At 27.3% G+C, this 53,431-nt stretch carries 35 protein-coding genes and 1 pseudogene; 21 read left to right on the top strand and 15 right to left on the bottom strand.

Annotated elements, in window-relative coordinates; genetic code table 4:
- The coding region (locus tag ACXYRQ_RS03240) for a hypothetical protein (RefSeq protein WP_458614812.1) at positions 1-650 on the bottom strand (650 nt) is incomplete at its 3' end.
- 179 nt (positions 651-829) lie between these two features.
- Between ACXYRQ_RS03240 and ACXYRQ_RS03235 the strand changes: the two genes are divergently transcribed.
- The 4 genes from ACXYRQ_RS03235 (at position 830) to asnS (ending at position 5,201) form a co-directional block, all read left to right on the top strand.
- A complete protein-coding gene (locus ACXYRQ_RS03235; protein WP_458614811.1) occupies positions 830-2,245 on the top strand; it encodes a hypothetical protein in 1,416 nt (471 codons plus the stop codon).
- A 346-nt stretch (positions 2,246-2,591) separates the two neighbouring features.
- Positions 2,592-2,987 (top strand): hypothetical protein, encoded by a 396-nt coding sequence (locus ACXYRQ_RS03230; RefSeq protein ID WP_458613956.1) that lies wholly within the window; start codon positions 2,592-2,594, stop codon positions 2,985-2,987.
- Between the two features lie 27 nt (positions 2,988-3,014).
- Positions 3,015-3,746: a hypothetical protein gene (locus tag ACXYRQ_RS03225; RefSeq protein WP_458613955.1), complete on the top strand. Its 732-nt coding sequence runs from the start codon at positions 3,015-3,017 to the stop codon at positions 3,744-3,746.
- 102 nt (positions 3,747-3,848) lie between these two features.
- Positions 3,849-5,201 (top strand): asparagine--tRNA ligase, encoded by a 1,353-nt coding sequence (gene asnS, locus ACXYRQ_RS03220; RefSeq protein ID WP_458614810.1) that lies wholly within the window; start codon positions 3,849-3,851, stop codon positions 5,199-5,201.
- A gap of 26 nt (positions 5,202-5,227) precedes the next feature.
- On the opposite strand, the gene ACXYRQ_RS03215 is transcribed toward asnS, so the two are convergent.
- Positions 5,228-6,961 (bottom strand): GIY-YIG nuclease family protein, encoded by a 1,734-nt coding sequence (locus ACXYRQ_RS03215; RefSeq protein ID WP_458614809.1) that lies wholly within the window; start codon positions 6,959-6,961, stop codon positions 5,228-5,230.
- A gap of 243 nt (positions 6,962-7,204) precedes the next feature.
- Between ACXYRQ_RS03215 and ACXYRQ_RS03210 the strand changes: the two genes are divergently transcribed.
- From ACXYRQ_RS03210 to ACXYRQ_RS03185, 6 genes and pseudogenes are all read left to right on the top strand, one after another.
- A complete protein-coding gene (locus tag ACXYRQ_RS03210) occupies positions 7,205-8,704 on the top strand; it encodes an MAG3090 family protein (protein WP_458614808.1) in 1,500 nt (499 codons plus the stop codon).
- A 100-nt stretch (positions 8,705-8,804) separates the two neighbouring features.
- Positions 8,805-10,172: a glycine--tRNA ligase gene (locus tag ACXYRQ_RS03205; protein WP_458607419.1), complete on the top strand. Its 1,368-nt coding sequence runs from the start codon at positions 8,805-8,807 to the stop codon at positions 10,170-10,172.
- Between the two features lie 11 nt (positions 10,173-10,183).
- Positions 10,184-12,103: a DNA primase gene (gene dnaG / locus ACXYRQ_RS03200; RefSeq protein WP_458613950.1), complete on the top strand. Its 1,920-nt coding sequence runs from the start codon at positions 10,184-10,186 to the stop codon at positions 12,101-12,103.
- Position 12,104: 1 nt separating this feature from the next.
- Positions 12,105-13,523, top strand: a complete 1,419-nt coding sequence (locus ACXYRQ_RS03195; protein WP_435129426.1) for an RNA polymerase sigma factor — start codon at positions 12,105-12,107, stop codon at positions 13,521-13,523.
- A pseudogene (locus ACXYRQ_RS03190) lies at positions 13,523-14,313 on the top strand (Nif3-like dinuclear metal center hexameric protein). The gene ACXYRQ_RS03195 and the pseudogene ACXYRQ_RS03190 overlap by 1 nt, the downstream one beginning before the upstream one ends.
- Positions 14,303-15,889 carry an APC family permease gene (locus ACXYRQ_RS03185; RefSeq protein ID WP_458613948.1) on the top strand — a complete coding sequence of 529 codons (1,587 nt, stop codon included), beginning with the start codon at positions 14,303-14,305 and terminating at the stop codon, positions 15,887-15,889. The pseudogene ACXYRQ_RS03190 and the gene ACXYRQ_RS03185 overlap by 11 nt, the downstream one beginning before the upstream one ends.
- Positions 15,890-15,900: 11 nt before the next feature.
- Here the strand turns inward: ACXYRQ_RS03185 and ACXYRQ_RS03180 are convergent, their stop codons facing one another.
- From ACXYRQ_RS03180 to pyk, 5 genes are all read right to left on the bottom strand, one after another.
- Positions 15,901-17,022, bottom strand: coding sequence for an HNH endonuclease family protein (locus tag ACXYRQ_RS03180; RefSeq protein ID WP_458607423.1), 1,122 nt, complete (start codon positions 17,020-17,022; stop codon positions 15,901-15,903).
- Positions 17,003-17,956 (bottom strand): adenine-specific methyltransferase EcoRI family protein, encoded by a 954-nt coding sequence (locus ACXYRQ_RS03175; protein WP_458614019.1) that lies wholly within the window; start codon positions 17,954-17,956, stop codon positions 17,003-17,005. Before ACXYRQ_RS03175 ends, ACXYRQ_RS03180 begins: the two co-directional genes overlap by 20 nt.
- 333 nt (positions 17,957-18,289) lie before the next feature.
- Positions 18,290-19,030 carry a hypothetical protein gene (locus tag ACXYRQ_RS03170; RefSeq protein WP_458613947.1) on the bottom strand — a complete coding sequence of 247 codons (741 nt, stop codon included), beginning with the start codon at positions 19,028-19,030 and terminating at the stop codon, positions 18,290-18,292.
- A complete protein-coding gene (locus ACXYRQ_RS03165) occupies positions 19,023-20,450 on the bottom strand; it encodes an Eco57I restriction-modification methylase domain-containing protein (protein WP_458614807.1) in 1,428 nt (475 codons plus the stop codon). The genes ACXYRQ_RS03170 and ACXYRQ_RS03165 overlap by 8 nt, the downstream gene beginning before the upstream one ends.
- Positions 20,451-20,615: 165 nt before the next feature.
- Positions 20,616-22,049, bottom strand: coding sequence for a pyruvate kinase (gene pyk / locus ACXYRQ_RS03160; RefSeq protein ID WP_458614806.1), 1,434 nt, complete (start codon positions 22,047-22,049; stop codon positions 20,616-20,618).
- A 256-nt stretch (positions 22,050-22,305) separates the two neighbouring features.
- On the opposite strand from pyk, the gene ACXYRQ_RS03155 reads away from it, so the two are divergent.
- The 4 genes from ACXYRQ_RS03155 to ACXYRQ_RS03140 all read left to right on the top strand — a co-directional run bounded on the left by ACXYRQ_RS03155 (position 22,306) and on the right by ACXYRQ_RS03140 (position 26,385).
- Positions 22,306-23,148, top strand: a complete 843-nt coding sequence (locus tag ACXYRQ_RS03155) for a MurR/RpiR family transcriptional regulator (RefSeq protein WP_458614805.1) — start codon at positions 22,306-22,308, stop codon at positions 23,146-23,148.
- Positions 23,149-23,227: 79 nt separating this feature from the next.
- Positions 23,228-25,222, top strand: a complete 1,995-nt coding sequence (locus ACXYRQ_RS03150) for a PTS fructose transporter subunit IIABC (protein ID WP_458614804.1) — start codon at positions 23,228-23,230, stop codon at positions 25,220-25,222.
- Positions 25,209-25,490, top strand: a complete 282-nt coding sequence (locus tag ACXYRQ_RS03145; protein WP_458613943.1) for a hypothetical protein — start codon at positions 25,209-25,211, stop codon at positions 25,488-25,490. Before ACXYRQ_RS03150 ends, ACXYRQ_RS03145 begins: the two co-directional genes overlap by 14 nt.
- A complete protein-coding gene (locus ACXYRQ_RS03140) occupies positions 25,483-26,385 on the top strand; it encodes a type I phosphomannose isomerase catalytic subunit (protein ID WP_458613942.1) in 903 nt (300 codons plus the stop codon). The genes ACXYRQ_RS03145 and ACXYRQ_RS03140 overlap by 8 nt, the downstream gene beginning before the upstream one ends.
- Positions 26,386-26,410: 25 nt before the next feature.
- Here ACXYRQ_RS03140 and ACXYRQ_RS03135 read toward each other — a convergent pair whose 3' ends face one another.
- The 3 genes from ACXYRQ_RS03135 to ACXYRQ_RS03125 all read right to left on the bottom strand — a co-directional run bounded on the left by ACXYRQ_RS03135 (position 26,411) and on the right by ACXYRQ_RS03125 (position 39,946).
- On the bottom strand, positions 26,411-27,418 hold the full coding sequence (locus tag ACXYRQ_RS03135; RefSeq protein ID WP_458613941.1) for an ABC transporter ATP-binding protein: 1,008 nt from the start codon (positions 27,416-27,418) through the stop codon (positions 26,411-26,413).
- Positions 27,418-35,427 (bottom strand): ABC transporter permease, encoded by an 8,010-nt coding sequence (locus tag ACXYRQ_RS03130; RefSeq protein ID WP_458614803.1) that lies wholly within the window; start codon positions 35,425-35,427, stop codon positions 27,418-27,420. The genes ACXYRQ_RS03135 and ACXYRQ_RS03130 overlap by 1 nt, the downstream gene beginning before the upstream one ends.
- A 181-nt stretch (positions 35,428-35,608) precedes the next feature.
- The gene (locus tag ACXYRQ_RS03125) at positions 35,609-39,946 is read right to left on the bottom strand and encodes a hypothetical protein (protein WP_458614802.1); all 4,338 of its coding nucleotides are present in this window, start codon (positions 39,944-39,946) and stop codon (positions 35,609-35,611) included.
- A gap of 122 nt (positions 39,947-40,068) precedes the next feature.
- Between ACXYRQ_RS03125 and ACXYRQ_RS03120 the strand changes: the two genes are divergently transcribed.
- From ACXYRQ_RS03120 to ACXYRQ_RS03105, 4 genes are all read left to right on the top strand, one after another.
- Positions 40,069-40,782 (top strand): hypothetical protein, encoded by a 714-nt coding sequence (locus ACXYRQ_RS03120; protein WP_435128598.1) that lies wholly within the window; start codon positions 40,069-40,071, stop codon positions 40,780-40,782.
- Between the two features lie 158 nt (positions 40,783-40,940).
- Positions 40,941-42,371, top strand: a complete 1,431-nt coding sequence (locus ACXYRQ_RS03115) for a hypothetical protein (protein ID WP_458614801.1) — start codon at positions 40,941-40,943, stop codon at positions 42,369-42,371.
- A 7-nt stretch (positions 42,372-42,378) separates the two neighbouring features.
- A complete protein-coding gene (thiI, locus tag ACXYRQ_RS03110) occupies positions 42,379-43,515 on the top strand; it encodes a tRNA uracil 4-sulfurtransferase ThiI (RefSeq protein WP_458614800.1) in 1,137 nt (378 codons plus the stop codon).
- Between the two features lies 1 nt (position 43,516).
- Entirely contained in the window at positions 43,517-44,524 is a 1,008-nt protein-coding gene (locus ACXYRQ_RS03105; protein ID WP_458614799.1) for a hypothetical protein, read from the top strand.
- Positions 44,525-44,558: 34 nt separating this feature from the next.
- Here ACXYRQ_RS03105 and ACXYRQ_RS03100 read toward each other — a convergent pair whose 3' ends face one another.
- Genes ACXYRQ_RS03100 through mutM form a run of 3 tightly spaced genes read right to left on the bottom strand, consistent with a single transcriptional unit; the run spans position 44,559 to position 46,276 of the window.
- Positions 44,559-44,903, bottom strand: coding sequence for a Smr/MutS family protein (locus tag ACXYRQ_RS03100; RefSeq protein WP_458597839.1), 345 nt, complete (start codon positions 44,901-44,903; stop codon positions 44,559-44,561).
- On the bottom strand, positions 44,893-45,432 hold the full coding sequence (locus ACXYRQ_RS03095) for a cysteine hydrolase family protein (protein ID WP_458614798.1): 540 nt from the start codon (positions 45,430-45,432) through the stop codon (positions 44,893-44,895). The genes ACXYRQ_RS03100 and ACXYRQ_RS03095 overlap by 11 nt, the downstream gene beginning before the upstream one ends.
- Entirely contained in the window at positions 45,425-46,276 is an 852-nt protein-coding gene (gene mutM, locus ACXYRQ_RS03090; protein WP_458614797.1) for a DNA-formamidopyrimidine glycosylase, read from the bottom strand. Before mutM ends, ACXYRQ_RS03095 begins: the two co-directional genes overlap by 8 nt.
- 126 nt (positions 46,277-46,402) lie before the next feature.
- Between mutM and ACXYRQ_RS03085 the strand changes: the two genes are divergently transcribed.
- From ACXYRQ_RS03085 to ACXYRQ_RS03075, 3 genes are read left to right on the top strand one after another with little or no spacing between them, the layout of a single operon-like run.
- Positions 46,403-48,229, top strand: a complete 1,827-nt coding sequence (locus ACXYRQ_RS03085) for a S8 family serine peptidase (protein ID WP_458614796.1) — start codon at positions 46,403-46,405, stop codon at positions 48,227-48,229.
- Between the two features lies 1 nt (position 48,230).
- On the top strand, positions 48,231-49,262 hold the full coding sequence (locus ACXYRQ_RS03080) for a hypothetical protein (RefSeq protein ID WP_458614795.1): 1,032 nt from the start codon (positions 48,231-48,233) through the stop codon (positions 49,260-49,262).
- Between the two features lie 50 nt (positions 49,263-49,312).
- Positions 49,313-49,780, top strand: coding sequence for an L-threonylcarbamoyladenylate synthase (locus tag ACXYRQ_RS03075; RefSeq protein WP_458614794.1), 468 nt, complete (start codon positions 49,313-49,315; stop codon positions 49,778-49,780).
- Between the two features lie 225 nt (positions 49,781-50,005).
- On the opposite strand, the gene ACXYRQ_RS03070 is transcribed toward ACXYRQ_RS03075, so the two are convergent.
- A complete protein-coding gene (locus tag ACXYRQ_RS03070) occupies positions 50,006-50,677 on the bottom strand; it encodes a DUF402 domain-containing protein (RefSeq protein ID WP_458597830.1) in 672 nt (223 codons plus the stop codon).
- Positions 50,677-53,211: an MYPU_1760 family metalloprotease gene (locus tag ACXYRQ_RS03065; protein ID WP_458614793.1), complete on the bottom strand. Its 2,535-nt coding sequence runs from the start codon at positions 53,209-53,211 to the stop codon at positions 50,677-50,679. Before ACXYRQ_RS03065 ends, ACXYRQ_RS03070 begins: the two co-directional genes overlap by 1 nt.
- Positions 53,212-53,431 lie beyond the last annotated feature (220 nt).

The raw sequence follows: 53,431 nt of genomic DNA, 5'->3' as shown, positions 1-53,431 counted from the left end.
TCACTAGCAGAATTTAAATATGCTAAAACTTCATTATAAAAATTTTCTTTTGTTTGTTCATCGATATTTATTTTATCATTTACCACATCGTTAATTAGTTGATATAAATCCCCGTTATAATTCTTCATCGATACTTCTATATCAACATCAGGATTCGGCTTAATAAAACCAAACTCAGCTTTGGCTCAATCATTAAATTTTTGCTTCTTTGCTTTTCATAAACTTTGATCGACTCCACCATTAATTTTTTGATCAAATGCATCGTTGATCTTACCAAAATCCCCGATGTTCATATAAGGCTTAGCAATATGTAATTTTCAATTTCTTACATCATCAGCATCATAGTTTTTAATGCTATAACCAGGGATTTTAAACCAATAATCCCAATCTTTTAAGAACGGATTATTATCTTTTTGTCCATCATATTTATAATAATTATCATTAATCTTATTTTCTTTTACAAACAACTCGATTGCTTTATCCCTTAATTCTTGTGGAGAAGGTTCGTGTTTCTTATTCTTATCTGATGTTACAGAATCACTTCCACCAGATCTATTTGTATTAGCAAATGTAGTTGTTCCACAACTTACTGCGATAGTAGAAGTTGTTAAACTTGATAATATCAATAAAGTTTTTAATTTTTTGTTCATATAACCCCTATATAGACAAATTATAATGAATTATTTTATATAAGGAATTTATATCACAAAGAAATACCGAATCAATAATACATATACAACATACATATCATAAAAGTGAAATAAATTCAACAAATAAACCACTTATGTTGGATTCTTTGATAGAATTATTTATATGAGAAAGGAATAAAATGAAGAATATTATTTTTAAAATAGGTGATGTCACTTCTGGTTTGAACGGGTTAACTGGTATTAACAACAATGATGTAAAATTAGAAACAAGTTTTCCGAAAATTCAGGAACAACCTGATAAGGATTTAAATATAGAATATATAGAAAAATTATCAAAAAATATATTTAAAAATAAAGAAAATATACTAGATAAAATATCGGAAGGAATTATTAAAAAGAATAAAAGTATTAATAAACCAATTAGCGAAATTTCCTTAGATGATTATAAAGAAATAATGAATAATTTTTTGGATATTTATAAAACAAATAATCTGATTACAAAAGACCAACAAGAAAATATAAATAACTATCTTAACGAGACAGGATATAAAAAATTTAAGAACGAATTAACAAAGTCCTTAAATACTTTTAAATCTGGTGTACATACAGTTAAAAAAGAAGTAGCAAAGTTAAATAATAATGAATCTACAATACAAAGAACCGTTCTAGATGCGAATAATGGTTATGTAATAAACATAGATAGTAATGAAATGAATTCAAAAAATCTAACAAAACAATTTTTTGAATTTGAATCCAAATCACAAGATATAAAACAACTTTATATAGATATAAATGATAATATACTTTGGTATAACAATATAATAAAAAGATTACTAAATGCACAAATAGCGATGTCTGCTGTATCTATATTTAGCTTTTTTGCAGGTATTTTTAGCTTTGGATTAGGTTTTTTTGGTACTGCATTATCAGCAGGTGCATCCATAGGATTAAGTGTAGCGATTAGTATATTAGAATCCAGAAGAGATAAATATATAAAGAATCATAAATTATTATCAGAAATATTTCAGTTTCCTAAAAAAAGTTCAACAGATGAAGCGTTATCAGGTTATTCATATGGTAAAAATGTTATTTCTGGGTGAACTTGAAATGTTTTTTCTGCAGCAAAGAATTATAAAGGTAAATTTTGAGCAATTGAAAAAGTACCATATAAAACATTTTTCAAAAAAGCTTTTTTACATACAACAGGATTTGTTCTTGATTCAATTGATATCTATTTAACAAAAAGAGAAATCGATAGTATGGAAGAGAAAAATAAAAAGATAAATAACTTTTTATCAGAATTAGAGAATCAGTTACAAACAATAGCGATAAATTTAGAAAATATTAAAAGAGTTGAATGAGTAGTAGTAAAAGAAACACCAATTGATAAACCTTATAATCAAGGCGGTAAAGGAGGAAGGAATTTAGTTTTTAAAAATCTTAAAACATCTGAAGTATTAACCTTAGAACAAATGTTAGCAAAACCTGATTGAATGCTTTATGCATGAGGGATGCAAAAGATATATAATAAAAAATTAAATGAATGATATATAAGAAAATTACCTAATAAAACAAAAACAGATAATTTAGGATAAAATGTTTGAATATGTTTTTATTTTGTTGATAATAAATGCTTGTTTTGCGGTTATTTTCTATCCTGTTTTTATAATTGCATATACAAAAAGATATCAAAGTTTCTTTTTTATAGCAAAAGATACATACAGCAGAGATATAAGTCAAAAAACAAAAGAGTATCATATAAACTTTGTAAAGGGATGATATGAGTTTAGAAAGTATCTTATATCTTATAATAAGGAAATTTTTTATTGAGTAATAGCAATAATTTTTCGTTTTGTTACACATATTATTTTAACAATAACATTCATCCTACTAGACAAGTATTTTAATACAAAAACAGCACCAGAAATGATAATAATTTTTATGGTAAACTTTATTACATATATCATTACTGATATTTTTACATTTCATTATTACTTTCAGTGCTTTCATATAGGGAGAAAAGTCAGAAAACACTTTGATGAAAAAGTCAAAAGTAGCAAAATAATCGATTGTGAATATATGCTTGATAATACTATTTACTTTAACAACGGGCTTACCACAAATAATTATATATATTTTAGAACAAACTTTTTTGATGTCAGGGTAAGGGTACTGACAACACAAAGAGTTAAAGAAATATTTAAAGAAAGTGCATATGATGTTTTTGCTTTTTTTATTTTTGATATGCACAAATCATGAAAAGATGAGCATAGTGAATATTATCAAGGTTTGTATTTTGATTATGTTAATTTTTTTAACGAAGAACAAAGTGATTAATATACATTTGATATTTAAGGAAGCTTTATGTCACTATTTTTATTTATATTAATGTGTTTAGGGGTGATTATATCAACAAACATCTTAGTGCTTTCTTTCATTATATTATTTAATACAAACTCATTCACTAATTTCATTATTTATAAGTGTCAAAAACTTGTTAGTATAACAGAAGCAAGGCAAACAAATGTACTATTTAAAAAAGGAGGTCAATTATATTTAAAAGAAAACAAATTTATATTTAAGAATATGATTATGTCCTTTTTTATTATACTCTTATTATTTTTTATAAACGAATTAATTGTAAATTTGGATGCATACAATAAACTTGCGTCTCAAATAAAATTAGGTTATTTTAAGGAATGAAGATATGTAGATATTTTCTATGCCTTTGCATTGGTTATAGAATCAGTTTTTATAGTTTTATATTATAAAAAATATAAATATTTATATAATAAATTAACTAAGATATTTGATTATTTTGAATATTCAGAAGAACAATATTATCTAAATAATGAACAAGACGCTAAGTATGATGATAATAAATTTTTATGTCATATTTATTATAAGAGTAATAAGATATTTTATATGAATTATAAGGTTATTGATACAGTTATAATAAGAAAAAGTAATAAATTAGCTATTTATTATTTCTTAATTTTTGGTTATCATTTTAAACAAATAAATTATGGTAATATGATTTATAAGGATTTATATCAAGCATTTTTATATTATAAAAATAACAATAAAATAAGGTAATTAAAAAATAAAATGAAATATTTAATTTAGAAGATATAGAGAAATTAACAACTTTTAACACAGCAAAGAAGCAAATTTAGTATAATATAATAAAGGAGAAAAATGCATACAATAAAAAGTATTTTATTAAAACCTATTTTTTATAACAACTGAGATATTCAAATTCAAGGGTGAGTTACATCTAATCGTGGAAATAAAAAGATTCGCTTCTTAGAAATAAATGATGGGTCAACCATAAAAAACTTGCAGGTAGTGTTCAAAGGTGATTTTGATTTCGAAGTTCTTGATATTTTAAAACCCGGATCTGCACTTTCTTTACAAGGGATTTTGAGAACTACACCAGATGCACCACAACCTATTGAAATGACTGCTACCAAGTTAATTGAATATAAAAAAGTAGATGAAGATTACCCGATTCAAGCACAAGAAATGAAACTTGAAACATTACGGGAAATTCCACACCTGCGTCACCGTACAAATGTTTTAAAAGCAGTGATGTTAATTCGTTCAACCTTGGCACAAGAAATCCATAAGTATTTTATGTTTAAAGGATTTCATTATGTCACTACACCTATTATTACTTCTAATGACGGAGAAGGTGCAGGGGAAATGTTTAATGTCTCTGATTCGAATGTGGATGATCCGTTTTTTGGTAAAGGGAACAAATCAACCTTAGGAGTAACAGGTCAGCTTCATGGAGAAAGTTATGCAAATGTATTTAAAAATATTTATACATTTGGACCAACATTTAGAGCGGAACGATCGAATACTAAACGACATTTAGCGGAATTTTGAATGATTGAACCCGAGATGGCTTTTTATGATTTGCATCAAACTATTTTATTATCAGAGGATTTATTAAAGGTTGTTTTAAGAAATACCATGGCTAAACATCCTTTTGAAATGGAGTTTTTAGATAAACTAAGTGATGGAAACTTATTAAATAAAATCCACAATTTTTTAGATTCAGAATTAAAAATTGTGGATTATCAAGATGCATTAAAAGAACTTGAAAAAGTAAAAGATATATTTGAAGAAAAAGATATCCATTTTGGACTAGATTTGGCAAGCGAACATGAAAAATACTTAACTGATGTTGTATATAAATCTCCAGTTGCTGTTATTAATTTTCCTAAATCATTTAAAGCATTTTATATGTATCAAAATGATGATGGTAAAACAGTTGCGGCTTTTGATTTATTAGTTCCCGAAATAGGGGAATTAATCGGTGGAAGTCAAAGAGAAACAGATTATTTTAAAATCGTAAAACGAGTAAATGAACTCGGTATTGATCAAGTTGACTTACAATGATATCTTGATTTAAGACGTTTTGGACATCTTAAATCATCTGGATTCGGGATTGGATTCGAAAGACTTGTGATGTTTATAACAGGAATGGAAAATATCCGTGATAGCATTCCGTTTCCGAGAACCACAGGTAATATCAGGATGTAAAATAGTGTTTATCTTTTGGATAAATACTATTTTTTGTGAAAATAATTATAAACAGATTGGGCTCTACTTGTTCCGATGACTTCTGTAAGATTTTCAAGCGATTGTTCTTTTATAGATGCATAAGTTCCAAATTTAGCAATTAATGCCGTAATAGTTTTTTTACCTATATTAGGGATGTTTAATGACCCTTTAAGTGTGTTTTTTGAATCAGCAAGTTGATGATAATATCTTTTCACATTTTTGTCTACATGTTCTTGTAAAGCAGAGAAATATAAAAAACTTTCATCAGATAATTGAATAGTTTTACCTAAATCATTAATAAGTTTTTGTGTCTTGTGATTATCGTTTTTTACCAAACCAAAAACAAGATTATTAAGATTGAAGTTTTTTAACGCTTCCTTAATCTCATTTATTTGAGCAATGCCGCCATCAGCAATAAAAACATCATTTGCATTTATTTTATTTTTATGCTTTTGTAAAAAAGAAACAGCATTATAGTAAGTAAATTGTACATCTGAATGCTTATCAATTTTTTGATTGAATTCTGATAATTTATTAAAAGTAGTTAAGTTTTTTATTTGACCCGTGATATCAAAACATAAAGAAGAACCAGCAACATCCTTTTGATAATTCTCAAAAGAATTATCAAAAATAATAAATTTATCTATTTCGGATAAATTTAATTCCTGTTTTAGTTTAATTCATAAAGCTACATTATCTTTAATTATATGTTTTCGCGCATATTCTTTTGCCTGGATTTGAGCATTTGATTTAAGGTTTTCTAATATACTTTTATAAATCCCTTTTTGTGGATATAAGATTCTTTTAGTAAGGTTGTCATCAAAAATAAGGTTTTCAGATTTATAAACAAAATCTAGCAAGATTTTGCTTTTTATATCTGGTCGTTTTTTATAGTAATCATTGATAAATTTTTCGATAAATTCAGTTAGTAAACCTTGAAATTTGCGATTTATGTTTTCAATATAAGTGGTAGAACCGTGTTGGTAAGATCGGATTGAAATAAAAATGTTTTGATTTACTTTTTCAAAAGCAAAAAAATCAAGTGATTGTGTGTTACTAATTTGCAGAATTTGTGTTTGTAATAATGATTTAATAAACACAGAAGCATTTTTATAAACTTGTGCAAATTCAAATTCTAATTTGCTGCTGTATTCTGTTTCTTTTTTTGCAATTAATTTAATAAATTCAGGCGATTTATTTTTGAAAATATTTTTAATTTCTTCAAGGGCATTTAATCAATACGATTCATCTTTATTGGTAATTTTAAGTCCTTTATAATATAAAAACTGATTACATAAAACATCGTAAAAAGCTGAAAATTGTGATGTAGGTGTAAGCGGACCAAAATAATATTTTAGATTTTTTTTATTTAGATTGTCACTAATATCTATATGTAAACCATTTTTATCAATTACAAACATAAAATAAGGATATGTATTTTTGTTTGTAAGTTTTATATTATAGCGAGGTTGAAATTGTTTTATAAATTTTAATTCTGTTAAAAAAGAATCTCGCTCAGATTTACATATATAGAAATCAAAATCATTTATTTGATCAACCATTACTGGTGTTAATCAAGAATTATTATGTCCTTCAAAATATTGCTTAAGTCTTTTCTTTAGATTTTTAGCTTTTCCGACATAAATAATTTCGTTGTTCTTGTTTTTTCATAAGTAAACACCACATTCATCTGGAACAATTTGATTAATTTTCTCTAAAATATGTTCTTTGTTATTCATTTTGCCTCGTTTATTTTTCTTTTTTTACCTATACCATAGGAAAAAAAGAAAAAAATTACTTTTTCTTTGCTTATTTTAAGAAAAAAAGTTGAATTTTTACTTTTTTTCCTATTTTTTAGGAATAAAAATATGTATTTAGCAATATCTGCTGTGGTAATAATATTATATAATATTAACAATTATTTCTAATATTCTTATTTGTAAGCAAAAAGTGAGGAAAATTAAAAAAATTAAAGGAAGAATATGAAACGTCTATTATGTTTATATAAACCAGCATTAAATAAAAACTATCCATGAGTGCTTAAGCACCCAAAAGTAAAAGATGCATTAGCTCAATTTAAAACTCGTAAAGATGCGATGAACTGATTTTTATCACTGGGATATGATTGTGCAACTTGATTCCAAACAGATCAAAAAGTATTTGGGGGAATTTTCATTTCAGAATGAAAAGAAGGTGTTGATTTTTACGAAATCAATGTTGATAAATTTGATGGTAATGTAGTTGAAAGTGATGTATTATCTGAATTCTTTATTGATTCAAAAACAGGAGCAAGAAAATCAGATGAGGCTCGTGATTACCTTGAAAGACTAAACGATTTTAAAGTTCTTAGAAAACATGAAACATACTTCCCTGTTGATGATGAATTTATTATTGAAAGAAAAAAATCTGCTAAAGATTTAGAAATCGAAAAACTACAAAGACTAAACGAAGAACTTCAAAAACAAGGTCAAGCAGCACCGGTAATAGTTCAAGAAGTAAAGCAAACTGAGCCAGAAGTTCAAGTTGTTGAAAAAATTGTTGAAGTGGTAAAGGAAGTTGTTAAAGAAGTCGAAGTCATTAAAGAGGTACCGATTGAAATCATCAAAGAAGTTGAGGTTATTAAGGAAGTACCGTTTGAGGTAGTAAAAGAAATTGAAGTAGTTAAAGAAGTACCATTAGAAGTTGTTAAGGAAGTAGAAGTTACTAAAGAAGTTCCTATCGAAGTTCAAGTTATCAAAGAAGTAAAAGTACCAGTTGAAAAAGTAGTCGAAGTTATTAAAGAGGTGGTAAAAGAAGTACCTGTGGAAGTAGTAAAGGAAGTTTCTACGGGTTCAAAAGAACCTATTAGATTCGAATTTATTGAAAATCTACAACCTACTAAACAACTTGAGGCTCTAGCTGTTTATGCACAAAGAATTTCTAAGGTTGCTGAATTTTTCAAAGAAGAAAAAACAACATCTGAGCAAGATTTAACAAGAATCAAGGAACAACTGAAAAATGTTTTAGTAGTTACTAAAAAACTTTCTAATAAATTTACTGATGATAAAAAAGCACAAAAATTATTCGAATTAGTCGCCGCTTCATTGGCAACATCTGTAAAATCATTATCTGAAAAAATTGTTGGTAAACCTGAAATCGAATTCAATCCAGAAACAGCCGTATATTATCGAAAAGAATGTGGTAGAAATGTATTATTAGTACACTGATTATCATATCTTGTGTTCGAAGGATTACATTTAGCATTTGTTCCACAACAAGCATATCACTATCCTATTATCGCAGCTGAAGTTAAACCACAAACTAATGTTGTAGTATTTTCAGATGTAGCAAAAGCACAACCAAAAGAAGAAAGCGAAGTTGTAGTAACTGAAGAACGTATTCCATATATGTTCTGAACAGTATTATTTGCTTCTTTAGCACTTGCAATACTATTTGTTCTTGTGATTTTATTATGAGTAGGTGTAATTCCACCGCTTAACTAAATTTAAAAGTCTTTTGACTTTTTTATTTTGCATTTTTGTAGAAAGTTATAAAATAGCAAATTTTTATATTTAAAAAATATAAAAATAGTATAATAATAAAATGTTTAATAAAAATAATAAAGAATTTATGCAAGTTTTAGTTAACCATCTTAAAAGCACTGGGTTTATTTTTCAAGGCAGTGAAATTTACGGAGGTCTTTCAAATACTTGAGATTATGGTCCGTTAGGTTCTTTATTAAAAGATAACATCAAACAAATATGAAAAACAGAATTTATTTTAAAAGAAACTAATAATTTTTTAATCGATTCAAAAGTTTTAATGAACCCAAAAGTTTGAGAAACAAGTGGACATGTCGGGAATTTTAATGATCCACTAATTGAAAACAAAGTGAACGGAAAAAGATACCGTGCTGACAAATTAATCAATGAAATTAATTCCAACATTATCCCTGAACAACTTAGCAATGATCAAATGCGAGAATATTTAAATCAAAATTTACCTGAATATGATGGATGCAAAGCACAATGAAGCGAAATTAAGCAATTTAATTTAATGTTTGAAACTGCCCAAGGAGTAATTGAAGGAAATAAATCAAAAATTTATTTACGTCCAGAAACAGCACAAGGAATTTTTATAAACTTTAAAAATGTGCAAAGAACAACTCGTGCTAAATTACCTTTCGGAATCGGACAAGTAGGAAAAAGTTTTCGTAATGAAGTTACTCCAGGAAATTTCATTTTTAGAACTCGTGAATTTGAGCAAATGGAATTAGAATTTTTTAGTTATCCTGAGCACGCGCCAAAATGGTTTGATTATTATATTCAAAAAAGTATGAAGTTAATAAAAAAACTTGGCATAACAAAAGAAAATGTTAGGATTCGAGAACATACCCCAGAAGAATTAGCACATTATTCTGATGCAACAACTGATATAGAATTTTTATTCCCGTTTGGTTGAGGTGAGCTTTTAGGAGTAGCGAATCGAACTGATTTTGATTTAAGAGCACATATGCAAGCAAGTGGAGAAAGTTTAGAATATTTAGATCCAGAAACAAATACTAAATTAATTCCTTATGTGATTGAACCAAGTATTGGTTTAGATCGTTTAATGCTTGCTATACTTGTAAATTGTTATGATGTTGAGAAAGCGACAGAAAGTGATGAAAGAATAGTTTTAAGATTTCCAAAAGAAATTGCACCTTATAAAGTTGCTGTACTTCCGTTAGTTAAAAAACTTTCTGAAAAAGCATTAAAAATTTATCACCAATTAATTGATTTAGGAATCTCGACAAGTTATGATGAAAGTGGCTCAATCGGAAAACGTTATCGTCGCAATGATGCAATTGGGACATATTGATGTTTAACAGTTGATCATCAAAGTTTAGAAGATGCAACTGTTACATTAAGAAATCGCGATACAATGGAGCAATTTCGCATTTTGATTGAGCAAATTAATGAATATATTTAGTTTGGAGGGTAATGACACAAGCAATTTCATATGAATTGATTAAGGAAATAACTTCTTCAAACAATATAGTGGATATCATTTCTGAAGATGTCCAATTAAATAAAAAAGGTAATAATTATGTAGGACTATGTCCATTTCATAATGATAGCAATCCCAGTTTCTCTGTGTCAGCAATAAAACAAATATATAAATGTTTTTCTTGCGGAGAAAGTGGTAACATAGTTACTTATTTAACAAAAAAAAGACAAATGAGTTATACTGATGCAATTGTGTATTTAGCAAAAAACATCGGAAAAGAATTAGATTTTAGTTCATTAAATAAATCCGATTTAGTGGAATATAATACACAAGAGCAAGAACAATTAGAAATTTTGCAAGCAGCAAACACTTTTTATAAATTGCAACTACTTAAAAACAATGCAGCTATCAACTACTTAAAAACACGTAATTTATTTGATAGCGAACTTATAAGTTATTTTGATATAGGATTTGCACCTGATTTTAATTTATTATCAAAACACTTAAATGAAAAATTAGGTTATGGATTTGATAAATTATATAGCAGTGGTTTGATTAACGAAAACTATGTAGAATACTTTCATAATAGGGTTGTTTTCGGGATTAAAAATCAATATGGTCAAATAGTGGGTTTTAGTGGCCGCACAATAACCAATGAAGTAGCTAAGTATTTAAATTCACCTGAAAGTAATTTATTTAATAAATCCAAAATTCTATACAACTACTTTAATGCAAAAGACCACATTCAAAGCAGTAAAGAAGTTGTAATTGTAGAAGGTTTTATTGATGCGATTGCATGTTATAAAGCAGGGATAAAAAATGTTGTTGCTTTAATGGGTGTAGCACTTACTAATCAACATATTCCACTCTTATATAATTATAAAATTAAATTATTTTTAGATAATGATGCAGCAGGGATAAATGCTACATTAAAAACTATTAAGACATTATTATCGAATAAAATTAATCGCATTGATGTTATTATAAATCCATACCAAAAAGATGCTGATGAGATTTTAAATAAAGAAGGAGCAGAAACCTTAAAACAACTGATGCAAACCACACGTGGAGCAATTGATTTTGTTTATGATACATTAAAAATAAATTTTGCTATAACAAAAAATTCTGATTTTAATAAAATCAAGGAATTTGTAATTGAATTTAATAGTTATTTATCATACTTATCAAACGAAAATAAAGCATATTTTAAAAATAAAATAAAGAGTGAATTTAACTATGATATAGATATAAATAATATTTATGTTGATTATCAACCTAGACAAATTCAAAAACATCCCTTTGATATGAATTTTGAATTCCCTGTTAATCTAAGATTTCAAATAAATCCGAATAAAAAACATTTTTTTGATGAAATAAGCAAATTCAAGAGATTAAAGATTTTGATTTTTATGCTTTGTCGTAATGATTTTTCAAACTTATTTTATAGTGAACAAGGTTTAGAAGTCATTTTTAGCCAACCTGCACAATTGCGAGATTTATATACTGAAATAAAAATGTTCAATCTAAAAATTAATGAAGTAATTGAGCAAGATATTTTTGAAAGTGCTGATAAAGCAATAGAAAACATTAACATCGAAGCAAAATTAACCGAGCTAAAAGAACATTTATATCAAACTTTTTTGAAATTAAGTAAATTTCAAAGCGACCAGCAAAGTTATTCATATTTTCAAGAATATATGCAACAATGTCAAAATGATATAGATTTGCAGTATCAAAATGCAGCAAAAAATGATACAGTTGAGTTAAATTTACTTCCATATGTTAAGGAAGCGGCACAAGCAAATGAGCAATTTTATATTGAAAATCAAATTAAAAACTTTCGTCGTAAAAGTGAATATCAAAAAGAATTAGCCAATATACAAAACAAAAAAATAAGAATAGAAAAGAGGTAAAATGTCAGATTACAAAGATGTTATCAAGCTTTTAAAAACAGAGATGAAAAAATCTAAAACAAATCATTTTTCTCAAGAAAAAGTGTTTGACATTTTATTAAATCATAATATATATGTTGATGCAGAAGAAAACGATGATTTTTTAGATGCTTTATTTCAAGCAAATATTTTAGAAAACCACAGTGATGCAGGTGATTTAGATGCAGTTAGCAGAGATCAAATCGAAGAAGAATTGGAACCTAATTTCAAATCCGATACTCTAGATTTAGATGATGTAGATTTTCCATTAGATGAATTTGATGCAGATGAAGATTTTTCAGAAGACACCGAAGAACCTAATTATGATTTAGAATCATTATCAACAGATGATGAAGAAGATGAAGAAAAAGATGAAGAACCTGAAGAAGAAGATTCGATGTTTTTTGATGATGCTTCTGATGATGAATTTAGTTTTGGTGACTTTGATTTAGAAACCTTAGGTTCACAAGCAACTTTGCTAGAAACCGAGAATAAAAAAGCACGTAATTTAACTAACAAACTTACTGAAACAAATGATATAGTCAAATGATATATGCGTTGAATTGGTAAGTATGGAAAACTATTAACTGAGGAAGAAGAAGTACAATTATCCAAAGAAATGGATCGTGGTGGTTTTCGTGGTAAAAGAGCTCGGGATAAATTAATTTTAAGAAACCTGCGTCTTGTGATTAATAATGCTAAAAAATATAAAAATCGAGGACTTTCGTTTATTGATTTGATTTCTGAGGGAAATCAAGGGATAATGAAAGCAGTACAAAAATATGATGTTAATAAAGGATATAAGTTTTCAACTTATGCAACATGGTGAATTAGACAAGCTATCACCCGTGCTGTAGCTGATCAAGCACGAACCATTAGAGTCCCAGTTCATATGGTAGAAACCATTAATAAGGTATCTAAAATAGAACGTGAATTGCAACACGAGTTAGGTAATGAACCTACCTTAGCACAAATTGCTGAGCGTATTGGTGGAGATTTCACTGCTGAAAGAGTTGGTTACATTAAAAAAATAAATATTGATCCTATTTCACTTGACAAACAAGTAGGAAAAGAAAATGATTCATCGTTTAGTGATTTTGTTAAGGATGAAGTAGTTATTAATCCAGTGGATTTTGCGGCCCACGAGGAGTTACATACTATTTTGCTTGATATGATTGATAATTATTTAGAAAAAGAAGAAAAAGAACTTATATGTCGTCGCTATGGAATAGGATATGATGAAAACGGACAACGGTATCGGATTCACTCCTTAGAAGAACTAGCAAAAATGCGTAACAATGTTTCAAAGGAAAGAATTAGACAAATTGAAAACAAGATCTTACGCAAATTGAAAGGAAATCCTAAATACGGTAAAAATTTAAGGGATTATTTAAGATATTAATGTCCGTAAATACTATTATAGAATATCTAGAAAGTCTATTTCCTTTGTCTAATAAAGAAATATGAGATCCATCTGGATATGCTTTAAAAGCAAACAAAAATAAAAAAGTAACATCAGTTGTATTAGCTATTGATTTAACATCTGATGTTTATAACTTTGCATTAGAAAATCAGTGCAATTTGATTATCACCCACCATCCGTTTTTGTTTGAAAAAACAAAAACTGATATGCTACAAAAAGCAGAGTATAAACAGAAGATCAAAAAAGGGTTGGTTAAAAAAAAATTAGTGCATATTCAATGCATACAAACTATGATTTTGATGTAAATGGAACTTCATATCAAATTGCAAAAGCGATAAATTTATCAAACTATGTAATTTCTGAAGGTCCTAGATACACAGCGATAATTGCTAAAAAAATATCTATTTCAGATGTGCAAAAACTTTTTTGGGAATATTTAAATTTATCTAACTTTCAAAGCAATGCATCTGATTTAGAATATAAATACTCATATTGTGTTATTTTAGCCGGTTCAGGTGATATTATAACAATCAATCAGTTAGCTAAAAAATATCCTAATGCATTATTTATCACATCAGATGTTAAATGAAGTGATTGAATTACATATAAAGAACATAAAATTGCTGTTCTAGCAATCCCGCACCTAGTAGAACAGGTGTTTACAAACCATATACAAGAAATTTTGCAAGCAAAATTTCATAATCTTAAAATACATATATACAAACTAAAAATACCATATCAAAACATAAAAGGAAGTAATGAAACATAAAAAAATTGGTTTATTTTTCTCCTTAATGTTAGTAATCGGTTCAGTTGTCGGAATTGGTATCTTCTTCAAAAATGGTTCTATTTCTAGGACCACAGGAGGAGATGGAGTCACTTGATTACTAGCATGAATAGTAGGAGGTTTAATTTCACTTACAGCAGCATTATCATTTGCTGAAATTGGCTCATTTAAGAACACAAAACTGACAGGTTTATCAAATTGAGCCTTTAAAGTAGGTGGTTCGCGACTTGGATACTTTACATCCATATCATTTTCAACATTTTACTTTGGTGCTTTAAATGCACTACTTGGAATCTTTGGTTCTGAAGTATGATTCACCTTCATTGGTGCTGCTTCAAAACTAGATACTTCACATATTCATAGTGTGGTTCATATTATTATTGGATTGTTATTTATGATCGTGTTTATGCTACTAAACTATGCATCAACTCGAACATCAGGGCAATTACAGTCATTTTTTACTATATTAAAATTTGTACCTATATTAGTAGCGTTATTCATCGGAATTGTGCTACCAAATGTACATAATGCTGGTGGAGTAAATGCATTTACCATTATAGGTAAATCATTTAGCATCAAAGGATTGGTTGCTGCTTTACCTGCTGTATTATTTGCTTACGATGCTTTCTTAGGTAATGCATCAATGTCACATAAGATTAAAAAACCGAACAAAAATGTACCGAAGGCAATTTTCTTTGGAATGGCTTTTGTGGTGGTAATATACACCTTAATTGCACTTTCATCAATTTTACATAATCAAGGTAACATCGGTGGGTTATTATCAGATACTTTACCTAAATCAGTTGCAGCATACATCAGTCCTATTATTTGATTCTTTATTTTAATCTCAACATTTGGGGTTTTAAACGGACTTAGTGCAGCATTTATTAATGAAACCCATAATACTGTAAAAGCCAAACTATACTTTGGATCAAGTGCTTTGATTAAACGTTTTGGATTACAAAAAACATTTTGAATTTACATCACAATTATTTTTGCATTTTGAGGTGTTTTAATTTACATCCCTGCAATTGTATTAAATACTGATATCTTAATCGATGCAGTATCAAATTATCCAACCTTATTCTTCTTTAATATTTATGCACTGGTAATTTTATTATACGCAATAAAAAGACATAAAATTAGCGAAACTAATAAGATTAATAAATGAGTATTTTATATTTCTGCTGCATTGGCTGTCACAGGAATAGCAGTTGCTGAAATAGTATACTTAGTGGTTATTTTTACATTCTTAGGTTCAAATACAACCAATCCAAATGGATGGGGAGTATTCTACGACCAAAATAAAGGTGGATTGATACCCAACTACTTACCTGTTTTATACTACTTTTTAAACTTAATTTTATTATTTAGTCTACCAGCAATTAATTATGCATTAGAAAAAGCAGTATTCAAAAACAACCTAGTTAAAAACTTTAGCACCTTAATTATGTTAGATGCACAAGAAGAAAAAGAAGAACAAGAAGTAGTAGAAAACAAAGAAGAACAATCTGATTCACAAACAGATAACGTTATTTCAAATAGACTTATTTGATAAAGAAAACACAGTTAAACTGTGTTTTCTTTGTTACCTTTAGAACTATTACAACTTTTGCAAAGTAATTGAGCATTTGATAAATTAGTTGGGCCACCTAAGCTCCATGGAATAATATGATCCATTTCTAAATTAGATTTTTCAAATTCATTTAAACATTTAGCACACTTAGCAACAACTAAGTTGCTATCTGGTTTATTTATTTTATTTTTATTAAATAAAGTTTCCTTTTCTTCTAGATTGAAGAATCTTCGTTTATCTACATCCGTAGTTTTTAATTCAAGAAGTTCGATGAAATATTTCTCTTTTTGTTTTGTATCGATTATTTTCATTAAATCTTTATCTTTATAAAACAATGTTATTTGTGCTTTTATTTGCACTGCATTTTGTAGAATTTGAGATTGTTTATCCTTATATTTATCTGCAAGTTTTAAAAGAAGAGGGATATCTTTATATTTATTGTTAATCTGTGGGAAAATTTTCTCGATAAATCGTAGCATTTTATTTATGTTTATACTATGATTGCTAAAACTTTCTTGATTCTTCATTCATTTTGCTATATTTTCCACATTAGAAAGTTTAGAAACAAGTTTTAAAATGATAAATTGATATTTTCCTCTTGAGTTTGTTTCACCAAAGAGATTTCTTAATTTTTTGTTATCTTTTACATATTGGTTTAATTCTTGGATGAATTTGTTATCTACCAATCCGTTTATAACTTCAAACTCACTTAAAGGAACACCACAAGTGTTTATTCGATAAAAAGCGGTTCGTTTTTCTTCTTCGGTTCCTGTATGAATTACAGCGCTAATTTTCATTTTACTAAATTCATCTTGCTTAGCTTTGTCGCTTTTACCAAGTTCATTAAAATTTTGACCATTTCAAGTAATTTCGTTATTTATATATTTCTTTATAGAATGAATTCTTTGTTTTCCATCGATTACTTCTAACTTATTATCATTTAATTTTCACAAAATAATAGGAGGAAGAACAAGTTTTTTCATCAAAGTATCTATAACTAATGATTGTTTTTCTGAGCTATAAATAATTTCTCTTTGTAATGTTATATCACTTATAATATCACCTGAATTAGTTTTATCAACTAATTCTTTTATGTTAAACTCTTTTGTTTCCATTATTCACCATCCTTTGCGGATTTTTGTTTTTGATTATTATTCTACTATATATTCTTTTTTTATTTATAAAAGGGTAACCTAATTCAAATTCATCTAATTTTGTTGTAGACATTTTACCAATGATCTCAAATTGGTCTGGATTGTATTTATCTAAAAATGTAATAGGTACTCCAATAGCTCCATCATAATCATATGGAATATCAATAACTTTATTAACATTAATTGCATTGTAGTTGTCATATTTTTGATAATATTCGGGGTTTTCTGCTCAACTTTTAGATAACATTAATTTAGTTTCTCTTGTTGTGTTTTCAATGTTAGTAAATCAACGAGTTAAACCTTTAAGACTTTTTGTTGGTTGTTCACCTGTAACAAAGTCCCCGGGACTTGTAATTCCTAATCAAACCTTATTTTCTTTTATTAATTTAAAGATGTCTTTATAAGAAATTCCATTTTTATTACCAATAATAAGGAATTTCAAATTATTTTCAATTAGTAAATTTATAAATTCTCTTAATAGAGAAAATGGAGGATTTGTTATAACTACACCATCAGGATGTTTTTTAGCAAATTCTGGGATGCTTGTTTGAAAAGTAGTTCCTTCATTTGTTTCTGGATTATAACTACTAAAATGTAGTATATTATTTCAACCTTTATTAAAATCATTTCCTTGATTTTTAGCATTGAAAAAGCGAGAAAAAGCAAAATTATCATTAATACCATTTACAAAACCTTTTTCTCGATATTCTTGTTTTTGCGATTCTTTTAAAGTATCGTAATCATAATCACAAGGAAATAAAATGTGCTTATTTTGTAGAAAATTTTCATAATATTTTATTTCATTCGCTACATCTTCATATAAAGTGAAAAATTCATCGTTTTTTGCTCTTTTTGCCGAATGAAGATTATTGTTCTTATTTTGGGAATCTGTTATTTTAATAACACACCCCCTTTAACTTGCTAAATTTATATAGAAAACAACTTGTATTAAAAATACAAGCTGTTTGAATTTTTAGCAAGTTAAAATATTTAATTACACTTCTATATATATATATATATATATGAGCAGTACTTATAAGTTTCATATTTTAACTTCCTTTCTTATTTTTTATGTTTAATACTTTGTATTTAACATAAAAAATATTTATATAAATTATAAACTAAAATTTCTAATTTCGCTGTTACATTGTCTAAAAGAGAAAATTTATAGTAAAAATACATTTAAATACCAAAGAAGTTTCAAAAACAAGGTTATGATACTTTATTATTAAATCGAAAGGATGTGAAAAACAACTTTTTGAATAAATAATTCATAATCGTTTATTATTAAATTTGAATCTGCTTGTGTATTTTTATCATATGAAGGTATTTTAGAGAAGGAGAATTTGTTATTATGTTTTATATCAAGGAAAAATGTAGAAAAAGTTTCATAGTCTTTAAAATCTATATTATCATAATTAAAATCAATAATACCGATAAACATTTTTTCAGGGGAGTGAAAATATATTTTTGTATTATCTTTACCTAATATTCTGTATTTGATTAAGTCATTTTCAGTAACTGTTTCTCATTTTTTGATAATGCCAGCATTCTTAGAAATGTAAGGAAGTTTTTCAGGTATAAACAAGATTTGATAATAAGGAATATTTGCACTTCGGATGTTTGCTACTTCCCCTAATAAATTTTCAAAATAATTATTTTTATTTTGTTTAAAATTAGACATAATAAATTTTACCCCGACTGCAGCGAAATTTACATCGTTTTTCTTTATCAATATATCAACTGTTTTATCCATATATCTACCACAAATCTTCTCTTCTTTGCCATCTTTTAAATCTAATGAAACAACTTTGTAGATATCATTTTTATCTTGAAGTTGTTTTAATTTGCTAATTATATCCATTGCAATCTGACTGTGCAAAATTTTTAGCTTCCTATTACTTCTTGAACCATTGATAATATAAGAAACAAAACTATCTTTTAAAATTTCTAAAATCTTATTATTCATTATTATCCAAACATTCTGCATATAGTTTATAACATATATATTTTTTTAAATCACTAGTTGAAAAGGTGTAATAACCACCGTTTTTATATTTACCTAAAATTTCAATGTATTTAATAAAATCTTCATCTAATATTTCTTTTATCTTTTTAAAAGAAATATCGCCGGTAATGTAAAGTCCAGAGTAAATTGCAATTCCAGGATCTATAATATTTAGTTTAATATCTTTTTGTGCTTTTATCAGGGTGTTTATGGATATTTTTTTCTTATATACATCTTTTATACCTTGTGTCCTTCCGAAACCATATCAGATGCCATTTTTTTCTATACTTCGTGCATTAAGAACATCCTTGTTGTTTAAAAAATAATCTTGCAAATTCTTTTCGAAAGAAGAAAAATTTTTTAAATTACCATTGATATCATAAGGAAAGATTATATTTTCATAATTACCTGTTGAAGCTTTGTATGCAGGGATAATATATTTTGAATCAAATAAAAAATTTTTACTAATAAATATTTTATCAGCAAGAGTCGCTATTCCGTTTTTCACAAAAAAGTTTTTGTATTTTTTATCCGGAAATGTCAATATCTTCTTAATGGTGTTTAGATTTTCTATGTTCGAAAAATAGAAGTTATTATTAATAAAATAAATATTTGGACTTAATTCAGATATAAATTCCTTTTTACCCAAACCTGATCATTGAAAATATTTAGTTGTTTCATTCTTTTTCGATTTATTTAAGGTAAATATACCAGTATAAGCAGTAATGCCTTGAAAAGGTTGGTAATGCTTAAGGTTGATAAAACTTTCAAAAAGAAAATTATCGATAATATATTTTCTGAAATTTGTTCCTGCTCTGCTGTTTGTAATAGATGTAGGTGTTATATAACTTAATATTCCAGTATCATTAAGCATATTAATTCCTATTTCATAAAAAACTATAAATAAATCTGTCATCCCTTTGCTCGAAAACTTCATCGATTTAACAGCATCATAATTTTCCACTAGATTATGGATTCTAACATATGGAGGATTTCCGACAACATAATCCATTTTATTGTTATATTTATCGATTTGTATTGAATCTGCATTTAATATATCTCATCTAACTTCTTTTATTCTTCTTTCTTTTAAAATAGAATCTAAATTATTTATACATTGTTCAACTTTATCTGTTTGTATCTCGATACCGTGTATGTATTTAGATAAATCTTTTTCTATATTATCATAGCTACCGTTTTTTTGATAATAAGCATCACAATACCGATTAACAATTTCTTTTAAGAATGCCCCATCACCACAAGAGTTATCAATAATATGTTTGTTAAGAATAATGTCATCTTTATAAGATATATTATCTAGCATCATATCAACAACATTCTTGGGTGTATAAACTTCTCCTAAATATTTTACTTTGCTCATATTTTTATTTTATCATTAATTGATCATTCTTATATAATAATGTTAAGTGATTTAAAATATATAAAAAAGCAGAGTATAGTGATAATGTCATACAAAAACACTGTGTATTACGATACACTGTGTTTAAATTCATCTAAGTATAATGTTTCTTAATTATAAAATTTCTTATTCCACTGTATGTTCGGTAAATTTCTCGTTTTCTACTACTAAGAATTTATCACCTTTTTGAATTCCGTAAGGAACTAAGGCTAATTGAGCTTTATTATAATCCGCCTTGATTTCATTAAATAGTTTCTTTGAATCTACTGATACAAAGACACCTGAGTAGATACCGAAACCACTTATAAGTTTTTCATTATCTACCAATCCAATAGTAATTGTATTAGGACGGAACTTAGAAACATGTTTTAAGAGATGTCCAGTTCTTGAAAGAACTACAACATATTTATAATCTCCATCTTTTACTTTTTTTGCTATGTGGTAAGCAATTTGGGTTCTTTTATCGTGTTGATTAGAGTTATTTCAGACACTTTCAAGTTGTCTTCCGTAGTAGTGTCTAGAATAAAATTCTTTTTCAGCACGTTTAGAAATATTAGTCATTGTTTTAACTGCTTCAAGGGGGAATGATCCGTTTGCACTTTCGCCTGAGAGCATTGTTGAATCGGTTCCTAATTCAACTGCATAGTAAACATCTGTAACTTCAGCACGGGTCGGATGTGGCGAATTTTCCATTGAATCCAGCATTTGGGTTGCTACAATAACTGGTTTACCTGCTTCCCGACACTTACGAATAATTTTCTTTTGGTAATATGGGACATCGTAGTAAGGGATTTCAAGACCTAAATCACCACGAGCAACCATGATTCCATCAGATTCCTTGATAATATCATCGATATTAATGCATCCAAGGTGTGATTCGATTTTTGAAATAATTTGAATGTGACTGCCCCCATTTTCATCTAAAAGTTTTCTTAGATCTTTTACATTTTTTGCTGTATTAACAAATGAAGCTGCTATATAATCAACATTTTGTTTAATCCCAAATTTAACATCTTCAATATCCTTTGTTGATAAAAATGGTAGAGAAAAGTCTACACCAGGCAAATTAACACGTTTGTTAGTCTTAACTTTATGAGTATTTTCTGCACGGACTTTTACAAATCCAGTTCCTACTTCAATTACAACTGTAGTAAGTTTTCCATCATCGATTAGAACTTCGTTACCAACACATAAATCTTGTGACATATCATATGCAACTGTTATTTCAATCGGAGTCCCTTCAAAAGTTGCATATTTATCTGCTGTGGTATGAATTAAAACTTCACTACCAGCACTTATCACTTGCATCCCATCTTTCATTTTTCCGATTCTGATTTCAGGACCTTTGGTATCTAACATTAATGAGATAGGGATATTTAATTCTTTAGATACTTGTTTTGCAAGATTAAATTTATTTAATTGTTCTTCATATGAACCATGACTAAAGTTTGCTCTAATGGTTGAAGCACCATTTAAAACAAGAGAACGCATCATTTCCAAATTATCGCTAGAAGGACCGATTGTAGCGACTAATTTTGTTCTTTTATCGGTTAATTTCATTTAATTCTCCTTGTTATTGATATATTATTTATTGTACCAAAAATATTATATTTTTTTAGCAGCATTTTTTCTTTATTGCAAATTTATGCAACTTTTTGAATGAATATAGACATAATTTTGTGTATTTTTTATAGAATTATGTCTATTTTAGGATGTTTTTACTATATTTTGTAGTAAAAAATTTAAATTTGCTTAATTTATTAAAAATATTTCCATAATCACTTTAAAAAAGCAAAATATGCAATAAAATTTCATTATGAAGCAAGAATCAACATATTTTTCTAAAAGACAACTTGATGAATTAACTAAAACCGAAATGAATTTAATTGAATTTGCATCGTTATATCCTGATGAGTTTTATAAATCATCAATTAAACAACTTAGTAATAAAACTGATATATCTATTTCGGTAATATCAAAATTAGCTAAAAAGCTTAATTTTGATTCATTAAAAGATATGCAATTTTTTGTTTATCATAATTATTTAAATACTGATTTAAATTCCAATGAAAAACAAGATTATCCAAAATTTATTCTAAAACAGTTGTTTTTGTTTTATAAAGAAAGTATTTTTCGAACATCACATTTAATCAACTTAAATGATGTTAATAACTGTGTACACAACATAATACAATCAGATAAAGTATATTTATATGGAGCAGGTAGTTCTTATTTGTCTGCATCTGAATTAGGAATAAATTTGCAAAAAATAGGTGTAAATGCTATTGCATTTAGAGATTTTCATTCACTATTATTGATTTCAAGTCAAAAAGATATAGAAAATAAATTTGTGGTTTTGTTTTCTAAATCGTGTGATACCAAGGAAATTAAATTTGCAGTTGATTTATTTATGCAAAGTAATATCAAATTCGCACTTATCAGTGCAAATAAGCAAGCAAAAGAAAAATATGATAATGTAATTTTGTATTCGACGCTGGAGCAAAACAAACGATTTATTTCAATATCATCAAAAATTAACCAACAATTTATTGCTGATTTAATTTTCTTGTTAATTTCACATCTTAAAGTTAAAAATTATGATTCAAAATATGCTGAAAATATAAAAATTCTTAATGCATGAAATAAAAATAATTTCTAATTTTTAATTCATATAGAGAAATTTTTTTCTTTTATCCTTCCTGTAAATAACAAAAGATAGAATTATTACAGGAGGAAAAATGAATGTATTTAAATCTGGATACATCTTTATAGATAAATCATTTAATGATAAAGCAGAAGTATTCAATTTTATCGCAAATAAAGCATATGAACTTTCAATTTCCATTTCTGTTGAAAAAACTTTTGCTGCTTTGCAGCAGCGAGAAAAAGAGTTTTCAACAGGAATGGAAAAAGGATTTGCGATTCCTCATTGTCAATCTGAAAGTATTTTACAACCTGCTTTGTTTTTCATTAAATCAAAGACACCAATTTCATGAGATACCTTTGATAAAAGTGATGTACATAATATGTTTGTGATTTTGATTCCAAAAGAAAACAAAAATAACTTACATATGCATACTTTAGCTAAGGTTTCTACTATTTTACTTGATTCGCAAACAACCGAAGAACTACAAACAAGTAATGATGTCAGCCGAATATACAATCTCATCGATTCGTATTTAGAAAATAAAGATTTAGCAACTACAGCATCAAATCAGGGCAAAAAAGTAATCGGAATTACATCTTGTGCAGTCGGTATTGCTCATACATATTTATCAGCAGAAACACTACATAATAAGTTAAGTGAATTAGGATATCAACCTAAAATAGAAACACGTGGATCAGTCGGAATTCAAAATCAACTTACACAGCAAGACATCAAAGATGCAGAATTTGTAATTATTGCTTCAGATGTTAAAATTCCTTTAGAAGATTTTGATGGTAAAAAAGTATATGTAACATCAACAAAAGAAGCAATTCACAATCCAGATATTGTTATACAAAAAGCATCATTGGCACAAATCTATCATAATGAAAAAAATGTAGAAAAAAGTAAAGATGATACCAAACAAGGAGTATTAAAACATATTATCAAAGGGATATCATATATGATTCCATATGTTATATTTGGTGGTATTATGATAGCGATATCCCTAGGATTAGGTAAAGCTATTTACGGAAATAATACATCTGCTCCAAAAGGAGATTTCCTATGATGGCTGCTTGAAATCGGGGTTGTTTCATTTACCTTGATGATTGGTGCATTAGGTGGATATATAGCATATTCAATTGCAGGACGAGCTGCAATTATGCCTGGTTTTGTAGTATCGTTTATTGCTAATAAAAATGATTTATTCTTTAGCATAGGTGGAATTTCAGCAGCAACCCCGATGGGGTTTGTCGGAAGTATTCTGTTTGGATTATTAATAGGTTATACTGTTAAGTGGATTGCTAATTTAAAAATTCAAAAATCAATTTCTGCTATTATACCTATGTTTGTAATACCAATCGGAGTAACTTTATTTTACTCTATGCTGGTAATTTTTGTCATAGGCGCTCCAATAGGATATGTTATGGATCGCTTTATTGAAGCTTTAAAACATATCTTTACAAAAGATTCTAACATCGGAATATGAATTGCATTGTTGCTCGGTATTTTATTAGGTGGAATGGCTGGTTTTGATATGGGTGGTCCGATAAATAAGGTTGCTTTCTTATCATCATCTGCACTTGTAACACAAAGTATATTTGAACCTATGGGTATGGTAGGTGCTGCAATTCCTGTTGCTCCACTTGGAATGGGTTTTGCTACCTTGATTTTTAGAAAGAAATTTAGCAATAATGAAAAATCACTGGGTGCATCAGCTATTTTGATGGGATTTATTGGTATTTCAGAAGGGGCTATTCCATTTGCTGTTGCTGATCCAAAAAGAGTTATTACAGCAAATGTAATTGGTTCAGCAGTAGCAGGGGGAATTGCAGGTGCTTTATCAGTGACTAATGCAGCAGCACATGGTGGACCAATTGTAGCAATTTTAGGTGCAGTAGGTTCGAATGTACACGGAACTGGACTTGGTATTCTATTTTACTTTATTGCTATTATTATTGGGACTACTATTACAGCATTAATTTATGGATTTTGAAAAGATAAAGAAATTAACAAGCATTCTAAGTTTGCAGCAGCATTATCAAAAATCAATTTTTGAAAGAAAGGTAAAAATGCTAAAAACTAAGTTTTTAAAATATAAAGATTGGATAATCCTATATACTATTATTTTTGTTGCAGTAGTTTTGCTAATTGTAGGTATCACTTTAACTGCTCTCGGAGCACCAGAATATAAAATGTTTGTTGCTAATGCAATTGCAAAAGGAAAAAGTGTTATAAACATTTCACAATTTGTCTATGGGATATTCTTGTTAGTTTTATCAGGATTGTTACTTATTTTATTAGCATTATTTACTAACTCTGCTTTTAATAAGAAATTAAGAAACAATGAATAAAATTATCTTTTTAAAACCTTATTTCAAACAAACTTTATGAGCAAATGATAACATAAAGCAAATGTATCATTTGGATTTTAATGCAGGTGAAGCATGATTGATATCAACAATCAAAGATTGTGAATCTGTAGTTGCACATACAAAGCAAACCTTAAATGAATTTATCAGAAGTAATCCAGAATTTTTCGGTTTAACAAAAAAGCAAGCTCAATCATTTATATATCCGAATTTAACTAAGTTTTTGGATGCGAAGCATCCACTAAGTATCCAGGTACATCCTGACGATAACTATGCAAAAGCATTTAGTTCATTAGGTAAAAATGAGTGTTGGTATGTTTTAAAAAACAATCATCAACCCTTTATTTTAGGTACAAATACCAATCAAAAAGAAAAGATATCTAAATCAATTAATTCTTCGGATATTGAACAATATTTAAATAAAGTAAGTTTGCAAATCGGTGATTTTGTTTTTATTCAAGCAGGATTAGTCCATGGAATCCCATCTGAAACAATGGTATATGAATTACAACAATCTAGTGATATTACATATCGGCTTTATGATTACCAAAGAGTCGATGAGAACGGAAAAATGCGACAAATACATAGCGATCAATCACTAGAAACGATGAAATTGGAACTTCAACCAAAAATTCAAAAATACCAAAAAAACGCCTTATATAATGCGGCAAACTTTAATTTATCGGTATATGATTTAAATAATGAAGAGATAAAGATCAAAAACAAAGCAAAGCATTGTTTGGAAATAGTTGTTTATTCAGGTATTGGTTTTATTAATGATGTTGCTATAAGAGCAGGGGATGTTTTACTTGTTAGTTATGCTTTAAAAGATATATTAATAAAAGGTTCTATGAAAATATTTATTAATGTGTTATAAAAACCTATCCGTAAGGATAGATTTTTTATGTTTCTCAGTTAATTGTGGTTGGATCAGTTGGATTTGGATTGATTTTAGTTCGTTTGATTTTTCCATCTTGTACATGGATTACTCGATCTGCAATTGCTTCAATTGCAGGGTTATGAGTAACCATAACTATGGTAGTTCCATATTTTTTATTGATGTTAAATAAATATGACAGCACAATTCCAGTAGTTTTTTCATCCAAAGCAGCAGTAGGTTCATCAGCAAAAATAATTGCTGAATTTTTTGCTAAAGCACGCAGAATTGAAATCCGTTGTTGTTGTCCGCCCGACATCTGTGATGGGTATTTATTCATAACTGATTCCATATCAAATTCTTTAAATAATTCGTTGATATCAAGTTTTTTATCTGGATCTTTTTGTAAATATGCACCAGTTTGTACATTATCATAACCAGATAGGTTTTGAAGTAAGTTGTAGTTTTGGAAGATAAAACTTACATTTTTTCTTCGAAATAAAGTAAGTTTTAAATCACTTAAATATGGTAGATTTTCATCACAGACAATTACATCTCCACGAGAAGGTCGATCGAGTCCGCTGATTAAGTTTAGCAAGGTAGACTTACCGCCACCAGACTTACCAAAAATCATTATAAATTCACCTTTTTTGATGTTTAATGAAACATTCTTAAGTACACGGGTTACTTTATAACCAGATAAATAATATTTTGAAACATTACGAACTTCGATGATATTATCTTCAGTGTTTTTTAAATCAAAATGTTCGTCCCTAGGGCGTTTTTTATTTGCAGCAATTTTTAAAATTCGAGCAATTTTACGATCTACAATCATTTCCTTAGAATCGGATTCAGCATCAAGGATTTCAAAAACATTTTTACGGTTGATTTTAACATCAGAAATTTTTTTAGAAATTGTTGCAGGTTCTTTGGGTTCTTGCATAATTTCTTGAGTTTTTTCTTCAGATTCAATGATTAACTGTGTTTTTGGTTCTTGATCATTGTTTTGCTGATTTGGTTGTTTTTGTTTCATTATTTACCTTTCAATAAGTCAATTGCCTTAATTTTATTAATGTTGTATCAAGATAGAATTGCTGTGATTAAGAATACACCAAATATGATGGAAGCTGTGAAAATAAAGTTTAATGGGGTAATTGATAAAGGGATAGCAATAGCAGCACCAGTAGCAAGGAAGTTAGCAAAGAATACCATTAATCCGTAAGCAAAAGGAAGTGAAATAATAATAGAAATAACAATAAACGGTATATAGATACCAAAGAACATTTTAAGTTTTTCCTTGTTATTGTATCCTAAGATAGATCAAATTGCGATGTTCTTCTCGTTTTCATTAATTAGTATGGTTGAAATAATAATAAGAATTATTATAGAAATCAAGAAACTAAGGACGGTAATAATTGTGACAATGATTTGTACAGTTCTTGAAATTCCTTGTGTGAAAGAAATTTCAATTTGTTTTGAATCAAGTCCAGTAGCAACAGGGATAAAGAGTTGGTTATCAAATTCTTTAGCAAACTTTTCAATTTGTATGTCTGCTAAATTACGTTGTTTTTGATAAAACTCTTGTAAAGGTGTATCCTTAGGATTATAATCTGGATCTAAGAATTTGGCTATATCTAAGTCACTATATCCCATCGCAGCCATTGCTCCATCAGCAGGAGAGTTCTTAACTGTGTTTTTTGAACCGAAAATTCCATCGAATAAATCTTTTTTGTCTTTTTCTGTTATGGATTTAGTAGAAAAGGAAGCAATAGATCCAGAATAACCTGAAACAGAGTATAGGTTAGCCGATCAAATAAGTTGAATTGGTAGTGGATTAGTTGAAAGAATACCGTTAAATTTGTATGCATCATCATTTTGACCATTAAATTCTTTATCGACAAGTGAATCTAAACCAATCAACTTATCAGCAGCTTTCTTAGGGATAATGAATTCATCTTTGATATAAGTTTGATTGATTGCTTTAACAACAAAGCGATATTTATGTGGTGTTATAACTGGTTTTCCTAAAACTTTATTAATACGATTTTGAAAGCGATAGACAAGATTTTTAGGTTCCAAATTAAGAATTGAACCAATTGCTAAATGGTACTTACGTGCCGAAACCTCGTTTATAACAAGCGGGATATCTTTATTCAAATCAAAATTATTGTTAGCAAAGTCATTATTAATTTCTGCTAATAAGTTTTGATCACCGTTTTTAATAGCGATTTCTTTAGAATTAGGACGATATCCATATAGACGTATTTTTTCACCATTAGGTAGTTGACTATCTACATAGGTATATGTTTCATCATATCTAGGATCAAGATAAACTCCATTGAAAACGATGTCAAAATCATATATACCTTGTTTTGCTAGTTGTTCATAACCATTTACCAAGAAAGCACGATATTCATCGCGGAAATATGTGGTTTTAATAACATTGTGATTATATTTACCATCATCATCGCTTCAGTTCATTACAAAGAATTTTCCATCGATGATGTTATCTGCACTTGGAACATATAAAAAGAAGTTATTTAAACCAAGTTGATGTGCTTTTTCGAAATCAACATTATTTGTTTGTTTGCCGTTTTCAACTTTGAAAGGGAGTCCTTTTTGTGTTTTAGTAAGTGCATAACCAATTTGATCACGACTTTGGATAATTCTGGATTTTTGTACATCAGGCAAGGATTGAAATACAACACTGAATGGATCAATAGAAATTGACGAATCAATTTTGATATTAATTGAAAACTGAGTAATAAGATGTGGATCTTTGAATGTAGGTTCTCCGTTTTTATTTTGCACATTAATAGCAGTTGAATAACCATTTTTAAAGTAATCTGCTTGATATGCATTAAGTTCTGTTGCTCGACCAATTGGAACATAAAGTGAGTTCTTTACATCTTCTGGATTTAAAATCTTTAATGAACCCCCTTCAGTAGTTGGTGTTGTTAAGTCTATTTTATAGTTATATTTGCGGTTTTCGTATGTTTTATCAATTGTTTTATTGAAGATTCCAAAAGTTGCAAAACCAAATGAAGTAGTAATAGATGCTAAAATAACTGATATTCCAAAGGAAGCAAGTTTTCAGAAACTGTTAAATATAAGCGATGCACCAAATTTAGTTTTAACACTACGGTTTTTAAATACTTTAATATATTTTTGATAACTTTCACCAGTGCTTACATCAACAATTCCGGACATTAAGTCAATTGATTTATACCTTAGCGACCTTAATGAGACAACAATGATTAAAATGGACATTGCAAGCAGTGGCACTATAATATTAACTAAAAAAGAAATAATAGAGAAATTAAGTGTTTCTATCGGAACAGTTCAATAATTATCAAGGATTTTTATTGCAAGTGATTGCATCGAAAATCCAGTGATATACCCAAGCAAGTTTCCGGTAAAAATGGTAAAGAAAGCAAAGGTTGTCATTGAAAGTGAAATTTGAAGTGGTGTATATCCTTGTGCAACCAAAATTCCAATAACTTTGTTTTTGTTTGCGATATATCTTTTGATAATAAATGTAACTGAAATGGTTACTAAGAAAACCAAAATTGCTAGAATAACATTTGAAACATAACTAAGGGTGGTGATAATAGTTTGAACTGAAGAAATACGGATGCTACGCTCCGGGTTAATCGGGTCTAATTCATTATATAAATATGTTCTTTGTAACTTCGATGTGTCATCAATTTTACTTTGTACATATTTTTCAATAATGTTTTTAAGTTGTTCATTGGTATATTTAGAAGTGTTTTTAACTGTTAAATATTCTTTAACTAAACTACCACGATAAGCTTGATGAATGCGATCGAATCCTTTGTTATTTACATAAACAATAGCTTGAGATTTAGTATCTACTTGTAAGTTGTTTTCATCTAAGACAGGATAAAAGTAATCAAAAGAGATGTCATCACCTATAATTAAGTATTTCGAACCATTTACATTAATTTTATATTTTTCAGGTAAACTGTCGATTAATTGTAGCATCTCAATCGGATTAACTGGTAATTCACCATCATAAATTTCTTTATGATTATGCAACATATATGCATAATTTACTTTTGCTAAATATGAAGCAGATTGGTTAAATACAAGAATGTTGTCAATTTTATTAAACCCAGTTAGTGAGTTAAGTAACTTAAAGAAAACATCACCAAGGTTAATATCAAAAAACTTGTATTCACTTGGATTTTCAGTTACTGCATTAAGGATGTTCACGAAGAAATCATTATCAATAGAAATTTCCCATACAAAGTCATTTTCAATAGAAGGTACACTACCACCGATAACTTCTGATTGTGAATTATTTGCATTACCACTTTCTTCATTTTTATTTTTTACCACTAATGGAATACCTAATAATGAATTAATAAATTCATAAGTGTTTTCTTTACCAGAACTAAGAAGTTGTTCAAAGTCAATAATCTTATTAATTAAAAAGTATCCAACATTTGAATCATTTTCAGATGGTTTTCCAATGTTGTTTTTATCAGTTAGTAATCAAATAAGTGCTTGTGGATGTTTTCGGATTAATATTTTATTGGTAATAAGCGGTGGTATCCTGATTTGATCGAGAAATTGTAGATTTGATGAATATTGGTTAAAAAAGTTGTTAATTAAATAATAATGTTTAATAATATCATCGGTAATAACTTTATTAACAAAAACGTCCTGCATAGTAGCAAATAATGTATTATATTTTAATTTGATTCCATCGTATTCCGTGATTTCTTTATCAAATGGTGCATATTGTTCTTCTGAAGCAATATATGAAAAAAGTTTTGTGATTTCATATGCATATGTACTTAAGAAGTTTTCAAATTCAGGATTTTGGTCAACAATATTTTGTAAATCTTTGTTAGAATATTTACCATTTTTATCTTTTACAAAGAAAAGTCTTTGCATTTGTTTTGGATTTGCAAGCGAACGAGTAATACCAAATTTTGTATGTTCAGAACCAACTATATTCTGGGTTGAAGGCAGAAAAAGTTCAAAACTATTAAAAGAATCAATAGTGTCTTTTTGATTTGCTAGTGCTAGCAAGTCATTAGCAAATTTTTGTTTTTGCTGTAAACTACCATTGATTTTTGGATTAAATAATTCTCATCATACTTTTAAAAGTGGAAGAATATCAATAAGGTAGTTATAATCTTTATAATTCAAAGTTAAAAGTTTTGAAATAACACTATATGAAATAGTTAGAAAAACATTTGAATCTAAATTAGGTTCTTGATTAATATATGCATTAGCAAGTTTGAAAAAAGAATGTAATGAATCAGATTTTTTGCTTGTTTGTTCTCCAAAAGTATCAAAGAAGTAACGTCAAATTTGGACAATGTTATTAATTTGTTCCTTGTTTCAAACTTGATTTTTATTAGTTAATCCAAGATATTTATATGCAAGAGACAAAATATTACTTGGTATTTTTTGTCAATCGATACTGTTTAATTGTGAGATGTTTTCAATTAAGGTGCTTAAGTTTGGTGTGCTTGCAGCTGGTTGAGTTGATGTATTTTCTGTAGCTTGTGAATTGGCAGGTGAGCTAACACTACCTTGTAATAAATCTAATAAATCAAAAAAATCTAATTTATCATCATCTTTTGCAGGGATAGTAACATATTGATTATCACCTATTTCAACACTCTGTCCTTTAAATGAAAGATTTAACATCTTAGCTAGTGCAGTCTTGATGACACGATCGGAACCTGGAACATTAAATCATGCTTTTAATGTGGCATAAGTTAAATCACTATTAGTTAAATATGAAAGTGCTTGATATTCTTTTAGTTTAATAACATTCTTTTGAATATCTAATTCTGATCGCTCTGTTTCAAAATGAGAAATTTTTAGGTTTTCTTCTAATGTTTTGATAAACACATCTGTATCAAATGCACGAATAAAGAATTTAATCCCGTTTAAAAATCTTGTATAGTCTTTGGATTTTCCGTCATCAGAAAGAAAAATAATATCAGTGAGTTTTTTAACGAGGTTTGTACTTTGTCCTAATATCGAAGTGAAAATATTATTTTTTTCTCCGATATTAAGAATAAGTTGCGGGTTGATTGTATCGAGAAGAGAAATTAAAGCAGTTTTAAATTGATTTGAATCAATTGATTTTAAAAGTGCAATAATAATATCAAAAATACTTAGTTTGTGTTTACCATCTTTGCTGTGTGTATCAGGGAATGCAGGATTTTTGATAGTTTTGTTATATGAAGTTTCAAAGAAATTTTGAATAATATCGGTAAACTTTTTAAAATCAATAGTCTTAATTATATTGATAAATGCTTTAATAGTAGCTTTTATATCATTTGAAAAATCGATAAATACATCTAAATCAAAAGTGTTTTTTATATCTTTACCTGTAATTAAATAAATAAAATTAAAAAGTTTTTTAATTTCTGTTTTAATAAATTCTTTTGGTGTTTGGTGGTTTTGTTCTGCTTTTTCGATTAAAGAATAAATTTTTTCAAAGATATCAACGAATAACTTTTTAGCAAAATCACCATTTGGATCGTGTGACATATAATACAATCCGTCTAATACAAGTTTTGGCAAAATATTAAGGTTAATTAATCCACTAGAGAAGATAGAAGCAAAATCGTTTTTATCAAATGTATATGTTGCTGCTTGAACAATAGAATATATAGTTTCTTTTTGAATAAAACCTTGAGTAACTAAGTCAGTGTTTAATAAAGCTTGTTCAATACGTTCAACACCAAGTTTCAGTGATTTTTCAGCAAATGCTTGGTTTAAGACATCTGTTTGCGGAGCCCTGTATCCAAAAGGGATATAAACAGTATTAGAAAATTGATCAGATTTTTCTACATATGAAGAAGTATTCAATTTAACCTGAACGGTAAGATTGTTTGTAGTTAGATAATTTAATATTTTATCAATTGGGACCTTACCATTAACAAAACCAGGTATTTCTACATTGATTCAATTTAAAATCTTTTTATTGGAATTATAAACAGGTTTAGTTAAATAAAAATCATTTTGATTCAATCATACAAAACCTAAATTAATAAATTGGTTATATTGATCATCTCTTAAATCATCGCGACCTTGATAACGTGTTAGATGGTAAATTTTTTGATTTTCAATATTATGAATATCACCATTTAGCGAGTTAACGATTTCTAATGGAGCATATTCGCGATCTATATGAATATATTTGTCAATGGGTTCGACATTAAATCTGAGTTGATCAATAATTTTAAAAGCAATAAAAGGATTTACTTCTTTTGTTTTAAAAAAAGAAGAAATTTCATTATTTGAATTATCACCTTTAATATTTAAAATCTGTGTTGGTCTACTTTGCTCATTAACTAATTTGTCAATGTTATTAGCAATACCATTAATTTCTTGATTCCTATCACCTAAATTAACAAAATGAAAAACATTTTTTCCACTATCTTTTTCATCAAAAGAATCAACTGTTATGCTTTGACGAATCCCGATATCAGAAGCAGGAACATATTTTTGTATTTGATTATATATTTCGTGCTTAACAATATCTAAAGCCCCGTTTTTTATAATATTGAAACGATCCCCTAAAATATTTTTGTTAATTAATTCATTAAAATTAGTTTCACCAATAATTCGGTTTTCAATTTGAGCAATGGTTTTTGGTTTGTCAAGAATAAAAAGAATTTTTTTAAAAGGTGTAGGTTGATATTCATCAGGAGCTAATGAAAGTTTACTATGGTTTATTTCGTCTAAGGAAACAGCAGGATTGTTACTTCTAATTAAACCCTTTTGTCCTAGTTTAACATCATTTTGTGAATCAACAAAAGGGATGTTATAAATAAGAATTTCCTTTTCTCAAAAACTAAAGTGTTTTAAGTAACTTGGAACTTCTCCATTATTTTGTTGGATTTGATTTTCTAAAAAGGTTCGATATGATCCAGTTCACTTTGATTGATTTTCTTTATCGTATGTAATTTCATATTCTTTACGTAAGAAAAATGATTCAGTACGTCGGATTTTGGCTCATTTATTCGGAATAAGATAATCAGCATTTTTGGTAAATTCAAATTTTTCTTTTTTTGATACAGCAAAAGAAGGAGAAGAAAATAAATCTGAGTAATTAAGGTTAGCCTTTATTTCTTTACTTATATATTTTGTAATATCATCATCTTTATTATGTGTATATAGTGTAGGTTTATTTGAACCGTCAATAATATATACATATGGATTATTAACTAAAGATACCAAACCAAGCAATTTTGCTAACTCATTATTTTCAACCTTAACAACTGCATCAGTTAATTCTCATTGTTTTCCTTTAACAAAATCAAAGGTGGCCTCATGTGTATCAGCATTAATATATAAAGCAGATAATTGTGAAAAATATATATTATTTTGATTTTCAGAGTTAATAAATGCAATATCAGAAAACTTGTATTGTTTATCAAGGTGAAATTTATCAAAAATATGTAGTTCTTTTGTAACAACACTTTGAGAAAAACTACCATCATCATTTTTTTGGTAAAGATTAATCAAATAATTCTTTTTAAAATGCATCTTCTTTTGTGGTTTTGTATAATCTAAATCCAAAAATTCTGAATCATCTGATGCTGAATATGTATTGTAAAGAGTAGAGAAATCATTTTTGAGAATATATTTATGCTTATCACTTTTGTCATTAAAGAAGTTTGAAATATTTATATAACGATCAGTTATTTCGTTAAAATCGATGATTTTCTTATTTGAAAATGCATCGTCTGAGACATAACGAATTCCTTTGTCATAACCTGCACCACCAGTAAATTTGGTTTCACCATTGATATAATATCCATCATTAAATGCTTGTCCAGAAGCAGGAAGGTTATAATCAACAGTTAAATCGTGTGCAACAGAGATTTTTTTATAGTTATTAAATTGAGTTCGCATCGCTTTTGATGTATCATATAATACAGTAAAAATACCAGATGTTAAAAATATAAGAATACTTAAACCAATAACAATGGCTTTGTTTTTAAATAGCGATCGAAAAACTTCTTTAAACAAGTTTCACATATTTCTCCTACCTTATTATATAAACTAAAATAATATAATAGTTTAATACAAAGTATTAAACAATTATATAATATTTTTAACAATATATTAGTTTATTTTTTCACTACGATAAAGCAGGATTTGTAAGAAAAAAATCGGAAAGTAAAACAAAAAGTCGCAGTTTAACCTACAACTTTTTGTTTTACTTTTTATCTGGATAAAGATTACTAAAACTTTGTGGATATAAATATGCCATTTTTGAAACAATTTCTTTAAATGATTGTGGATTCATATAATCTCCACTTGCACCTCAGTATTGGTATTCTTGGGTATCGAAAATAGAGAAATTACTTGATGATCATCTACCACCCTTAGCATCCAAACCAACAATTTTACCTTTTGAATCATATATACCACTACCAGATGAACCATTAAATCAATCGTAATCTTTAACTTGTCCTCATATCGCAGGACGCTGTGTGTTATAATTTGAAACAGAATAACTTGTTTTTATTGGATTATTTCCAATAAGATATTCGCGGTATCTTAAACCAGGTGCAGAATCTGCATTACCATTTGCTCGGTTTTTTGGAAGGGTAGCCATATAAAAGTTTAAGTTATCGAACGAAGAAACATATAATGATAATGTTGAAAAATCGATTGGTTTAAGGTTTTGAAAATCTAGAAAATGCTTGATAGCAGCTTTTTCCTGTGTAGTTAACTTTTTATTATCATGTGTGTAAGTGTCTAAGTTTTGATAATTAAAATGTTTGAAAATAGGGGTAAAATCAACTATTGCAATAATTGTATCAACATTTGCTTTGTTATTTTTGTTGTGATCACTAGTATTTGGATCTTTGCGATTAACTACTTCACCATCGGTGTTTTTAAATTCATCATAATCATTTGCAACATTAGCAGAAAGATCTAAAAAGATTTTATATGTAATACCTGCTTCATTTTCAGGAATTTTAAAACTATAAATATTACCAGTTGGATTAATATCACCTGTAAGTTTTGTATCGTGATAAAAATCTTCATTATTGGTTGAATTTATATGTGTGTATACAGGTTGATATCTATCAACTGAGTTAGGATTAGCAGGACGTTTCATTAATGTTGGTGCAATAAGTTTTGCATCATGCACGGTAATGATTTTTGCACCAGAAGCATCGGTAGAAACTTTATATAAATCCTTATTTATATCAGATGTATTTGTATGTCATACATGATAATTAACAAATGCATAGAATCTATAATCATCTTTTTTATCACTTACTTTACCAATGATGTTTCAGGTTCCATCAGCTTGATGGTTGATGCTAAAAACTCTACTTCTAGCTTCTTGGATAGGTGCTACATTATCTTCTTGATATAATCTTTTGCTTCGTTCGTTTTCTTTCGGTGAATCTTGTAAGAAGTTTGTAGTTGGTTCTCCATGATCTGTTGAATCAGCAAGCACCTTAACATCATATTTATCGATGTAACCTTCTGATGATGTTAAAATAGAGTTTTTATCAATTTGATGTTTTTGTTTAAATGTTATTTTAGGTGTGCTATCAGTTATGCTTTGAATTCAATTAACAAAAACATCGACACGGTTTATAAATGCTGAGCGACTGTTTGAATGATTATGCATTGATAAGATGTTATTAAATTTGGTTCCGTTTTTAGTTTTTAAAACAAGTTTGAGTATGTTGTTTTCAAAGTGTAAAGCAAATGTTACGTTGTTTTTAATTTTAACAAATAATGCTTGCTGTAAGGACTTTTTGCCTGAAACATAATCAAACATAAAATCAACATTTGATACATGTTTATGTTCTTTAATATTTTTTAAGGAAACAGGAACAATAACCTTAGAACGAATATCTGAAACTTCATTAATATCACGATATGCAGCAGTATTCATATCTAATTCAAAAACCAATCAGATGATAACATCTTCATCAGGTACTCCGTTTGTATTGATTTCACTAAGATCTTGGGTAAATGATGCAGATGTCTTATCTTCATTGATTTTGAACAATGAGTTTTCAAGATAATTACGTGTTTTAAATCAATGAATATTTTGTTGTTGATTATTTTTATATAAAACAAATTTTGTTTCCCTCTTACTTTCCTTAGTATTTGGATATCTATGGATAAAATTATAGAAGTTATTATTATAGTCTAGCAAAGTGTTGAAGTTTTGTGGAGTAAAACTTATTTTGGTGTTTTTGTTAGCTTTCTTGTTTTCAGCAACTAAATCAGATTTACTAATAATTCCAGTATTTTTTAATGTTCCTGTACTTGTATCGCTTCCACCTGATAATTGGTTTTTAAAGTCAATACTTTGATTTCAGTTGAAGTTGTATGAAAAAGCAATGTTTTTAGATGCTAAATCTTTTCTTTTTAAAAAGTTTACATTACTACCTGAATTAACAACATCGAGATATTTAAGTTTATATTTAATTTGCTCTTGAAAACCAGATAAAGAGAATTTATGCAATTGATTAAAAGGGATATAAATTTTCTTAGTTGCTGGTATAGAGTTACCAGCATCAAAATTTTCGTCTGCATTTAAAATTTCACTTTGACCACCACCAAAAATATCAAGTGTACTTGAACTATTTGTTGATTTTTTTTCGGTATATACTTGTTTTTCAACATCAAAAGTAAATACAAAAACTTTATCTGAAAGAATCTTTACTTGATCTGATGTTCAATTAAATGCAGCACTACCAAAAATTTCTTTGCTACTTTCATTTTTATAAACAGTCAAACTAGTTAAATCAAGTGAATTAAAAGCACCTTCTGGTAAACTAAATTTATATTTTTTTTGTAAACTAAAAGGAACTTTATAAGAATTATTAAAGGTTGCTTCAGTAATAACATATTGATTTTGATAATTGCTTAATAAATTACTTTGAAAAGTTCAATTACCTGAATTTTTGGTTAAATCAATATATTTACTCCATTTATTGTGTTGGTCAAAACTTTTAACTAAAACTTTTGCAGTAGTGATGCTTGCATCATTAAAAGTTATTGTAATGGTTGAATTATTTTCGGAAATACTTGAAATATCGGTTGTTTTTGCCGAATCAATATGTAATGTTGATTCGGCATCATTAGATGTACTTTTAGCAGTTGGTGAAGCTAGATAGTTAAAATATGTACTTCAGTTATCTTTGCTATTTAAACTGCTTTGTTCTAATTCAGAAAAGTTAGTAGAATTATGAATATTTAACTCACTACTTTGGATAGCATCTGCATTTTGTAAATCATATGCATTTCCATAATCGCTAATTTGGACTTGAATTTGTGGAGTTGTATCTTTTGATGCTTCTGCTTCTTCTTGTCCAGCAGAAAGGGTATAACCAGGATTTTGTGAACTTTGTGAATTGTCTGGTTCACTTGGTTTATTTTCATTATTATCCTGGTTATTTTGTCCGCTGTTATTTGTTTTACTTGAATCAACTAAAGTTTTAAAACTAAGGTTTAATGAACCATCAGCAACTTTAAGTGATGTATTGTCATATTGAATATCTGTGATTTTGTAATTTGTATCTGAACTTAAACCACTTAAACTAACAATAGCAGTATCTAAATTATTAGTATCAAGTTGTTTAGAGATTCTAAAATTATCAGAAGGATTTAACGAAATAGATAATTTATTTATATTAAAATCTGAAATATTATTTAATTTAATTTTTAAGGTTGCAGATGTCGAAGTTATATTTTGTGTCGAAATGTTATTAATAGATATGGTTGGTTCGTTTTCTTTTTGTGGATTTTGGTTAGAGTTATGTTGCCCTGGTTCAAGGGTTTTGAAAGTAAAATCATTACTATTATTATAAGTTGATTTTATTGAGACATTATCATATTTTATATCTGAAATGGTATATCGGGTGTTTTGATTCAATCCACTGATATGCACGATAACCGAATTTGGATCGCTGCTATCTATTTGTTTGCTAAATGATGCTTCATCAGATGGATTTATGGATACATCAAACTTGTCAACTTCAATATTAGGAACATTTGATAATTTAACAGCAATATCTACAGAATTTTTTGTAATATTCAGATGACTTATATTGACGATGTTAGCATCAGTTTTTGATTCTTTATGTTTACCATCACTTGGATTTTTATCAGATGGAGTTTGATCATTATTATTTGTATTAAGTGTTTTAAAACTTAATTGTGACTTATTTATACCATTAATATAAGATATATTATTTATAGATATATCGGTAATGTAATAAGAAAAATTACTTTTCAAATGATTTAATTGCACACTAATGGTATTTAAAGTTACATTGTTTTTAAAAGAAACATTTGTTATATCATTCAAAGTTAATTTAAATTTAGTTAAATCAAGATTTTTTGATAAATGATTAAACTTAATATTAATTTTAACTGAATCAGAAGATAAATTTGAATAACTTATATCTACTACTTTAGCGTTTTCAGTTGTAGTTTGATTAGAACAAGCAACTGCGATTGAAAAAGATGAAGCAAGTAAGATAGAAGAAAAAAATTTCATTTTCTTTTTCATAAAAACTCCTTTATATCTTTATTCTACTACTTTTTATAGTAATATTTCAAGTATTTGATTGTAATATTTTACCAAAAAATAATTTGTAATATAATATTACTAAATAGTAATATAGGAGATCGATGAAAAAAATTTTTACAGCACTTACTTTACAAATTATTCCGATAACAGCAATAAGTTGCAATCAAAATAGCAATCAAGAAGACTTAAATATAAACAAAGAAAATGCAAATATTTTAAAGGTTGCAGAATATTTTAATATCAAAAATCCTAAACAAGATGAACAATTAAACTGAAACGAATTTAAAAATCAATTTTTACAAGTGCAAAATAATGAATCAAAATTAAGTGAATTATTATCAAACAACTGAATGAGTTTTTTAAGTAATTTAGATAAATTTAGTTTTAAGTTCTTAAAATGATATTTGTTACCACAAACAAGTGAATATGGACACTCTGCATATTATTTACATAATATAGGTTTATCTAAGTTAAATGAAGCGAATTTAGCACCACATACACATACAAGATTTCCTAGAATTTTTGGTATTGGTTATAACAATTTTTCTAGAGCAATTACAAATGTAAAGGATGGTATCAAAGAAATTAATTTATTCTTTGGACATTTTATTATCAAACTAATTTATAAAAATAATAAAGTTGTTGTGTCACCTGAATTTTTATATCTTGTTACCAAAAGAATTCAAAAATCTACCGATGCAGTTTATCAAAAATTATTATATCCTGGAAAACCAAACCAATATAATATTAATCAATTTGAAAAAGTAGCATACGAAGTAGGGATACCGGCAACCGTGAACTTAATTTTAAAATAATACTCCAAATATAATTATTTCTTTATAATATATATAGGAGTAAAATGCATATAGTTTTTTGAATTGTAATATCAATTTTAATTACTTTAATAACATTTTTATTTGTCCTTTTTTTAAGGTCTGTTTTTTTTATTTTGATGCATAAAAACACCCAAAATATGGATTATAAAATATCATCATATCAAAATGACAATATCAATAATTTAAAAAAAGTAAACACTTTACAAAATAATGTTTATGAATATATAAGTATTTATTCTGATTTAACCGAAATTCAAAAAACATTGAAAACAATAAGTTCGGAATTTAAAGAACAACAAAGTCTATATAATATTCAAAATGAACATCGAAAGCTTATTAAAACATATGGTTTTTTTCTTAAATTAAGAAAAAAATATAAGTTATATCTAAAAAAACAAATGTTATTTGATAAAAAATCGCAGCCATTTACGACTAAATGAAATGATATTGAGCAAAATGTAGCAGTTTTTTTAGATGTAACTGATGATTTAATTATTTCATTAAACAACACAAAATATAATGGAATCCAGTTTCATCCGTATATTCAAAAGAAAATAGAAGATATAAGAACAACTGTGACTAAAGCTGATAAACAAAAAAGATTTGGTAATTTTGAAGAATTAAGAAGTGTTTTTGATAATTTAAGACAATATGGAAACAAACTTATAGAGTTTTTTTATGCTTCTGAAAAATTAGATTTTGCTTTATATGCACATTTATCATCTCTTATTAATAGCAAAATAAACCAAAAACAAGATGTTGATTTTTATACTAAATTAAGTAAAAGTTGAAAAAAGCAAACAGAAGAGTGAAAAAAACAAGATACATTAGTAACAATCGATAAAGTAAAAAAGATTTATAAAGTAATGTTTATTCATGAAATAGAGACAAATAAGAGAAATTGGATTAAGTCATATTTACTTGATAATAAAGAAAAAATTCAAAACCTTTTAGAAAATATTAATCAAAAACTTTTGTCGCTTAATTTAAGTGGTAAAAGTAATAAAGATGATTTTTCAAATTTAAAAACATCTGTTGAAAACCTTTATAAAGATAGCAAGAGTGCAGATGACTTATTAGAGAAAACATCAGAAGTTTTAAAAAAATTTGAACAAATACAGATAAATATTTACAGACAAAAACAAAATCAAAGAGAAGCAAAAATATATGGATATAATAAAGAGATTATACGAATTCAGAATATTTATTACTCTTTAATAGCTAACGAAAATTTACCCAAAACAAAAAGTATTCAAATCAAGAAGGAACATATAAGGCAAGAGTTTGAACATTTTAACAAAAATAAATTTAAACTTATTTATACTGATGAAAAGCAAAAATGAAACAACTGAATTAGTTCTATAATAAATTTAATAAAAGTTCTTTCAGAAAATTTGGAATATAAAAAAATGTATGATGCTTTATCGATATATATTATGGAAAATCCAAGATTTGAAAATAAAAAAAATGAATCAAAAAACCAATTATTTAACCTTAAAATTAATATAGAAAACAATGAGTATAAAATTTCTTATTTTAAACTGAAAAACTACCTAAAAACAAGTTAGGAGATATATGTATAATAAAATTTTAATTCGGTATGGAGAGTTAGTTTTAAAGAAAGGTAATCGCAAGTTATTTATCAATCAACTTTCAAATAACATCACACATATAGTTGGTATAAAACCTGAAGTAGAATTTGATCGAATGTATCTACCTTATAGTGAGAAAAATATAAAGAAACTAAATTATGTATTTGGTATTAGTTCGTATTCTCCTGTTTTGGTAGTAGAAAATTCGTTAGAAGCATTTAAAGAAGCATCATTAAAGTTATTAAAACCTGATTCTAAAACCTTTAAAATTGAAGCAAGAAGGAATAATAAGAAATTTGAATATAATTCAGCACAATTAAATAACTTATTAGGTGGATTTATTTTAAGTAAAACAAAAACTAAAGTAGATGTGCATCATCCGAATCAAATAATTTATCTAGAAGTTCGCAATAAATATACATATGTTTTTTCTGAATATATTAAAGGATTAGGAGGATTACCAGTAGGGATATCTGGTAAAGTCTTGCACTTAATTTCTGGTGGATTTGATTCTCCTGTTGCTGCATATTTGATGATGAAGCGAGGAATTAAAGTTGATTTTCTTACTTTTTTAACTCCACCACAAACTGATAAAAAAACTGTTAATAAAATAATATCACTTGTTAAAGTTTTAAATAAATATCAAATAAGTTCACATTTGATTCAGGCAGATTATTCACATCTGATGAACTATATTTCATTTGTGTCAAAACCTGCATACAAAATCAATCTAATGCGACGCAGTTTTTACCGTATTGCAGATAAGTTAGCACAAAAATATGGGTATTTAGGTATTTCTAATGGTGAAAACTTGGGACAGGTAGCTTCACAAACTCTAGAATCAATGTATACAATTGGAAGTGTTACAAATTTACCTGTTTTAAGGCCACTTTTAACCTATGATAAAAATGAAATTATAAATATAGCAAAAGAAATAAACACACATGATATTTCAGTTATTGCAGCTAATGAAACCTGTGAACTTTTCGCTCCAAAAGATCCAGTAACTAAACCGATCTTAGCACAAGCACAGTCTTTAGAAAATGAGTTGAATAGAATTGCAGAACTAGAAGAAGAGCTTATAAAATCAAAAATAGAAATTTTAAAAATAAAGGAATAATATGGAAAAACAAATCTTTTTTATTGATTTTGAAGCAGTTACAGTTAATTATTTAAATATTCACAAGAGCAAACTTAAAGATAGTGTAAATTACCATAAAGATTTACCTTATTGTTATTCTATCGGAACTTTTAAGGGTGGTAGTTACAAAAACAGATTTGGAATCATCCGTTTTAAAAATATCACATATGAAAAAGCACTAATTCAACTTAGAGAGAAAATAACAAAAGATATACAAACATTGATTGGTGATAAAGAATTTATCCCTGTTGCATCAAATTGTGTATTTTATGGTTGAGGAGCTGGACCAGAAAATTGAATTATGGAGAAACTTTTTAAAATATCTGTTAAAAAGTTTTCAACTATTCAGGTTAAGCTTGATAATGTAGTCCCAGATTCAATATTTTCTACTTCTAAGTATTTTGAAAACATTAAAAACATTGCAAAAACTATAAAACACCCTGTTTTATCTATGATAAAACAAAATACCGAAGATGGTAGAATTGCCTGTTGATATGGTTTAGCAATGTTATTAGATGGAAGAAATATATATCATATAGATGCAAAAGTTAAAAACCAGATGCATAATGATCTCAGAATATATAATCTTGATGACATCAAGAAATTAGCATTTTTATATAAAAATAAGTTTACAGCACATAAATTAATAGGTAAAATTTTTGATATACGTCGTGAAATTCAGTCATTAAATGCACAAATATTAACCTATGATAAATATATCGAATATCTAAAAAGTTTAACTAATAAAAAAAATCCGCCCTTATTAATAAAACACGATGATATTCATAAAATTAAAGGTTCGCAAGAAATTCCGATTGAAATTTTACCTTCACTTAGGTTATCTAAGAAAATATGAAATGATAGAGTAATGCGCGACTTATTTTTAGAACAAATGATTTTTATTGTTAATAAAAGAAAAGAAGAAATTCAAACAAAGAAACAAGAGTTAAATGAGAAAATTTTATTGCAACGAAATAATTGATATTAAAATCCGTTTATTCCTTGTTTATAGTATAAACGGATTATTTCTTAAATTCAGAAACCATTTTATCAAAATCATCTGAAATTCTTTTTTTAATTGCATTATAATAATGATATTCATCATATGAAAATCTATCTTGCTGTTCTAAATAAATAAGATATGAACCACCTTGATTTATAGTTTTATAAACCAACTTTATTTTATGTGTTTTGTTATAGTTTCGAATAAAATCTTCTAAAGTAGTTTGTAAAGCACCACTACCTTTACCGGTGATTATTTCAACTTCTGATACTCTTAAATCTTCTAAATCCATTATCATTTCTTGGATTTTAGGTTTTGCATCTTGTGTGTATGCACCGTGCAAATCTAATGTATTATTTTTCAATTTTAATCCCTGCATTTTCCATGAGTTTCAAAGCATTATTGTGCATAATGTCCCCATTATGACCTGGAGCATCAAATGTTTCAACAGCACTTGAGATAACTGAAATCTTTTTGTCACTGCCAATTTTATTGAATCAAGTTTTTAAACTAAGTACAAACTGTAATACACAAATATCTGTGCAGCAACCTACGAATTCAAATTCATCATAAAGATCCCAAAACTTTGGATCAACATCGTAAAACCCGTTTGTAGTAGTTTTATAAACAATATTAGCATTTTTAGAATCTAAATATGGTTGGAGTTCTTCAACAACTTTTGCCTCATCCGAACCTTTTAGACAATGGATTGGGTATTGCTGCATTTCTAAATCATTTTCTGAATGAGCATCACAGACAAACAATATATTTTCAGAATGTTTTAAAACATTAGTAATATTAGGAATAATCGAATTAATTCTTGGACTAGATAAAGGACCGAATTTTGTAAAACCGTTAAGCATATCAATAACTAAAGTTAATTTTTTAGACATTTTTCTCCTTTTGGCAATTAGGACAATATGATGTTCCTCGACCGTTTTCTTTAAAATCTAATTTTACTTTTATTATATCTGTTTTCTTACATTGTAAGCATTGCTTCTTTTCTCTTCCGTAAACACACAAATCATTTTGAAACTTACCAGTTATCCCATTAACAGAAGAATATGTATGAATACTACTTCCGCCTTTTACAATAGAATCATCCATTATTTTTTGAGCATTCATAAGCAAAGTTTTAAGTTCTTGTTTACTAATTTTATTAGCAGGTGTCATGGGGTATATTTTAGAACGATGTAAAGATTCATCAGCATAGATATTGCCGATTCCTAGAACAAGTGATTGATCGAGGAGAACCTTTTTTATACTAATGCTTTTGTGCCTTAGTTTTTCAAATAGTTTATCCACATCTGTATCAGCCGGAAGTAATCCTAGATTTTTAATTTGATATAAACTTCTTTTATCTGTATTTTCAATTATTTCAAAGGAACCAAACATCCGCGAATCGTTATATACTAAGACTTTATTTTCTAACCAAAAGTATATACAATCATGTTTATAAGCATATAAAAGTGGATCATTTAATTCTCTAATAAAATATTTACCAGACATTCTCAGATGCGAAATTAAACGACTTTTATCATCGAAATTAAATACCAAAAATTTACCAAAGTTTTCAACATTGATAATCGTTTTATTAACTAAAAAGTTAATAAAACATTGTGTATCAGTGTTTTTAATAAGTTTGGTAATTTTTACTTCAACCTTAGTTACTTTTTTATTTTTAATGTGATTGTTTAAAGATTTTTGTACAACTGTGACTTCTGGGTATTCTGGCATGTGTAAATTATATACAAAAGAAAAAAATATAAGTATTTTTATAATAAATTTATTTGTTTAAATTGATCGAATATAATAATTGGAAATAATTTCATATAAAAGAGTATAATTATATTAGGAGTTATTATGAAAATCAGAAAAATAATAAAACAAGCAATTGCTTTAATTGGTGTTACATTTATTCCATTAACGATGTCTGCTATATTTAATAATCAACCAAGAAATATTAAGAAGTACGACACAATTTTTAAAACTTTATGGGATAAATTAGGAATACACGAGAGGACAGATAAAAAGATAAAAATCGGTATAATAGATGCTGGTTTAGTTGATTTTAGAATGATGAAATTCAACGGCAAAACAACTAATAACATTGATCAGCAGGTACCTTTAGATAACTATAACATTATCAAATATGCAAATGATCAAAATTTAATTAATAGCGATAGAGTTATATATGATTCAAGATTAACTGACGAAAAAATATTTAAATTTGAAAACAATAAATCTACATTTTTGAATTATTGAGAAAAAAACGAGCATTCAACAAATATAGCATCAATAATTGCTGGTGATGGTGGTTTACTTAAGAATGCAGAAATTTATTCAACAAGCTTTAAAAGAAATTATGCAGCAAGTGATTTAGATATATTAACTGAAAACCTAGAATTCTTCCGAAAAAACGGCGTTAAATACATTAATATGAGTTATTCTGATAATATTTTAAATTATTTGAATGATGAAAAATTGGAAGATTTTATAAAAGAAAAGAAAACATCAAAAATTAATGATATAATAAAACAATTAAAAAAGATTATAAATAAGGATTATTCAGAAGAAGCTGCTTTGCTAGACAAATATGCTTTTGAAAATAATATGAAATTTTTTATTTCTGCAGGTAATTTTGGTGCTGGAATAACAGAAAAAGTTAAAATATTTAAGGAAACATTATCAAATTATATAAACAAAAAAAAGATAGACATTGAAATAAGAAATTTGTTAATAAAATTTAATGAACTATTGGATATAAATAATGAATTTTGAAAAAAACCCAGTCAAATTCAAAGAAGCAAAAATACATTTATAATAGGGGCATATAATTTTTATACAGATAAGATAAAAGATTATTCACAAATAAAAATAAAGAACTTTGAAGATTCGCCGCTTGGCCTAGGTCCAACAGAGTTTTCTAATCAATCGCTTTTATTAAATGATGATTGATATAATACAGATACAACTCTTGATGATCCTGGTGTAACTAGATGAAGCGGGACAAGTAATTCCACTCCAGTTATCCTTGCTGCTTCCGCTTTACTTGAAACAATAAAAAGACCAGATTCAGAATTTGATGTTCCAGAGTTAAAAGCAATTTTAATGGCAAGTTTTGATTTAAGAAAATATGGAGACCATATATTTGATTTACCAGACAATATTGGTGCAGGTTTTTTTAATTGAGAGAGAATGAAATTTTTTGCAGATAATGTTCATAAGCAAAGCATACGAGATCTTTATACAAATGATAAAGGAATTAATTATAAGACATTAATTTCTGGAAGTGATAATTTTCTTGCTGTTTATTCTAGTTATTCTGATTTATTTCAAATAAGATATCGCGAGCGGGAAAAACTTTCAAAAGAAACCATTCAAAAATATGTAAATATATTTGATGTACATATAAAAAGTGAAATATATGCTACTCCTGAATGAATATATAAACAGTATCATGTTTCTACAATGAAATCTAATTATAAATCCTTTTCTGATGATTATGGTTCTGCAACAAATCGAATAATGCTTTCTAATCAATATTATAAGGATTGACCCTATGAAGCAACACTGCAAATAAAACTAAGAAAAAATTTTACAGACATATTTTTACAAACTAAATATATGTATTATATCTTAACTGATAGAAATGCAATATATGAATCAAGAAGTAAATTAGAGACATAGTATGTTAGACAAAAAAATAAAAATTTTCTCTAGTTTCCTAGCTGTTAGCATTTTACCCACATCTGTTGCATGTAGTAAGTATGAAACTATTGAAGAGGAAAAAGAAACAGAACTTGAAAAGAAAAATGATTTATATATAGATTCACTAAAAAAAGAATTATCAATAAATAATTTTATATTCACATATGATAATCTTAATTTAGATAAAATTATAGACAAAGAAAATGCATTTTATAAAGTTATTACAAAGGATTCAAATAAAAAATTACCATTTATTAAAATAAAAGATTCATATAATTTCAATTGAACCTATGATAAGATTAAAAATATATTCTCTGATAAGGATAAAATATTTTATAACAATAAGAATAACATGGTAGTGGAAATACTACCTATAAAAAGCACAAATAAATTATTAATTAATCTTTTATTTGTTCGAGAATTAGATAAATCAGATGTCAAACATTCACCTGATTATAAACCCAGTACTAAATTAACCGAACCTTGATATGATTTTTCATATGATAGCAATTTACATTGATATGTTTTTAATGATAAATTATATTCAGTTATTAATAATAGTGTTGATAAAATAGATATAACTAATAATAAAATATTAATAGATATAAAACAAAAAGAAAGTAAAATAAGCAACTTGACTGAATCAATAAAATTACACAAGAAAATAGCTGAATCAGTTATAAAATTAAAACCTTATAAATCACAATACTTTTTTAGCAAAAATATTCTTGAAACATTTAAAAAACCACATACAATAACAAAAATGCAACAAAGAAGTTTTAAAAAATTTGAAGATTTAATCCAGAATAATCTAAACAATACTTGAATATGAGTTAAAGATAAGAAAAAGTTTTATGATCCTACAAGAGAAGCGATAAAAATAATATCTGGCTCATTAACTAAAACATCTTTGATAAAATTATTATCGAAATCATATTTAGTTGATTTAGGTGATCAAAAACTTACTTTTGATTCTAAAGGTGATCCGAATATCAAATTTATATTAAAGTAGAACAAGGGTATCCTTGTTTTTTATAGTAAAATATATTTATGGAATGTGATATGAATTCAGTTTATGATGAAATGTTTATATGTTCAACAGATACAGTTGTAGGACTCGGTGGACCCGTCCGAGATGACATCTTAGAGCAAATATATAGACTTAAGCAAAGAAAAACAGACAAAAAAGTTGTAATCTTAATTGGTAACATTGAACAAGTAAGAAAGTTTAAACAGTGAAATAAACAAGCAGATGATATAGCAAAACAAAAGTGACCCGGAGCAACTACTATAATTGTAAATAACCAAGGTTTCAGAATTCCAAATAATAATCAATTAATTAATTTTCTTATTAAAAATGGACCAATGTATGTATCAAGTGCCAATATTTCTGGACACAAACCGATAAATATAAAAGATGCTCAAAAAGTATTTCCAATGATAAAGAATGTTTATGATTTTGGAGTAGGAAGCGGAAAACCCAGCACAATAATTAATTTAGATACAAAACAAATTATTGAGCGTAATTAGTTTTTTTTTGAGTAAAATATTTATTTTTTACTTATTTAGTTTTATAAAAATTACATAAAGAAATTTAAAAAAAGAAACCAAAACAATTTTTAAATAGTGAAGATATAAATTTATTGCAGTATAAAAACGAAAGGATGTTGATAAAAAACGTAGCAGTTTCAGTTACCAAAATGAATTCTATTTATACCGAGTTATTGTTGATGCTGAAAGTAAAATAAAAGCAAGTTATACTTGCTTTTTGTATAATCTTTTTACACTGTAGTTGCTAAGTTGTTTTAACATCTGAGTTTCTTCTTGATAATTTTTATGATACATTTTATAAAAACTCATATAAGTTTTTTGATCAATTAATTTATCTTTTAACATAATTTCAAGATAATAAAGAATTATTTCATCATTAAAGAAATATTTATCGTTGTTATATAAATTAACAACTTCAGTTATTTCTTTATAAATCATTTCTTTTAGCTCTTTGGGATATTTAAACTTAGCAGAATTGGTTTTAAATTCTTCTTTATCAACTATTTGTAAATCTTTGTTCGGATAACTTTTTAGATCTAAATCATAATCAATAAATTTAATTGTATCTTCTTCATAGATAGGATATGATGCTAAATTAGTATAAAAAGAATTACCCAATCCCTTCTTTAATAAAACAATAGTATTGTATAATGAATTTTTAGGTATAAATCAAATAGCATCATCTTTGTATTTTCATCCTTTACCATTACTTTGTGATTCAGTAACCTTAGTTCCTTTTAACGAAAGCACAATATGTCTTTTATTATGAAAAATCACCTTGGTATTAGACCACTGACGGTATAGAAATCCATCGTGTTTATATGCTTGGACATTGACGATTGAACCCACCTTTAATTCGTTGAAATCTCACTGCATTAGGCTAATCTAATATAAACCTTTCCATCTGCATTTTGTGACAACTTAAACTTTTTAAATGCTGGTTGACTAGTATTTCAGGCACGACCAGATGTAACTCATCTGTTTTTTGGTAAACTAATATCAGAAGTATTAAGTTCATCAGATTGTACTTGTCCATCATTGTTTTTATCTTCTCATAAAAATACTTGTTGATCAGGTTTTACACTAACAAAATCCTTAGTAATATAACTGTAATATGCTCTGTTTAATTCTGGCATCGATGTATCATTACTGTGTCCAGGATAAATACGATTAGCAATTTGTTCCTTGCGATCATCGGTTATATACCCGTTTTTAACTACTGTTGCACCTGTATCAAGAGTTTTATGTCCAAAGAAAGAAAATGTATCATAATAGTTGAAATAAGCTTTGGTATAGTTTGTAGAGCTAGGATCTTTTAAAACTAAACCGGTGTATTTTTTAGTCGGAAGAAAACCTGAGAATTTGATTTGGTTTGCTTTAGTCTCATCGACATAAACTTGCTTATTATTTCAACCCCATTGGTTTTGATAAAACATCTGATTAATTGATTTTCCGTATCCCATAGTCGCTAAAAATAAATCATAAAACTTTTGAGAACGGTTGATTGTTTTTCTTTCAGGTAAATGGTAGAGTCTTTTTTCATAAACTGGTTGACCTAAAATGTCATAACCTACCGGATAATCTCTTTCAAAAATATATGGTCGTATATCAAATACAGAGTTAGGTGTCATAGTCGCATTTACTACTCTAGTGTCATTTTGTCCATCTAAAGTTCGATATCCATTCAAGAAAGTTCCTTGGCGATAACTGCTATCAAAGTTGTTCATATATACTTTTGATCAATCTTCAGCTATCGCAGAAGGACTGAAGTATTTTGAAATATTTCCGTTTTCATCGTTTTTAAAATAATGAACACCGAATCAGTTAATTGTTGCTTTTTGTTGTGTGTCATTATATGCGGCTTGATTTGGTGCATTGATTGAAAAATATGATTCAAAAGCATATTTAGAGTATTCTCGAGGAACCAACTCGGTTAATGAATAATTATATTTTAATCTTCCATAATCAAGTTTAAAAGCTAAGGATGGTGAGTAGTAAAAATTATCAACACCTTGAAATCTTTGTAATCTTCTTGGTGCATTTTCATCATTTGCTATTTCTCAGATGTCTCGAGGAGAAAGACGTCTAAATAGGAAATTATCTAGATTATCCATAAATGTTCCATCATTAAATCTGTTAAATATCGCCGCATCTTCATCAGAAATATATCCGATTTCATCAACATCATAATTTAATAGTTTATAGAAATTATTAGCAAAATAAGAATTTCAATATTGTTTTAGTCCATGTGAGTGACTGTTGTCATTTTCTTCAATATTTAAACCTGGATTATAGTAAATAATAGTAGCAAACTTAGTGTTTTCTCTAATTCTTTGATCTATTAAAGCAGTTGGTGTGCTAGGTAAGGTTGCCTCAGAATATGAATCTGATCAATGGTGCATATATTCATGGAAAATAGTTGGCATTAGACCGCCAATTATTTCATATTCATTAAATCCCTTTTCAGCATAATTACTACCGTTAATAAAAATATTTTTAATATTTGGAATGTATAATCCGTTTGCCTGTGCATTGATTACATTAAAATCATCAATATTTATAGCCTGCAAATCATATACTTCTGGGCCAAAAGGAACTTTACGTTTAAATTCTTGTGCTAAAGCAATCAATCCGTGCTTTCCGAGAAGGTATCTAAAATCTTTTGTACCTTCGATTGGATATGCATAATCTCTAAATAAAACATTAGTAAAAGGATCTTGGTATTCTAAATATTTTCTTCCTGTATTATCTGTTTTTTCTTTAATATCTTCAATATTAGAAACCGAAGGTTTATTATAAGCATTTAATGCAACATCCTTTTGTTCTTGACTAAGTCCGTTTGCTCAATAAACTTCATTAGGTTGAATTTTAAGGATGTTACCAAAAAGAAAATCTTTTTTTTGTAAAGGTGTTGGATTTTGCATCCCACCACTTGTTTCGTTATCAATTTTTGATTTAGGTTGCTCCGGTTTTTGCTTTTGTTCTTGTTTTGAAACAGGGTCCGGATTTTCAGGCTGTGTTTGTTGGTTATCAGAAGGACTTTGTTTATTTTCACCGCCTGATTTTATAGGGGGTTGTTTTTCGCCATCATCAGGTTTTGTATCGATAGGTTTTTGGGGTTCTATTGGTTCTGTTGGTGTTGAAACATTTTGCTTTGGTGGTTTAATAGTTCCAATAGATTCGACAGGTTGATTGGGATGAGAAGGATTTTCAATTGGAGATGGAGCAGGAAGCGGAGATGGATTAACAGGTAAGGGTTCGGGATTACCCTTAATAGGAATAACACCAGGTTCTTGCTTATCTTGTTTTTCTGAATTTAATAAATCACAACCAGATGCTGCAATGGTTGTAATTGGTAAAACAAAAACTGTTCCTTTTAAAATACTTAAATAAAATTTTTTCTTTTTCATTTTAACCTCTTAATTAGGATATTTTATAACAATTTAACATTTAAGTAAATGATTATATTACTATATTATGATATAAATTAAATACTTAATTATTTTGTGTTTGGTGAATTAAACAAACATTTTTTCTAACAATTTTTTCTTAAGATTCTTGAGCATAGTTAACTTACGCTGATGAAGTGAAAGGTAAGAGTCTAGGGAAGTGAAAAGATGGGAGATTTTT

The sequence above is a fragment of the Mycoplasma sp. 394 genome, assembly GCF_054353895.1.
This window is presented reverse-complemented; position numbering and strand designations above follow the sequence as displayed.